Origin of the sequence: Streptomyces sp. NPDC057939 (assembly GCF_042887545.1) — a bacterium.
Taxonomy (GTDB): Bacteria; Actinomycetota; Actinomycetes; order Streptomycetales; family Streptomycetaceae; genus Streptomyces.
This window is the reverse complement of record NZ_JBHVPG010000017.1, coordinates 99,294-145,280: the sequence shown is the minus strand read 5'-3', so window position 1 is coordinate 145,280 and position 45,987 is coordinate 99,294. Positions and strand designations below refer to the sequence as shown.

Genomic DNA, 45,987 nt, shown 5'->3' with positions numbered 1-45,987 from the left:
GCCATCGGAGCCGAAGCGACCTTCGTCGCCCGCACCATCGACTCCGACCGCAAACACCTCACCGACGTCCTGCGCCGGGCCGCCGACCACCAGGGCACCGCACTCGTCGAGATCTACCAGAACTGCAACATCTTCAACGACGGCGCCTTCGACGCCCTCAAGGACAACGAACAGGCCCGCGAAGCCGTCATCCGCCTCGAACACGGCCAACCCATCCGCTTCGGCACCGACAACGACAAGGGCGTCGTACGCGACCCCGACACCGGCGAACTCCACGTCATCGAGATCACCCCCGACAACGAACACCGCGTCCTGATCCACGACGCCCACACCACCTCCCCCACCACCGCCTTCGCCCTCTCCCGCCTCGCCGACCCCGACACCCTCCACCACACCCCCATCGGCGTCCTGCGCAGCACCCACCGACCCGTCTACGACACCCTCATGGCCGACCAACTCGACACCGCCGTCGACCAGCACGGCAAGGGGGACCTGCGTACCCTCCTGGTCGGCCACGACACCTGGACCGCCACCGGCCGGTAACGCCGGGACCCCGGGGTCGGCATCGGGTTCGGGACGGGGACGGTCACCGGGATCGGCACCGGTGCGGGCACCCGCACCGGCACCGGAACAGGGCCGCAACCACATCCGAACCGAACCCGAAGCACACCCCCGCACAGTGCACCCATGACACCGACGACGACCTCTTCCACGCCCTCCCCGGACGCCCCCGGAAACACCCGAAACCCCCACCCCCGGCCGGCGAAGGCCGGCGCCCGCCAGTGGCTGGGCCTCGCCGTACTCCTCCTCCCCGTCGCCCTGATGACCGCCGACCTGGGCGTCCTGTGGCTGGCCACCCCGTACCTCACCGCCGACCTCCACCCCTCCAGCAGCCAACTGCTCTGGACCACCGACATGTACGGGTTCATGACCGCCGGGTTCCTGGTCATCATGGGCACGCTGGGCGACCGCATCGGACGCCGCAGGCTGCTCCTCGCCGGCTCCGTCGGGGTCATCGCCGCCTCGCTGCTCGCCGCGTACGCCCCCGACCCGCAGACCCTCATCGCGGCGCGGGCCCTGCTCGGCGTGGCGGGGGCCGCGGTGCTCCCGTCCACCCTGGCCCTGATCACCCACATGTTCACCGACGCACGGCAGCGGGCCACCGCCATCGCCATGTGGGTCACCGCCCTCTCCGTCGGGATCGCGATCGGCCCCGTCGTCGGCGGCGTCCTGCTGGACTCCTTCTGGTGGGGCTCGGTGTTCCTCCTCGGAGTCCCGGTCATGGTCCCCGTCGTCCTCCTGGCACCCCTGCTGCTCCCCGAGTACCGCGACCCGTCCGCCGGCCGCATCGACCTGCCCAGCGCCGCACTGTTCCTCCTCGCGATCCTCCCCGTCGTGTACGGCATCAAGAAGCTCGCCGAGTTCGGACCGCAGGCCACCCACCTGGCGGCCATCGCGGTCGGCGCGGTCTTCGCGGTCCTCTTCGTCCGCCGCCAGAACCGGCTGGCCGCCCCGCTCCTCGACCTGCGCCTGTTCACCCACCGCGCTTTCACCGGAGCCCTGTTGACCCTGCTGCTCGGCATGATGGCCCTGAACGGCATCGAGTACCTGGTACCCCAGCACCTCCTGGCCATCGGCGGTCTGTCCCCGCTCACGGCGGGCCTGTGGCTGCTGCCCGGCGCGGCCGGGCTCGTCCTCGGCTCCCAACTCACCCCGGTGCTGGCCCGCCGCACCCGCCCCGCGCACGTGATCCTCGGGGGCCTGGCCGCCACGCTGCCCGGGTTCTGGTTGGCCACGCAGCCCGGCGTGCCGGCGGTCTCCCTGGGCCTCGCGCTCGTCATGTTCGGCATCGCCCCGATCAGCGTGCTCGGCACCGCGCTCGCCGTGGGATCGGCCCCGGCGGAGAAGGCCGGTTCGGCCGCGGCGACCGGCCAGACCGCCTACGACCTCGGGCTGGCCCTCGGCATCGCCGGTACCGGCAGCGTCGCGGTGGCCGTCTACCGCGACGAGGTCGCCGCCACCGCCCCGCCCGGGCTGCCCGCCGACGCCCTCGCCTCCGCCCGCGACACCATCGGCGGCGCGACGGACGCGGCCGCCCAACTCCCCACCGCCCTCGGCTCCGACCTCCTGACCGTCGCCCGGGACTCCTTCAGTACCGGCTTCCACACGGCGTCCCTGGTCAGCGCCGCCCTGGCCGTCCTGACGGCGGTCGCGGTGGCCGCTCTCCTCCGCCACATCCCGCCGATCGGCAGCAGCACGGAACCCTGACCGGCCCCACGAAGAGCCGGGCACCACCACCCGGCGACACCCCGGCATGACGGCCTCCCCCCGAGCGCCGCCAGGCCGGGGCGCCGGCGCGCCGGCTCACAGGTCGGTGTACGGGGGGATCACGCGGACGATCGCGACGAGACGGAGCCGGGGCAAGGGGAGGGCGTGGAACCAGCCGTCCGAGAGGAGCGGAATCCGCCGCAGCCCTCCGGGGACGCCACGACGGGCGCCCTCGCCGATGTCGTTGACATCGACTCCGACTTCGGCGAGAGCGATGAGCTCGGTGGCCAGCCGCTCGACCTCGGCGACGACGTGAGAAGGCAGACCCTTGACGACGTGCCCGGCATCGGGGTCGTACTCCCACCGCCAGTCGCTCAAGACCCGCCGCCATGGTCCGGACCGGCCTCTGAAGCAGCCTTGTCCAGGATCCGTCCGATCTCCGCGGCGATCGCCCGCCCCTCCTCCACGTCGCTCACGTGTGCCGCGCGGGCCTCCAGGTGCCGCAGCCGCGCCGCCAGGTCCGGGTGCCGCTCGATCGCCACGTGCAGTGCCCACTGGCGCAGGAAACGGCGCATCGGTGCCGAACTGACTTCCTGCCGTGCCCGGGCGACGGCCGCCGCACGCTCGGCATCGAAAGTGGCCACCGCATCCGGCGCGATCCGCGTCAACGCCGCCCGGAGCTCCTCCACGGTGGCCGCCGGCTGCGGCACACCACCGGCCCCGGCAGGTTCGGCTGCGAAGCTCATGCGGCGTCCTTTTGCCCATTGCCCTGCCGGCGCCGGTGCGCGGCGGCCAGGGTGGAGACGTGCTGGCGTGACCAGCCGACCTGGGCGGCGACCGCCGCGGGCCCGCCCCGTTCGTACCCGGCGGCGATACGGCCGGCCGCCTCACCGAGGGCGCCTCGCGCCTGCTCCAGAGCCATGGTGCATTCCTCGACCTTCTGCGCCAGCCGGTCCAGGTGCCGGGCTTCGCCCGGGTCCAGCGCCACGTGGGTCGGGCGGGGTGAGGTCTTCATGACCCGAGCGTGTCCCATGTGCCCCACCATCGCAAGCGCGCTTGACAATGTCGATCGCGGTGGATCCGGTGGCTGCGAGGGAGGCGCACGGCGGGCTGTGGTGTCGACCCGCCGGCAGCCGACCGGCGGGTCGGTGAACCGTCTCAGGCGGGCCCGTCGGCCGGTCGGGGTTCGCGCCACATCGTCCAGAGGGTGGGGCCGCCGCCGGGCAGGTGGACCTCCTCGCGGATCGTGAAGCCGAAGTGTTCGTAGAAGGGGAGGTTCGACGGCTTCGAGGACTCCAGGTGGGCCGGCAGGCCCGACGCGTCCGCCCGGGCGAGGCCCGAGCGCAGGAGGGCGGCTCCGTGGCCCCGGCCCTGGGCGGCCGGGTCGGCGCCGATGAGCGACAAGGACCAGTGCGCCTCCCCGGGGGCGTGCCCGGCGGCCGTTTCGACGGCCGCGCCGAACAGCTCGGCCCGGTCGCCGAGGATGTCCCGGAGTTCCCGGATGGTGTCCGCGTCGGGTACGGCCTTGGCCTGGGCCTCCGGCGCCACCCAGAAAGCGGCCGCCGAGTCGGTGCGCTCGCACACGCCGTGGTGGACGTACTGCCGGGTGAAGAGCGTGGCGAAGTACCGGCCCAGCGCGGTCTCCCTGACCGCGTCCTCGGGGAAGAACCAGCGCATCATCGGGTCGTCCTCGAAGGCCCTGGCCAGGGTGCGGCTGATCAGGGACGTGTCGTCGAGCGTTGCAGTTTTCGGCACGTTCGGTATCGGCATGAGCGTCATTCTGCACCCGATGATCTTGAGGAATGGGACGGGGTACCGGTTCGGAACGCCCCGCCGCGGCCTCCCGCCGCCGGTCGGACGAGGGCGAGGACGGCGACTGCGGGAGCGGCGTAGATCATGGGAAAGGCGACGTGCGCGTAGGCGCGGGCGCGCACGACGGTGATGACGGCGCCGGTGAAGTAGAGGACGAGGCCGATCGCGGCCGCGACGCCGACGGCGGGGACGAACAGGCCCACGACGAGGCCGGCGGCCCCGGCGACCTTGGCGGCGCCGAGCCGGTTCCACCAGCCGCGCGGGACGCCGTACGCGGCGAGGGGTTCGACGGTGAACCCGGCGCCGAAGAAGATCGAGGCGCCGGAGAAACCGGCCATGAAGGCGGCGACCAGGGTGACTACGGTGGCGGTGGTGGACATCGGGGCTCCTCGCGGCGGGCTCGTCGTGCTGGACACCCCCATGACCCGCCGCGAGGAACGGATGTGACAGCCGCCCGGAACTATTTCTCCCGCGAGAGTTCCGCGAGCAGCACCGCGGCGAACTCCCCGGGGTGCTCGGTGCAACCGACGTGTCCGCCCGGGAACTCCGCGAAGCCCGCCCCGGTCAGCTCCGCCAGCCTGCGGGCCGGCCCGTACAGGGCCGGCATCGCGCGCGAATCCCGTCCGGCCGCCAACACCAGCCGGTCCGCGGCGGCCCGGAGCGCCGCCACGTCCGGCACGCTCGACGTGAACGGACACAGGACGTGCTCCAGGAACACGGGCAGGTTGGCGTACATGCGCGGCGCCATCTCCTGTACCTCGGGCGGCAGTTCGGTGGCCTCCTCCCGGTCCGGGCCCTCGCCGAGTCCCGCCCCGAGGTGGGCCATCGCAGCCGCCGCTCCCCGGGCCCGGAACACCTCGCGCACCTCGTGGAACATGGCCCGGTACGGCGCGGGATCCTCCAGCGCCTCCACCAGCGGCGGCTCGTGCGCCACGACCCGGCGCACCCGCTCCGGATGACGGGCCAGCAGGTCCAGCGCGGCGACGGCTCCCGCACTGCAACCGAGGACGTACGCCGGCTCGTGCGGGGAGTGCAGTTCGAGCAGCCGGTACGCGTCGTCCGCCCAGTCCGCCACCCGATGGTCGGCGGCGGGCCCGTCGAGCGGGCTGCGGGACTGGCCGCGCGGATCGAAGGACACCACCGTGTACCCGCCGGCGGCGAGGTCCCCGGCCATCCCCGCGTACAGTCCGGCGTCCGCCCCGCCGCCCGGGATCAACAGCAGTACCGGGCCGCTGCCCCGGCGCTCGTGGTACAGGGTGGCGCCGGGCACGGCGAGGGCGCCGGTCGTGGGGGTCGTGTTCATCGGTCGGTGCTCCCGTCGGGCCGCGGCGGCCAGTTCTCCAGCAGGACGTGCAGTGCGTCGAGCGAGCGTGCCCAGGAGTCCCGCACCTCACGGGAGTGCCCGAAGCCGCCGCTGAGTTCGAGGTGGACGTAGCCGTGGAAGGTGCTGCGCAGCAGCCGCCCCGCATCGGTCAGGTCCGGTTCGGTCAGCCCGTAGCCGCGGAGCATCCCGTACGTCAGCTCCACACTGCGGGCGAAGCCCTTCGAGCCCGCCACCTCGTCGGGGTCGAACCGCATCTGCGTCGCCGCGTAGCGGCCGGGGTGTTCCAGGGCGTACGCACGGTAGGCGTCGGCGAAGCCGACCAGCGCGTCCTTGCCCGACCGGCCCGCGACGGCGGCCGCGATGAGGTCCGTCATCTCCTCGGAGGCCAACAGGGCGACCCGGACCCGCAGGTCCCGCAGGCTCCGGACGTGCGCGTACAGGCTGGCGTCCTTGACGCCGAACCGCCGGGCGAGCGCGGACAGGGTGACCTTGTCGAGCCCCTCCTCGTCCGCCATCGCGGCTGCCGCCAGCGTCAGCACGCCGGGGCTCAGTCCCGCTCTCACCATTCGGCGCCTCCCTCAGTCGAAACTTGTGCTCCTAGGGAAAAACCTAGAGGTATTAGGAAGCGTGGGCAACGTCATTTCCGGCCGGACGCCGCCGCCCCGTCGTACGCCCCCGCCCCGTCGTACGCCGTCACCGCGGCGTCGGCTGCGGCGAACACCTCCCGGGCGCGCTCCGGCCGGAGCGCCTGCGGAACCCCCGAGAACTCCGTGCCGTGCAGCAGCCGCACCTGCGCCCCCTCCACCCCGCAGAACTCCGACACCCCCACCCGGAGCTGGATTTCGAGGGCGGCGCCGAGCCCGGAGCTCTCGTACTCGGCGGCCGTGCCCCCGGCCAGCCCGAGCCACAGCATCCGCTTCCCCCGGAGCGTCGGGGTGCTCCGCCCGTACGCGAAGCCGTAGTTCCACACCCGGTCGATCCAGCCCTTCACCACGGCCGGCGGAGCGAACCACCACACCGGGAAGACCACCACCACCTCGTCGGCCTCCTCGACGCGCCGCATGTGGGCGTGCACCTCGGGCGAGTACCGCTTCCCCCGGTCCTGCCAGTCCGGTTCGTCGATCGGCGTCAGCCGCGGGTCGAAGTCCTCCGCGTACAGGTCCAGGAGGTCCACCGTGTTCCCCTCCGCCCGCCGGCGGAGCCGGATGCGCTCCGCCACCTGCGCCGTGAGGGAATCGCTGCGGGGATGGGCGAGGACGAGCAGGGTCCGGGTCACGACGAACCTCCATGGAGGGGAGCGGGGCGGGGGGAGCGGGGGCGAGGGATGCGGGACGCGGGCGGGGTGACGGGACGCGCCGTCAGATGCCCAGCCCCGAGCCTCCGCTGACGTCGATGTTCTGCCCGGTCACCCAGCGGGCGTCGTCCGTGGCGAGGAAGGCGACCACATCGGCGACGTCGTCCGGCTGCCCGACCCGGTCGAAGACGGAGAAGCCCGCCGCGTGCGCCTTCGCGGCCGGATCGGCCATCCACGGGTGGATGTCGGTCTCGATCGTCCCCGGCGACACCGCGTTGACCGTGATCCCCCGCGGGCCCAGCGTTTGGGCCAGGGTCAGCGTGAGCACCTCCACCGCGCCCTTGCTGGCGGCGTACGAGGTCATCCCGGGGAAGGCGACCTTCGTGACGCCCGACGAGACGTTGATGATGCGACCGCCGTCCCGCAGCCGGTCCAAGCCCTTCTGGATGATGAAGAACGGCGCCTTCGCGTTGACCGCGAAGACCTTGTCGTAGTCGGCCTCCGACACCTCGTGGATCAGCCCCGGACCCGCGATGCCCGCGTTGTTCACCAGGATGTCCACCCCGTCGGCGTGCTCGTCGAAGGCCGCCCACAGGGCCTCCGCGTCGCCGGGCAGCCCCAGCTCGGCCCGGATCGCGAACGCCTGCCCGCGCGCCGCCTCGATCGTGCTCACGGTCTCCTTCGCGGCGGCCTCGTTCCCCGCGTAGTGGACGGCTACCCGTGCGCCCCGCGCCGCCAGTGCCAGCGCGATGCTCCGGCCGATGCCCCGGCTCGAACCGGTGACCAGTGCCGTCCTGCCGTCGAGCTTGCCCATGACGCTCTCCTTCTCGTGCGTGTTCTCCTCGCCGGCGCCCTTGCGGCTCCGACAGGAGGAACACTGCGGGCGAGCGGCTCGGATCCGGTTCGGAACCCGTTACGGCCCTGTTCGGGGCCGGGTTACGGTGATCACATGCGATTCGGGGTGCTGGGACAGCTGGGTGTCTGGACGGCCGACGGAACACCCGTGAGGGTGCCCGAGCTGAAGGTGCGGACCCTGCTCGCCTCCCTCCTCGTCGACGCGGGCCGGCCCGTCGCCGTCCACCGCCTGATCGACGACCTGTGGGGCGAGGAACTCCCCGGCAACCCGACCCGGGCGCTCCAGGCCAAGGTCTCGCAACTGCGCCGGGCCCTCGACGAAGCAGAACCGGGCGCGCGTTCCCTGATCGAGTCCCAGGCACCCGGGTACGTCCTGCACACCGGGGACACCACCCTCGACACCGCCGCCTTCACCGCCCTCGCCGGCCGTGCCCGCGCCACCGCCGAACCCTCCGTCCGCGCCGCGCTGTTCGCCGACGCCCTCGCCGTCTGGCGCGGCCCCGCGTTCGCCGGCTTCGAGGCGGAGACCTTCACCCGGGCCGCCGCGGACCGCCTGGAGGAGGAGCGGCTCCTCGTGCGCGAGGAGCGGGCCGAGGCCCGCCTCGCCCTCGGCGAACACGCGGAGCTCGTCGGGGAACTCGCCGAGCTCGTCGCCCGTCACCCCCTGCGCGAACGGCTGCGCGCCGCACACCTGCGGGCCCTGTACGGCGCGGGCCGGCAGAGCGAGGCGCTCGCCGGGTACGAGGACCTGCGCGCCCGGCTCGCGGACGAACTCGGCCTCGACCCCGGCCCCGCGCTGACCGAGCTCCGCCAAGCCATCCTGACCCAGGATCCCGACCTCATGACCCGCCCGCCGAGGCCCGCGGCCGCGGCGGGAACCCCGGTCGGGCCGTTCGCGGTGCCCGCCGCGGGTTCCGGCGCCGCGCTCCCCGGCACCACCGCCCCCGCCCGCACCGCCCCCGGCCCCACCGCCACGGGCACCGACCCCGCCCGCACCAACCTGCCCGCCGCGCTCACCCCGCTCCTCGGCCGTGACCGGGCCGTGGCGGCCGTGCGCGAACTCGTCGCCACCCGCCGCCTGGTCACCCTCACCGGCCCCGGCGGGGTGGGCAAGACCCGCCTCGCCGTCGAGTCCGCCACCGGCCTGGAGACGGGCTTCCGCGACGGGGTCTGGCTGGTCGAACTCGCGGCCGCCGCCCGCCCGCCCCGTGCCGGGGACCCGCCCACCACCGAGGTCGCCGAGGCCGTGGCCACCGCCCTCGGCATCCGCGACGACGCCGTGTGGGGCATACCCGCCCCCGACCAGCGGCGACTCACGCCCGACCGGCGCCTCGCCGCCACCCTGCGCGACCGCGAACTGCTCCTCGTGCTCGACAACTGCGAACACCTCGCCGACGAGGTCGCAGCCCTCACCGAATTGCTCCTGCGCACCGCCCCCGGCCTGCGCGTCCTGACGACCAGCCAGGAACCCCTCGCGCTCGCCGGCGAAACCCTGTGGACCGTACCCACCCTCGAACTCCCCTCGGCCGTCGAGCTGTTCACGGCCCGCGCCACCGCCGGCGCGCCCGGCCTCGTCCTCGACACCGACGACCGGGAAACCGTCGAAGCCATCTGCCGCCGCCTCGACGGCATTCCGCTCGCCCTGGAACTCGCCGCGACCAGGGTCCGCGCCCTGGGCACCCGGGGCGTCCTCGACCGCCTCGACGACCGGTTCCGTCTGCTCAGCTCCGGCCGGCGCGGCGCACCCGCCCGCCAACAGACCCTGCGCGCCGTCATCGACTGGAGCTGGGACCTGCTCGGCGCCCCCGAACGGGCCGTACTGCGCCGCCTGTGCGTGCACGCCGAAGGCTGCACCCTGCGGGCCGCCGAGGAGGTGTGCGCGGGCGACGGGACCGGAGCCGCCGACAGCATCGAAGCCGCGGACGTCCTCGACCTGCTGGCCCGCCTCGTCGACCGCTCCCTGCTCACCCTCACCCACACCCCGGCAGGCCCCCGCTACCGGCTGCTCGAATCGGTCGCCGCGTACTGCGCCGAACGCCTCGACGAGGCCGCCGAGACGCACGCCGCCCGCACCCGCCACCTCACCCACCACCTCGCCCTGGCCGAAAGCGCCGCCCCCCGGCTGCGCACCGCCGACCAGCAGGCCTGGCTGGAGCGCCTCGACGCCGAGGCCGCCAACCTCCGGGCCGCCCTCGCCCACGCCGTCACCACGACCCCGCCCGTGACGACGACCCCTTCCGCGTCCCCGTCCCCGTCCACGCGTGAGCCGGCCGACCCCACCGCGTCCGCCGACGCCGCTCTGCGCCTGGTCGTCGCCCTGTCCTGGTACTGGGTCCTGCGGGGCCGCCTCGGCGAAGGAGGCCGCTCCCTGGAAGCCGCCCTCGCCGCCGCCCCGGCCGGAGCCGCCCCCGCGCTCCGCGCCCACGTCGAGGTGCTGCGCGCCGGATTCGCCGTCATGGCGGGGGAGGGGGCGGACCGTGCGGACCGCGTCCACGAAGCCCTGCGCGCCCACGAGGACAGCGCCACCGCACACGACCTCGCCCGGAGCCGCTGGTTCCTCGCCCACGCCCTGTGCGTCACCGGCGACTTCACCCTGGGCCGGGAGCTCACCGCCCTGGCACTGGAGGGGTTCACCGCCGCCCGCGACGACTGGGGCACGGCCGCCGCGCTCGCCGACCGCTCCGCCCAACGGCTGATGCGCGGAGACCTCGACGGAGCCCGCCTCGACGGCACCCGCAGCGCCGCCCTGTTCACCGCGACCGGGGACTCCGCCGCCCTGCTGGGCACGGTCTACCCCCTCGCCACCCTCGCCGAGATCCACGGCGACTACCCCGAGGCCGCCCGCCTGCGGCAGGAGGCCCTGGAAACCGCCGAACGCCTCGGCCTGACCACCCAGGCCGCCGACCTGCTCTCCGGCCTCGGCCGCGGCGCCCTGCTGAGCGGCGACCTGGACGCCGCGCACGACCTGCACGAACGCTCGCGCCGACTGGCCGCCGAACAGGGCTTCCAGGCCGGGGAGATCAACGCCGTACTCGGCCTGGGCCTCGGCGCCCGCCGCGCCGGCGACATCCCGGCCGCCGAGGCCCACATGCGGCGCGTCCTGGACTGGCACCGCTCCGTCGGCCTCGACGGGGCCAACGCGCTGGTCCTGGCCGAGCTCGGCCACTGCGCCGAACTGCGCGGCGACGCCGCCGGCGCCCTCGCCCTCCAGGAGGAGGGCCTCGCCACGGCCGCCACCACCGGTGACCCGCGCGCCCTGGCCCTCGCGCTCGAAGGACTCGCCGCGGCCCTGGCCCGGTCGGGCCGGAGCGCCGCGGCGGCCGCGCTCCTCGGTTCGGCCGATGCCGCCCGCCGCCGGGCCGGAGCCCCGCTCCCCCCGGCGGAACGCGTCGACGTGGACCGCGTCACGGCCTCGGCCCGCACCGCCCTCGGTCCGACCGCCTTCGACCGCGCGTTCCTCCACGGCGCCGGCCACCCTCCGGAAACGGCCTACGACCGCCTCGCCGGGTACGGGGGCGCGGTCGATTCCTGACCATCGGCCGAATGGGTGAGCGGTGCGATCCCGCCACGCCGGCGAGCGGTCCCGGCCCGCCGCCAACCTGCCCGTTTTACCGGCCGACGGCTGGGGAGTAATGAGCGCGGGAGCCGGACGCGACGACAGCGCGAGGCCCCGACGAACGGAAGGCACGGCATGGCTCAGGGGACTGTGAAGTGGTTCAACGCGGAGAAGGGGTTCGGGTTCATCGCCCCGGACGACGGCACCGCCGACGTCTTCGTGCACTTCTCCGCGATCGATTCGACGGGCTACCGCTCGCTGGACGAGAACCAGCGGGTCGACTTCACCACCTCGCAGGGCCCCAAGGGTCCGCAGGCCGAACAGGTCCGCCCGATCTGACCGGAGCACGTCGGGTCCGCCGGGCGGCGGACCCGACGGCCGACCGGGGGCGGGGAGCGGCGGGCCCGGGGTGTTCGGGGCTCCCGGGGCGGACCTGACGGATCGGACCGGAGGCCGGAATATCCCCGGCGGGCGGGGAGGTTGGAGGCGTCGACCACCACCGATCGCCCGTACCGGAGCAGACATGACCACCGACGCCGCCCGCTCGTTCCTCTTCGTCCTGGGCAGTTCCCGGCCCGACGGCAACACCGAGATCCTCGCCCGTACGGCCGCCGCGCAACTGCCGGCCGACGTCCCGCAGCAGTGGGTGGACCTGGCCAGGCTCCCGCTCCCCGACTTCCAGGACGGCCGCCACGAGGGCGACACCTGGGCGGTCGGTGAGAACGAGGAGACCCTGCGGCGGGCCACCCTGGAGGCCACGGACATAGTCCTCGCCTCACCCCTGTACTGGTACACCCTCTCCGCCAACACCAAGCGGTACCTCGACTACTGGTCCGGTTGGCTGGCGGTCCCGGAGCTGGACTTCAAGCGGCGCATGGCGGGCCGCACCCTGTGGGGCGTCACGGCCATGGCCGACCACGACGAGGCCGTCACCGACGGCCTGACCACCACCCTCACCAACACGGCCGCCTACCTGCGGATGCGCTTCGGCGGCGTCCTCCTCGGCAACGGCTCGCGGCCCGGCCAGGTGCGGAACGACGAGCGGGCGATGATCCGCGCCAAGACCTTCTTCGAGGGCGAGGCCCCCCTCGCGCACTTCCCCAACGAACAGCCGTAACAGCAGTACCGAGCGAAGCCGTCGAAGCCGTCGAAGCAGTCGGAAGAGGCCGGGCCGCAGCCGCGGCAGCCGTCCGGGCGCGTCGCCGTCCGCGGGTCAGGACGTCCCGCGGCGGCGCACGTGCAGATGACCGTCGAGCGGGAAGGCGGGCGGCGCCGCGGGCAGGATCCGGTCGAAGGCGTAACCGCCCTTCCGCGCGACGCCGCACGAAGCCCGGTTGTCCTCCTGGTGCAGGAGTTCCAGGAACTCCAGGAACCCCGGACCGTCGGCGCCGAAGGCGTCGAACGCCCACCCGGTGACCGCGTCCAGCGCCCGCGACGCCACGCCCCGTCCCCGCGCGTGCGCGGCCGTCCAATAGCCCACCTCGGCCGACGCCTTGCCCGGCGCGACCTCCTTCAGCGAGACGCCGCCGACGAGCCGCCCGGGCCCGGCCGCCGCCCCCGGCGGCACCTCCCGCACGGCGAACCCGAACCGCGTGCCGGCCTCCCACGCCAGGCGCTGCTCCCGCACCCACGCCGTCCCGTCGGCCGCGTTCACGACGGGGGAGCCGGTCCAGCTGCCGAACGCCGGGTCGCTGACCACCTCGACGAGCGCGTCGACGTCCCGCACGCCCCAGGGGCGCAGTTCGAGCGCGGGAGCGGACGGCGTCGCACCCGCCCGGAGAGTCACGACGGAATCCATCGGCCCAGGATAGGGCGGAGGCACCGCCCCCTTCGGTCCGGCCGACCCGCCCCTCCCCATCGCTGAGCCGGCGCGGTTGGATGGATCCATGTCGACACCGACCGGCCCCCAGTGGGTGAAACTCGCACTCGACCTGAACACCTTCGACGCCCGCCGCTTCGGCGCCTACGTGGCGCGGGCCCGCACCCAGGGCATCCGGCTGACCACGTTCGACGAACTGGGGGACACCCCCGCGCACCGCAGGACGCTGTACGAACTGAACAGGACCTGCTCCGCCGACATCCCGGAACGGGGCGAGTTCCACACGTTCGACGAGTACCTCGGACGCCGCTTCGACACCCCCTCCTACGACCCGCGCGGCATCGTCGTCGCCCTGGACGGCGACACCTGGGTGGGGATGGCCGCCACGTCCCACCACGACGGCCACCTCTTCAACGAGATGACCGGCGTCCTGGCCGGCCACCGGGGCCGCGGCCTGTCCATCGCCATGAAGACGATCGGCACGCGGTTCGCCGGACTGTACGGGGCGCGTCAGATCCGCACCGTCCACCACCCGGCCAACACGAACGCCATCGCGATGAACCGGAAGATGGGCTTCGTCGACGCCGACTGGCCCTACCCCTGACCTCCCCCACCGCCGCGGGCCCCGTCAGCCGTGCCACACCCCGGTTCCCGCGGTGGACGTGACGTACGCGGAGAAGTCGCGGGGCGCGCGGCCCAGGGCCTGCCGCACCCCGTCGGCCGGCTCCGCGAACAGGTCGTCACCGATCCAGCCGTACAACGTGTTCAGCAGGTCGACGTGGTCCCCCGACAGCCCGTGCCGCTCCGCGGCGTACGTCGCGAAGTCCTCCGGGGACACGGGACGGTAGACGAGGCTCCGGCCGGTGGCCCGGGCGATCCCCTCGGCCACCTCGCGCAGCGGCACCGGTCGCGGCCCGGTCAGCGCGTAGGACCGGCCGGCGTGGCCGTCCTGCGTGAGCGCGGCCACGGCGACGTCGGCGATGTCGTCGGCGTCGACGAACGGCTCGCTGCCCTCCCCGGCCGACATCACCACGTCCCCGGCGAGGACCTGCGCGCGGAAGAACGGGTCCTCACTGAAGTTCTGCGCGAACCAGGCGGGCTTCAGGACCGTCCACTCGGCGCCGGACTCACGTACCGCCCGCTCACAGGGCAGTTTCTCCTCCCCGTCCGGCACGACCCAGTCCCGGGCGGACAACAGCACCAGCCGCCGCACCCCGCGGGACACGGCCAGCTCGGCGAAGGACCGCATCGACGCCGCCGCGTCGGCGAGCTGCGAGTCGACCAGGTACGCCGCGCCGACGCCCTCCAACGCCCGCTCCCAGGTGTTCGCGTCGTTCCAGTCGAAGGGCGCGGGCCCCTTCCTGGAGCCCACCCGTACCTCGTGGCCGCGCTCCGCGAGGCGCGCGACCACACGGCGTCCGGTCTTTCCCGTACCGCCCAGAACCAGGACCTGCTGTTTCGTCGTCATGCGACCAGTCAAACCGGCCCCGGTGAGCGGCAAAATGGTTCTCCCGCTCACATCGATGTTCCGGCGTCTCACCGACAGGTTCTAGGCTCGCCGTATGGACGCACTGGCAAGCCTGCTTCACGAAGTGCGGTCGGACGGCGCGCTGTTCAGCCGGAACGTGCTGGCGTCGCCCTGGTCGGTCCGGTTCGCCGACCGGTCCCCCCTCACCCTGCTCACGATGCTCCGGGGATCCGGCTGGATCCTCCCCGGCGGTGAGGGCGCGGGCGCCCGGCCCGTGGCGCTCGCCGAGGGCGACGTGGCCGTCGTCGTCGGCCCCGAGCCGTTCACCATCGCCGACGAGTCCGCTCCCGCGACCCGCCCCCTCTACGTACGGCACGGCCCCGACCACTGCACCACGGCCGACGGCGAGGAGGTCTCCGACGACGTCATCCTCGGCCTGCGCACCTGCGGGAACACCGCGGACGGTCCGAACGTCCTGCTGACCGGCAGCCACCAGGTCGGCGGACGCGTCTCCGAGCGGCTGCTGAGCGCCCTGCCCCGGGTGCTCGTCGTACGCAACGGCGGCGAGCCCGGACCGATCCTGGAACTCACCGCCCTGGAGGTCGGCCGGGACGACCCCGGGCAACAGGTGGTCCTCGACCGGCTCCTGGACCTGCTCCTGCCGGTCACCCTCCGGGAATGGTTCGCCCGCCCGGAATCCGATCCCCCCGGCTGGTACCGCGCTCTCGGCGACCCCGTCGCGGGGAAGGCGCTGCGCCTCATGCACGACCGGCCCGCGCGCCCCTGGACGGTGGCGGCACTCGCGGCGGAAGCCGGTGTCTCACGTGCGACGTTCGCCCGCCGCTTCGGTGAACTCGTCGGGCGACCGCCCATGGCCTACCTGGCCGGTTGGCGCCTCGCCCTGGCCGCCGACCTCTTGGCCCGCACCGACGCCACCGTGGAATCCATCGCCCGGCAGGTCGGCTACCGCAGCGCCTTCGGCCTGAGCGTCGCCTTCCACCGCGTTCACGGGATCCGTCCCGGCGAGCACCGCGCCGCCGCCCGGCAGGGGCGTCAGTACACCAGCCGGTACGTCGAGTCCTTCGGGACCGGGTGCGGCGCCTCGTCGGTGTAGAGGATCCGGAGCGTCGTGAAGCGGTCCAGGTCGGGGTGGTCGGGCCAGCGCTCCGGGTTGGCCAGGGTCACCGTCACCGGGTACGGGCGGAAACGACCCGCCGCGCAGTAGGGGCGGCAGTCGTTGACCATGTCCGTGCCCGTGGCCGTCGCGGTGTGCGACCCCCAGGTCTTCCAGTGCAGGTCGACGAGGCGGTTGTTCCCGTCGCCGCAGGCCAGCAGGTACTCCTCGGGCCGCACCTGGGCCTGGTCGAAGCAGTCGACGACCACGACGGGATCCGGGGCCGGGGCGATCTGCGCGGAGGCCGGTACGGCACCCGCGACGAGGGCCGCCGCCGCACACGCGATGGTTGCCGTCCGCAACCCGAACCGTGCGCCGTGACGTGCCCGGAACCCGACTGTGCGGGCGGGCCTGCGACCGTCCACCGAAGCGTCCACGACACCCTCCTCGCCCTGCGACCGATCACACCCAGCCTCTCCCAGATGTGCCGTGCCCGCATCAGCTGACGCGGCCGTTACGTTCCGTCGACCACGTGTCGCTCGGGGAGTCCGCCCGTGGACCGCCCGCCGGCGGTCCCGTCGACGCGACCGCCTCCCTGGTCGCGGCGCGGGCGGGCTACTCCGGTTCGGTGGGCACCGGGGCGGGCCAGGCGTGCTCCGGGGTCACGATCGAGGTGACCGTGTTCCCGATGATGGAGGACAGGTTCTTCCCGTCGTGGTCTACGTCGGAGTTGACGAGGACGACGAGGGAGGCGTTCTCCGCGGGGAGCTGCGCGGCGATGGATTCGTAGCCGGGTATCTCGCCGTTGTGGCCCAGCCATCCGTTGGTGTCGAGGATGCCGAGACCGTACGAGATGCCGGGGAAGCCCGTCGGGAGCGTCCGCAGCCGTTCCGCCTGCGTCTTCGCGGTCAGCAGTCGGCCGTCCGCCAGGGCGGGGACCCAGGCGCGCAGGTCGTCGAGGTCGGAGACGACGGAGCCGGCGGCCCACCCCCACGAGGGGTCCCAACCGGTGGCGTCGGCGACGGCGCCGTCGGGCGTGAAGTCGCTGTACCCGTGGGCGTGCGGGTCGGGCATGGTGCCGTCGGTCGCCAACGACGTGTCGGTCAACCTCAGCGGCGCGAACACCCGGTCCCGGAGGAAGTCACCGAGGCGCTGCCCGCTCACCTTCTCGACCAGGAGCCCGAGGAGGATGGTGTTGGTGTTGCTGTAGTCCCACTTGGCGCCGGGTGCGAAGCCCGGCGGGTGCGCGAAGGCGACGTCGAGCACCTGGCGCGGGGTGTACGCGCGGTGCGGGTCGGCGCGCAGGCCCGCGAGGAACTTCTCGTCCCGGGTGTAGTCGAAGAGACCGCTCCGCATGTCGGCCAGTTGTCGCACGGTGATGGTGTCCCCGCCGGGGACGCCGGTCACGTACCGGGAGATCGGGTCGTCGAGCCCGACCTCGCCCCGGTCCACCAACTGGAGGACGGCGGTGACGGTGAAGGTCTTCGTGACGCTGCCGATCCGGGTGAAGAGGTCCGCCTACATGGGGGCGCCGGTCTTCTTGTCGCCGACGCCGAAGGACTTCTCGTACGTGCCGCGGCCGGGTACCCACACGCCGACGTTGAGGCCCGGGATCCCGGCCTCCTTCATGACCTTCGTGATGGCCGCGTCGAGCCGCGCCACCGTGGCCGGGTCGAAGTCCTGGCGGGCCGGGGCGGCGGTGCCCGCGCACAGGGTCACCAGGAGGACGGCGACGGCCGCGGGCACGCCGGCGCGGCGGTACGGGTACGCGCGACCCGGGGACGTGCGGGATGCGCGGGCCATGCGGGCCATGGGGGACGTACGGGGCGTGCGGGACCTGCGCATGGCCGGTCACCTTCGATTCACCTCGACCGGACGTCGTCGATCCCCCCGAGGCGTCCCCACCATCCTAGGATCGCCCGCCCGACCGGGCGACCCGGCCCGGGACCGCGCCGTCGGGACGGCAGTCGGGCTCTCCGTCAGGCCCGGCGGTAGGTCCGGCGGGCGGACAGGTGCGCGCGGACGGTGTCGCCCCGCCACAGCTTCGTCTCGCCCTCGTCCCACTGGTCGGGCGCGGGCCACCGGCCGCGACTGATGTCGGACCTGACGGTGTCCGGCTGCAGGTTGGCCGCCGCGGCGATCTCGACCACCGTGTACAGGCGGTCGGGATCGAGCTGGGCGGTCTCCCGGATGTGGTGTTCGCTGAAGAAGGCGGCCACGGCTGCCGGGTCGAACTCCTTGTTGCGACCGCGCTTGCCGGTGCTCTCCGGCCAACGCGCGTGCCGGCCCCACCGGGGGTTCTCGGAGATGTAGCGGGCGCTCATCCCGTAGTGCGCGGCTATCTCGGTGTAGGTGACGCCGATGCGGCCCCTCGGAGGGACGGGAGCGCTGTTCTCTGCCATGCGGCCGGCTTCCTTTGTTCGACTTCTGCTGGACGGCGGAGGTGGGCGGGCCGCAACGTCGTGGTCCGGTCCGCCTGCGGGTCCCGTCACCCGCTTCCTGCCGCGCGGCGGCATTCAATCGTATGCAACCATGCCCGGACAAACAGGAGTTGGACTCGCAACATCCCCTTCATGGGGAGGTGGGGGTAACCGTGACGGGCCTGCTGTTGGAGCTCCTCCTCGGATCGCTGCTGACGCGGGGACACGTCCGCAGGCAGGCCGAGGAACGGAGCCGGCGGTTCGCGGAGGGAACGGAGGTCGGCTTCGCCGCCTGCGTGCTCGGGGAGCGCCCCTACTGCCGGAACACGACCCTGGTGTTCCTGTGGGCCGCACCCACCACGCTGCACCTCACACCGACGGAGTTCCCGGAGCTCCATCGCGGTCCCGTCCCGACGGACCGGATGGAACTGATCGCGATCCGTCCCCGGGAGCGCACCGACCCCCGGCTGGTGCAGCACGGCTGGAAGGTGGCCGAGGTCCGGGACGGCGGGGCCGACGTCCTCATCGGATGCGACCCCGCCGCCATGGAACTGTTGGCCGCCGTCATCGGGGGACCGCGCTCCCCCTGACGAAGGCCCCCGCCCGGGCCCCACCTACGGGGTCAGCCGCCCGATGCCGGGTCCTGCGCGTTGCGACGCAGGGCGTCGCGCAGCCGGGCGGCCTGCGTGACCAGGCGCGACCTGCCGCCCCGTGCCGCGACCTCGGCCAACCCGGCCGGCTCCGGCGCGACCACACCGGCCTGCTCCACGCACTCGGCGGCCGTCGCCAGCAGGTCCCCGGCACCGCGCGGATCGGCCGCGCCCGTGAGCAGCGCGGGCAGTGCGGCCGCCAGTACGGCCCAGGTCGTCGCGTAGGCGCCCGTCGCGGCGGCGGTGCCCACCGAGTCGGCGAGCCGGTTCGGCTTGACCGTGCCCAGGGCGAGCAGTTCGGCCAGGTCACCGCCGAGGCGCACGGCGTCCAGATCGCCCGCGGCCGCGAGGGTGAGGAGGGCGTCCACGGCCCTCAACCGGTCCTCGGGATGCCGGGCGCCGAGCCCCGTGGCCACCGCCAGGTGCAGGGCCGGTCCCGCCGGCCCACCGGCCCCGGCGAGCAGGGGCAGCGCGACCGCGCCCTCACGCGCCTCGTGCACGGACCCGGCCGTGACGAGGGGCAGCCACCAGGCGGCCAGGGTCTCCCGGTCCTCGGGCAGGACCGCGATCAGGACGGCGTCCTCGCCGCCGTCCCAGCAGCGGTCGCCCGACTCACGGGCGCCCGCCAGTTCGTGGAACCGATGCGGGAACTCGCGCAGAACGGACTTCCGCTTCCCGGTGTCCATGACCAGCCGCTCGGGCGTCCCCCCGCCGTACGGGTACCGCACGGCGGGCGCGGTACGCCGGGCCACGGCCACCGGCTCCCCGCCGGCGCCCAGCCAGGAGGCCAGCCGGTTCCCCGCGGGCGTGCCCAGGGCGGCGGCCTCGGGAATCACGGCCGCGTCCCGACGCACCCGCAGCAGGGCCTGCGCGAAGTCCGCCGGCGCGGGCTCCGCACCCAGCCGGCCGTACTCGGCCAGCCGCGCGACCAGCACGCGCGCGTCCAACGAGCCCGTGTCCAGGGTGGGCGTGGCCAGCAGGAACGGCAGCGACCCCGAGGCGACGCCCCGCGCGGCCTCGACCACGCGCGCGTGCACGACGGCACGCAACGCGGTGTGGTGGCAGTCGCTGCGCCACGACGCGAGCGTCTCGCCCGGCGTCCCCGTCGGCCGCGCGTCCAGCACGGCGGCGGCGACGTGTTCCAGGCCGGGCAGCTCGTGGGAGTAGTAGCGTGCCTGGTCCGGATCGAGCCACCAGCGGCCCGCCAGGGCCGGCCGCAGCGCCCCGGCAAGGGCCGCCCGGTCCCGGTGCGCGTGCCGCACCAGCCCGTCCAGGGCGCGCTCGAACTCCTCCACCCCGGCGGTGCGGGAGTTGACGACGGCCGCGACGAGCTCCACGGTCTCGGCGACCGTCCCCGGGGCCGGGGCGATCGGGGCCGGCGCCACGGGCGGCGGCAGGATCTCCTCGTACGGGCCGGGTTCCCCTTCGGGAGCGGCGCCGTTCCCGAAGACCTCCACCGCCCGGGCCCGGTGGGCCGGACTCAGCAACCGGGCCCGGTCGGCGAGCTCGGCCCGCAGGTCGGGATCGTCGGTCAGGTGCGCCGCGACCAGCTTCAACGCCCGCTCCTGGATGTCGGTGTCCGCGTGCCCGAAGGCCTCGGCGAGCTCCGGCAGCACCTCGGGCGCGGCCGCGGCGTCGCGAGTGAGCTCCTTGCCGACCAGCACGAGCTGCGCACGGACCAGTTTCTTCTCGGGGCGGAACAGGACGGCCGCCGACAGCTCGGCGAGCATGCGCGGGGTCAGCCCACCCGCCGCGGCGACCCGGCCGAGGATCTGCAGGGCGTACCCGGCGACGGCGGACGGGGCGTCGGAGGCCAGCGCGATCCAGTCGGCGACCCGCGCCCGCTCCTCCTCGACGGTCGGGACGAGCGCCTCCAGGATCGCCTGGTAGGGCCTCAGTTGGGCGGGCTTGCCGCCGCGCAGCAGCCGGGCCGCGCACCCGTCCAGGAGGACGCTCCGGTCCACGCACCCCTCGTCGGCCAGGGTGGCCAGCGCGGTCGGCCAACGGTTGGGGTCGTCCGCGATCCAACCCGGGGTGAGGGCCCGGATCGGTTCGGCCGTCTCGAACAGCCGCGGGACGAGCACGGAGACGTGCGGGTCCCGGCGCAGGGCGTCCACGAGCGGGGAACGGGACGCCCCCACGGCCGCCGCCCAACCCTCGACGCAGCCGTCGGTGGTGGGCATCGGGCAACCGGAGAGCCGGACGAGTTCGCTGATCAGCGGGTAGTCCTGCTCGGCGGTCGCGGCCCGGGCGGCCAGCCGGTGCGCGAGGTCACCGAGCCACTTCGGATTCCGGCCGGACAGTACGTCGAGCAACGCGGCGGTCAGCGGCTCCGGCCGCCACCGGCGCAGATCGGCGGCGCCGATCCAGGCGGCCGCGGCCGCCGCCCCCGGCAGGCAGCCGGCGCCCGCGACGACCAGGGCCGGACTCATCAGGTCCCGGTCCTGCCGGCGCTCCCAACGCGAGGCCCGCAGCTCGCGCCGCAACTCCTTCAGCGCGACGAGCAACACCTTGCGCTCCGCGGGTTCCAGCGGCTTGAGGAGTCCCGGCAGGGCGGCGGCACGGCCGGCCCGTACGGCTTCGAGGACGTCGTCGGTGGCGTTCATCGTGCGGCTCCGGAGATGACGTCGGAGGGGGCGGTCGAGCCGTCGGAGGTGACGGAGGTGGTGGAGGTGGCGGCCCGCAGGGCCATCCGGGTGGCCAGGGCGTGCTTGCAGGGGCCCCGACGGCCCCGGTGGTCCGCCCACCACTGGCAGGTGCAACTGAGCGCACCGCCCGACTCGCGCACCTGGTAGCGGCGTTCACCCGAAGCCACCACGGCGGTACCGGCACGCTCCAGGGTCACCGCGCCCGCCTCCAGCAGGGCCCGGGCGGCCACCAACCGCGGGTTGTGCCGCTCGGCACGCCGGGCGTCGTAGGGCAGTTCGCGGTGGAAGTACGCGGCTTCGGCGATGTCGTACCCGACCCGACCGGCCGTCCCGAGACGGGTCAGGGCGGCCCGTACGCGGTCCACGGGCAACCCAGACTGCTCGGCGAGGTCGGCCGGATCGATCCGCGGCTCCCAGGCGAGCAGGACCGAGATCAGCTCCGCGTCCTCGGCCGCCGCGTCGGTGGCGAGCGCCTCCAGCACACCACCCTCACCGGAGAACCCGCGGTCGGCCTCCGGCGACAGGGTCAGCGTCAGACGCATCCCCGGCAGCCCCACCTCCCAGGCGGAAGCGGTGGGATCGGCGCCGGCCGGCGGGGGACCGTACACGCGCAGGCCCGTGGCGTGCCGCAGTACGCGCTGGAGGGCGGCGAGACGCTCGGGGCCGGGCAGGCAGACCGCGCCGGGCACCGGCCGGGTGGTGGGGCGCAGCGTACGGCCCGCGGGAACCACCCACAGGGCGCCGCCCGCGGCCCCGCCGCCGACCGAGGTGCGCGGCAGCGACCGGAGGAAGCGCACCGTCTCGGCGGCGTTCAGTTCGGCGCGGAGGTCGAAGCCGGTGGTGACGGCCTGGGACTCGGCGAAGCCGCGCAGCCAACGCTCCGGAAGCGGAACCTTCTTCTCGACGACCGGCCCGTCGAGGGTGGTCACCGCCATCTCGTCGGGGCCGACCCGCAGGTGCAGCGGGTCGTCACCGCTCAGCCGCGACAGCGCCTCGCGCAGCGGGTTGTTGACGTCGACGTTGGTCGTTCCGTGCCCGGTGTCGGCGCCGCGCAGACCGTCCGGCAGCACGTCCAACCGGGCGTACACGCCACAGCACCCGGAGAACGACTCGAACCGCAGCCGGTCGCCGTTGCCGGTGACGACCGGGTCGAGGGAGGCGCGCAGGGTGCGCATCCAGTAGCGGGCCGCCGCCACGTCGGCGACGGCGAGCAAGGCCCGAGCGGCCGCCTGGGGCGCACTCAGGAACCCGGCGAAGAACCGGGGGTGGGCATCGGCCCCGGTGGGGGTGAGACCCCCCGCCGTCTCCAGGTTGAGCGCCCGACCCGCCTCGGCGGCGGTCAGCGAGGAGGGACGTGCGTAGGCGAAGGTATGTGCGGTCCGCGTCATGTTCGAGACGCTAGGCCGCCCCACTGACAACGCCCTCCGACGGCGACGCGGACGCCGCCGGGAGCGGGGCACCCCCACCCGGCAGCCGGGCCGCCCCCACCCGGATCAGCGGCCGGCGCGCAGGGACTCGATGGTGCGCGACAGGCTGGAGGCGGCGTGACCGGAGTCGACCTGGTCGTCGAACAGGCGCTGGAGCGGCGCGAGGAGATCGGTGGACAGGCCCTGCGCCTCGGTCGTGGCCAGGATGTTGCGCAGACCCACCGCGTTGATCTCCAGGTTGGAGGTCGTCGTGTCGTACTCGCCCCGGTCGATCTCCTCCGCGAAGGCCGGCAGGGCCTCGGCGGCGGCCGTCAACCACCGCACCAGTTGCGAGGTCACCGCGGCCGCCTCGATCCCCTCCGTACCGGCGAGGGCCACGGCCTGGAAGAAGCCCGAGAACATCCCGTACATGCCGCTGAGCAGAGCGGTGTCGTAGACGGAGGACAGGTCCGGCGCCGCGCCGACGAAGACGCCCTCGCCGATCAGGTCGAGCGCCGGCCGGTGCTGCCGGTAGGCCGCTTCGTCGCCGCTGTAGAGGACGAAGGACTCGGCGGTGCCGATGGTCTGGGGCACCGCGTACACGGCGCCGTCCACGTACGCCGCCCGCTGGTCGGCGACCCATGCGCCCAGGTCACGGGCGGCCCCGGGGGTGCCGGTGGTCAGGTTGACCAGGGTGCGCCCGGTGAGGGCCCCGGCGGCCGGACGCAGCAGCTCACCGACGGTGTCGTAGTCGAGGACGGTCACGACGACGAGTTCGGACGCCGCGACGGCCTCGGCCACGGTGGCCGCGAGGGTGGCGCCCCGCGAGACCGGGCCGTCGGCCTTGGCCGCCGACCGGTTCCAGACGGTGGTGGGATGCCCCTGGGCGAGGAATGCGTCGGCCAGCGCGCGGCCGAGGTTGCCCAGGCCGATGACGGTGACGGGGGTTCGGGGGGTGGCGGTCTGCGCGGTCATGACGGTGTCTCCTTCGAAGACGACGGGTGCGTTTCCTGCTGAACGGGGCTCAGCCTGCGGCGCCGCGCTGCCGGTTCGCCGTACGTCGGCTGCCGGTCGGCCGGCGGTCGCCGGCGGTCGCCTGCGGGGCCGGCGTCGGGAGGCGATTAGGGTGATCTTCATGCGCGTGGGGGTATTGGGGCCGCTGACGGTCCGGGCTGCGGACGGGGAGCCGGTGAACGTGACCGGGGCGAAGGCACGCACCCTGCTGGTCCGGCTGCTCGTGGCACCCGGACGGCCGGTCTCCGAGGACCGTCTGGTCGACGCCCTGTGGGGGCTGCGGGACGCCGCGCCGCCGGTCCACCCGTACGGGAGCCTCCAGGGGCAGGTCTCCCGGCTGCGGGCGGCCCTGGACCGGGCCGAACCGGGCGGCGCCGGCAGGGCCCGGCTCGTCCACGGCGAGGGCGGCTACCGGCTGCGCCTGGAGCCCGGGGAACTCGACGCGGAACGCTTCACCGGGCTCCTCGCACGCGCCCGGTCCGGAGCGCCGAGTGCCGAGGGGAGAGTCGAACTCCTGCGTGAAGCAGCGGAGTTGTGGACCGGGGAGGCGTACGCGGGCCATACCGGCGACCCGGTGGTGCGGGCTGCGGCCGGACGGCTGGAGGAGGAGCGCCTGGCCGCGCTGGAGGAACTGCTGGACCTGCGGGTGCGCCTCGGCGAACAGCACGCGGTCCTCGGCGAGCTGGACGAACTGGTCGCCGCGCATCCACTGCGCGAGCGCCTGCGGGCCGTGCAACTGCGGGCCCTGTACCGGGCGGGCAGGCAGGCCGACGCCCTGGCCGCGTACGAGGACCTGCGCGGCCGGCTGGCCGGCGACCTGGGCCTGGACCCCGACCCCGCCCTGACGGCCCTGCGCCAGGCGATCCTCCGCCAGGCGCCCGACGTGGAAAGCACCTTCGGCCCGCAGACGCCCCGAAACCCGGAGCCACCCCGGGCCCCCACACCCCCCGAAACCGAACCCGGGACGCCACCCGCGCCTCCGACTCCGGTTACCGCCCCGACTCCGGCTCCGGCCCCCGCCCCGGCCTTGGCCGGAAGCCCGGCCCCGGCCACCGCCCCGGCGTCGACCACCGCCCCGGTGGGTAGCCCGGCGCCGGCCCCCGTTCCGGGCGGAGGCCCGGGCCCGGACCCGGCCGCGGATCCGCTCGCGGCGCCGGTCGTGGTCGTGCCGTCGGCACCCGTACCGCAGGCCGTTGGCACGGTGGGCGCGCCGGTGGGGGCGGGGCGGCGGCTGCCCGCCGCCCTCACCCGGATCGTGGGGCGGGACGCCGATCTCGCCTCCGTGGAAGCCCTGTTGGAGCACTCGCGGGCGGTGACGGTGACCGGTCCCGGTGGCGTCGGGAAGACCCGGCTGGCCTTCGAGTGCGCGGACCGGACGGCCGACCGTTACGCGGACGGGGTCTGGCTCGCCGAACTCGCCCCGCTGCCCGCCGGCTCGTCCGCCGAGTCCGTGGCGGGGACCCTCCTCGGGATCCTGGGGATCCGTCAGCCCGACGTACAGCCGAACGTGCAGCCCGACGTACAGCCGAACGTGCAGCCCGACGTACAGCCGGATGTGCAGCCCGACGTGCACCCGCACGTACCGCACGCCGCACCGCCCGACGGCACACCGCACACCGCACAGGACGGCGCGGTGCCCCGCCCCCGCACCCACCCGGGCCCCGAGCCCGCCGCCGGCGCCGTGGACCTGCTGGTGGGCGCGCTCCGCGAGCGGCGCGTCCTGATCCTGCTCGACAACTGCGAGCACCTCGCCGGCTCTGTCGCCGACCTGCTGGCCGCGGTGCTGCCGGGGGTCCCGGGACTGTCGGTCCTGGCGACCGGGCAGGAGCCCCTCGGGTTGGCGGGGGAGGCGGTGCACCAGCTGGCCCCGTTGGCACCGGCCGATGCCGTGGCCCTGTTCACCGCCCGCTCCGGACTACCGACCGCCCCGGCACCCGCGTCCGGCGGGAACCGGACAGGCACCCCGGACACCGCGGACAGCGCCGCCGTCGCCGCCCTGTGCGCCCGCCTGGACGGCCTCCCCCTCGCCCTGGAGCTCGCCGCCGCCCGGGTCCGTTCCCTGGGCGTGCACGGTCTGCTCGCCGGGCTCGACGACCGGTTCGCGCTGCTCTCGCGGGGGCTGCGCGGGGTCCCAGCCCGCCAGCGGACCCTGCGCGCGGTGATCGACTGGAGTTGGGGGCTGCTCGACCCGGCCGAAGAGGCGGTGCTGCGGCGCCTGTCCGTGCACGCGGGCGACGCCTCGACGGCCGCCGCCCGCGCCGTCTGCGCCGGTACGGACGTGCCGGCCGCCCACGTTCCGGAGGTGCTGGCCCGCCTTGCGGACCGTTCCCTCCTGGTCCTCGTCGACCGCCCCGACGAAACGCGGTACCGGCTGCTGGAATCCGTCAAGTACTACGCCCTGGAGCGGCTCCGGGAGGCGGGCGAGGAGCCGGACGCCCTGGCCCGGCACGGCGCCCACCACCGGGAACTCGCGCTGCGCGCCGATCCGTTGCTGCGCGGCCCGCGGCAACGGCAGTGGCTGACGCGGCTGGACGCGGCCGAGGCCGACTTCCGTCCGGCGGTCGAGGAGGCGCTCGCGCGCGGGGCGGTCGTCGAGGCCCTGGACGCCGCCCGCGCCCTGACCTGGTACTGGCTGCTACGGGGCCGGCCCGCCGTGGCGGGACGGCTCCTCGACGCGTGCCTCACCGCCGCGCGGGCCCTGCCGCCCCCACCCGGAGGGGAGTCGGAACGGGACGCGGCCGTCGCCTCGGCGGCCGCCTGGCGGACCGGCCTCGCGCTGAGCGAGGGCGCCTCGCCCGCCACCGGCCCGGAGGCCGTACGGGAAGCCGTCGGCGCCCTGGACCTGCCGGGGGTGGCGGTACGGGATCCGCAGGCACGGGCCACCGCCCTGTGGTTCCTGGCCTCCGCGCAGATGGGCGCGGGCGAGGTGACCGCCGGGGAGGAACTCACCGAACGCGCCCTCGCCGCCTCCGAGGAGCTCGGCCACACCTGGGTGACGGCGGCCGCCCTGAGCGTCCGCGCCCGGCACGCCCTCGCGCACGGCGACCTCGAAGGGGTGCGCCGCGACGCCGAGCGCAGCGCCCGGCTGTTCTCCGCGCTGGGCGACCGCTGGGGTCAGTTGCAGACGGTGTTCCCGCGGGCGGCCCTCCACGAGATCGCCGGCGACCATCCGAGGGCCGCCCGGCTGCACGAGGAGGGGCTCGCCCTCGCGGAGGAACTCGGGCTGTGGACGGAGGCCGCCAAACGCCTCTGCGCGCTCGGCAGGCTGGCCCTGCTGACCGGCGACCTCACCGCCGCCCGGGAGCGGCACGACCGTGCCTGGAAGCTGGCCCGGGAGCAGAGCCACGGCGCGGGCGAGGCCGACGCCCGGATCGGACTCGGCATGATCGCGCGGCGCACCGGGGACCTCCGCGGGGCGGAGTCCCACATGGACGCCGTCCTGGCCTGGTTCCGCGCCACCGGGTACGGGCCCGGCGCGGCCCTGGCGCTCGCCGAACTCGGTTTCACGGCCGAGCTGCGGGGCGAACCGTCCCGGGCCCGCGCGCTGCACGCCGAGGGCCTGGCGGTGGCGAGCGAGCTGGGCGACGTACGGGCGCAGGCCCTGGCCCGGGAGGGGCTGGCGGGCGCGGCGGCGGCCGAAGGGGCCGCGGAACGTGCCGCGGAGCTGCTCGGCGCCGCACACGCGGCCCGCCTCTCCGCGGGTGCCCCGCTGCCCGAAGCGGAACGCTACGACGTCGACCGGGTGTGGGCGGCCTGCCTGGCCACGGCCGGCGCGGCGGCGTCCGAGGCGGCCTTCGCCCGCGGCATGTCCCGGGCCCCGGAGGACGTCACCCCCTGAGACGGCCCACGGTGAACGGCCCACGGCCTACGGCGAACGGCGAACGGCCCACGCCGAACGGCCCGCCGGCCCGTCCGCCTTGGCCACCTTCCCACCCCTGTCCTTGTCCACCGACCGGTGGACAACAGGTTCAGTCCGCAGGACGTCATGCCCGCACCACCCCGCCGCGCATGCTCCTGACATGACCTCACTTCCCGTTCGCGCGGCCCGATGGAGCGCCCGTCACGCGTGGGCCGCCATCGCCGGATGGTTCGCCTTCGTCATCCTCTGCCTCGGTGTCGGCATCGCCGTCGGCACCAACCAGGCGACCTCCGTCGACTTCCGCGTCGGTGAGGCGGGCCGCGCCGAGGCGATGGCCGCCGAAGGCGGCCTGGAGCGCCGGCCCACCGAGCAGATACTCATCCGCTCCCGCGACGGCGGCCGCGCCCTCGACACCGACCGGGCCGGCGCCGCCGCGCGGGACCTCACCGCGCGGATGCGCGCCCTGCCCGAGGTCGACACGGTGGCCGAGCCGGTCCGCTCGCGCGACGGCGGCGTCCTGATGGTGTCGGTGGTCATGCACGGCCCCGAACTGGAGGGCAGGAAGAACGTCGTCCCGCTCCTCGAACAGACCGCGGCGGTGGGCGCCGCCCACCCCGACCTGATCGTGGAGGAGACCGGCTCACCGGCCATCAGCAAGGGCGTCAACGACCAGCGGGACGAGGACCTCGCGCTCTCCGAACGCATCACCCTCCCGGTCACCCTCATCACCCTGCTGCTCGTCTTCGGGTCCGTGGTCATGGCAGCCGTGCCGCTGCTGCTGGCCCTGTCGTCGATCGCGGCGGCGCTCGGCCTGTCCATGGCGGCCTCCCACTTCCTCCCCGACGCGGGCGTCGGCACCAACATGATCCTGCTCGTCGGTCTCGCGGTCGGCGTCGACTACACGCTCTTCTACCTCAAGCGCGAACGCGAGGAACGGGCCCGTGCCCGGGGCACCCTGAGCTCCGAGGCGTTGGTGGAACTGGCCGCCGCGACCGCGGGACGCGCCATCGTGGTCTCCGGGCTCGCCGTGATCGTCTCCACCGCCACCCTGTACCTCGCCACCGACGTCATCTTCTCCTCCCTCGCGACCGGCACCATCCTGGTCGTGGCGGTCGCCGTGGTCAGTTCCCTGACCGTGCTGCCCGCCCTGCTGGTGAAGATCGGACGGCGGGCTGAGCGCCGCGCGGCCCACACCGCCGAACGCCGCGCCCGCCGCGTCGGACGCCGGACCGAACGCCGCGCCCGCCGCGGCAAGCCGACCCGCGCCGCCCGCCGCGGCGCCGGAGACCGCGCGCACGGCGCGGCCGGTGCGCACGGCCAGGACCGCGCGCACGGCGAGGACGGCACCGGGTGGCTCACCGGCGCCCTGCTGAAGCCCGCCCGCACCCGCCCGGTACTCACCCTGTGCCTGTCCGTCCTGCTCCTGTTGGGCCTCGCCGCGCCCGCCCTCGGCCTGAAGCTCGTCGACCCGGGCCGCGACACCTTCTCCCGTGACATCCCCGCCGTCCAGGTCTACGACCGGCTCAACGCCGCCTTCCCCGAGCTGTCGTCCCAGCACCGCGTCACCGTCCGCGCCGCCGGCCCCGACCGCACGGCCGACGTCCACCGGGCCTTGACGGACCTCGGCCGACGGACCCAGGGCGACCCCCTGTTCGCCGCCCACGCCGAGCCGCGCATCCTCACCTCCGCCGACGGGCTGATCAGCGTCCTGGAGGTGGCGGTCCCGTACACCGCCACCTCCAAGGAGGCCGGGGACTCCCTGACCCGGCTCCGCCAGGTCCACCTGCCCGCCGCGCTCGGCCGGGTGACCGGCATCGACAGTGCCGTCTCCGGCGACGTGGCGCGCGGCCGGGACTACGTGGACCACGAGAACGCGAAGCTCCCCCTGGTCCTCGGCTTCCTGCTCCTCGTGACCTTCCTGATGACCCTGTGGGCGTTCCGCTCGGTCGTCGTCGCCCTCATCGGCGTCGTCCTCAACCTGCTCTCCGCCGGCGCGGCACTCGGCGCCCTCGTCGCGGTCTTCCAGGGAACCTGGGCGGAGGGGGTCCTCGGCTTCGACTCCCTCGGCGCGATCGCCTCCCGGGTCCCGCTGTTCCTCTTCGTCATCCTCTTCGGACTGTCCATGGACTACCAGGTGTTCGTCGTCAGCCGGATCAAGGAGGCGATGGACGGGGGCATGACCGCCCGCCGAGCCGTCCTCGACGGCATCGGACGCTCCGCGAAGGTGGTCACCAGCGCCGCGATCGTGATGGTGACGGTGTTCGGCGCCTTCGTCGCCCTGCACCTCACCGAGATGAAGCAGATGGGCTTCTGCCTGGCCCTCGCCGTCCTGCTGGACGCCGTCGTCGTCCGCCTCATGGTCCTGCCCGCGCTGCTGCTCCTCCTGGGCGAGCGGGCCTGGAGCCCGCTGCGCCGCTCACGCCGAACGACTCCGGGCACCGCTCCCACCGAGGCCACCACAGAAGCCACCACCGCCGCCCGCACCACCACCGGCCCGACCGGCCGCGCGGTGCGGAACGTAGGCTGACGATCATGCTTCAACGGCCCCGGCGCGGCGACCCGTTCTGGATATGGATGCTCCACTGGTGGGACGTCCTGTCCTGGGCGGTCATCGGAATCCTGATCCTGACCACCGTCTTCGCGGACCTCTCGAACACGGCGAAGTACGGGTCGCTCGTGCTGCTGGCCGCCCTCGGCGCCAGCTACGGGACCGTCCGGAAACTGCCCGGCAACCCCGTCCGCGGCGGCTACGCCCACCTCGGTGTGCTCCTCGTCGCGCTCGCCGGCCTCTCCTACCTCCGTGACGGCTACGGGGTGCTCTACACCCTCGCGCTCCCCCAGTTCGTGATCTTCGCCGACGGCCTGCGCGCAGCGATCGTCCTCAGCGGCCTCGGCGCCGCGGCCATCACCGTCGGCGGCACCCTGCGCGCGGGTTGGAACACCGAGCACCTCACCACCAACACCATCTCCTCGCTCGCGGTGTACGGGGTGAGCGTCCTGGTCGCCCTCCTGACCCCCCGCGCCCTGGAACTGCGCGATGAACGGGCCCAACTGCGCGCCGAGTTGGCCAGCACCCAGCTGAGCCTCGCCGAGGCCCACCGGCTCCAGGGCGCGGCCGAGGAACGCGAGCGGCTCGCCCGGGAGATCCACGACACCCTCGCGCAGGGCTTCGCCTCCATCATCGTGCTGGCCGAGGCGGCCCGCTCGGGCCTGGCGGACGATCCGGCCCGCAGCGCCCGGCAACTCCTCTCCATCGAGCAGACGGCGCGCGAGAACTTCGCCGAGGCCCGGATCCTCGTCGGCTCCGCCCCGCAGAGCGGACTCGCTCCCGGATCGGTCGCCGCGACGCTGCGCAGGACCCTGGACCGCTTCACCGAGGACACCGGGCTCCCCGTCACCGCCGACCTGGAGGACGTCGAGTGCGACCAACCCACACGGATCGCCCTCCTCCGCTGCACCCAGGAGTCGCTCGCCAACGTCCGCAAGCACGCGGACGCCTCCGCCGTCGACGTGGTCCTCGCGCAGCGCCCGTACGGGGTGGAACTGGAGATCACCGACGACGGGCGCGGTTTCGTCGTCGCCGACTCCCGCGGCTTCGGTCTCAACGGAATGCGCAAACGCCTCGCCGAACTGGGCGGCGACCTCACGCTCACCAGCTCGCTCGGCGACGGCACCCGCGTCCTCGCCCTGATCCCCACGAACGCCGAGGACTGACATGACAGCACGGCACGACCAGCCCGCACGGGACGACCGGCACCACCAGCCCGCACGGGACGACCGGCCCGTCCAGCACGATCAGCACGACCGGCCCGCCCGACAGGGACAGCCGGTCGTACCGGCCGGGCACGAGCCCCCGTTGCGGGTGATCGTGGTCGACGACCACACGGTGATGCGGGCCGGCGTCGTGGCCCTGCTGGCGCAGGAGCCCACGGTCGAGATCGTCGGCGAGGCCGGTGACGGCCGCGCCGGAGTCGAACTCGTCGAGCGGCTGCGGCCCGACGTGGCTCTCATGGACCTGCGGATGCCCGTGCTCGACGGGGCGAGCGCCACGGCCGAGATCGTCGCCGGCCCGGCCGCCACCCGGGTGCTGATCCTCACCACCTACGAAACCGACGAGGAGATCGAGCGCGCCGTGGAGGTCGGGGCGATCGGCTACCTCCTCAAGGACACCACCCGCGAGCAACTCGTCGACGCCATCCGCTCCGCCGACCGCGGCGAGACCGTACTCGCCCCCCGGGTCGCGGCCCGCCTGGTGGCCCGGATGCGCAGGCCCGCCGTCGTACCGCTCACGGCCCGCGAGGTCGACGTGCTGAACGCGGTGGCCGACGGGCTCTCCAACGTGGAGATCGGACGCCGCCTGGTCATCGCGGAGGCCACGGTGAAGACCCATCTGCTGCGGGTCTTCGCGAAGCTCGACGTCAGCGACCGCACCCACGCGGTGGTCGTGGCCCTGGAACGCGGCCTCCTCACCCGCCGCTGACCCGCACCGGCGCGGCCCTCGCCCTCCTCCCTCGTCCTTCCTCCCTCGTCCTTCGTCGCGCGACCGGTGACGGGCGACCGATGACGGGCGACGACACCGGCAGAAGTTTTTTCCCGGGAGCTGTCACACTCCCGGCGGCCCGTCCGTCAGTGCAGTGAAGCCGACGCAGCGAGCAACGGCCCCAGCCACCGGAGACCGCCATGACGAACACGCACACCGACACCGACACCAACGCCGGGACCGACGTCGACAGCAAGGCCATCACCGACCCGATCTCGCGGATGGCGAACCCGGCCGAGTTCGTTCCGGAGCTGAACGACATCAGCGCCGCCCTGTTCCGCGCCACGGGCAACCGTTCCGTCCCGCGCGCCACGATGAGCCTGGTCCACCTGCGGGCCGGGCAGATCGTCGGCAACACCTACCTGACCGTCCTGAACACCGGTTTCCTCCGCAAGGCCGGCGAGTCCGAGGAGCGCATCACGGCCGTCTCCTCCTGGCAGGACGCCCCGTACTTCACCCCGGCCGAGCGGGCCGCGCTCGCCCTGGTCGAGGCGGTCCTCCAACCCGCCCCGCGCGGCCGGGAGCGCGTCGGCGACGAGCTGTACGCGGAGGCCGCGAAGCACTACGACGAGAAGGCCCTCGCCACCCTCACCATCGCGATCGGGCAGATCAACTTCTTCATCGCCCTGGCCCTCATCGGCAAGCCGGCCCCGGTCGCCTCCCTGGCGGACGAGCAGTGGGACTGACCCGAGCCGACCGCCGCCGACCCGACCCGACCCGACCCATTCCGTCCCTGACCCGCCCGCCCCGGCGGGCCCGGGCCGGCAGGGCGGGCGCCCGGGTCCCGCACCGCCCGCGCACGCCGCCCCCCGCCCCGCCCCGCCACCCCTGCCGCCGCCGCCCGAAGCCGGTCGATCGTCGTGACGGAGGCGACGCCGGACCTCTCCCACACGTCTCGGAACCGTCCGTGGCCCCGCCGCAACCCTCCGTAGCCACCGAGCTGCCGCCCCGGAAGGTCCGGGGCAGAGCGGAATCGGGCCGTCCGGTCGTCACCCCGGGTACCCCGATCGGTCGACCCGCGGTCCGTCGATCCGGGTCAGGGTGGTGGGCAGTCGATGGAAGGAGACCCGTCATGTTCGCTGCCCGAGCCGTTGCGGCGGTCCTGCTCACGGCGGGAGTGATCCTGCCCGTGGTCGTGGCCCCGACGGCGCAGGCGGCCACCGATCCCACCCCCTGGGACCGGGTCGCCGCGTGCGAATCCGGCGGGAACTGGGCGACCGGCACCGGGAACGGCTTCAGCGGCGGACTGCAGTTCACCGCGTCCACCTGGACCGCCTTCGGCGGAACGCACTTCGCCGCCCGCGCGAACGAAGCCGACCGGGCCCAACAGATCGACGTCGCCGAGCGCGTCATGCAGGTCCAGGGCCCCGAGGCCTGGCCCCGATGCGGCAGGGAAGCCGGCCTTTGACCCGGTCCGGTCCGGTCCGGTCCGGCCACCTTGCCGCGGCCGGCGCCGACGCCGGGGCCGGGCCCGTGACCACCCGTCAGGCCGTGATGAGGCCCGCCTCGTAGGCGAAGACGACGGCCTGGGCGCGGCTGGTGAGGGCGAGTTTGGTCATGCACCGGTGGACGTGCGTCTTGATGGTCGCGGGGCTGAGCACGAGCCGGCCCGCGATGTCGCTGTTGGACAGGCCGGTGCCGACCAGCGTCAGTATCTCGACCTCGCGCGGCGTCAGGGCACCGAGATCGGGGCGCGGACGACTGCGCTCCGGGCCGGGTCCGCAGGCCTTCATGAGTCCGGCGAGGGCCGCGGGGCTCAGCAGCGTGTCACCGGCGTGGACGGTGTGGATGGCCGACAGGAGCCGTTGCGGCGGGGTGTTCTTGAGCAGGTAGCCGCTGGCCCCGGCCCGGAGCGCGTCGTACACGTACACGTCCAGGTCGAAGGTCGTGAGCATGATGACCCTCGGGTGCGGAGCCGGTGACCGTTCGACGATCGCGCGCGTCGCCGCGATGCCACCCATGCCGGGCATGCGGACGTCCATCAGGACCACGTCGGGGCGCAGTTCGGCGGCCAGCGCCACGGCCTCCTCGCCGCTGTCGGCCTCGGCGACGACCTCGATGTCCGGTGCGGCCCGCAGCAGTGCGGCCAGTCCGGAGCGGACGAGGATCTGGTCGTCGACCACAAGGACCTCGGGCATGTGCTCTGTTCCCCCAGACGACGGCTCTCCTCGTCGCCGACCTGTCACCGACCCGACGCCGACCCGTCGTCACACGTCCGGTACGGGCATGACGAGATCGACCTCGAATCCCCCTTGCGAGCGGGCACCGGCCGTGACGGTCCCGCCGTAGATGGTTGCCCGCTCACGCATGCCGATCAAACCGTGGCCCGCCCCGTCCCGCCGTCCGGTCACCGGCCGGGACGGCCCGTCATCGGTGACGCGGACCCGGACCGTGCCTCGGCCGCGCGACAGGGCGACGGTGGCCGTGGCCGTCGGGGCGTGTTTGAGCACGTTGGTCAGGGCCTCCTGCACGACCCGGTACACGCACATGTCCAGGCCGGCGGGCAGCGGGTCGGCGAGGGTGTCCCCGGTGATCCGGACCGGCACGCCCGCCGCCCGGACCCGGTCGGCGAGCTCCGCGAGCCGGGCCATCCCCGGAGCCGCGCCGTCCGCGTCGGACAGGGCGTCGGTGCGGTCGTGCGCCGTGTGTTGGACGCCGTGCCGCAGGACGGCGAGCATCCGGCGCATCTCGTCACCGGCGTCCCGGGCGCTGTCCGTGATGACGCCGACGGCCTTGTGGGCGGTCGGCGGGTCCGTGGTGAAGACGTAGTCGGCCAGTCCCGCCTGGATCGATATGACGGACACGTGGTGGGCGACGACGTCGTGGAGTTCGCGGGCGATGCGCATGCACTCGTCCGAGACGGCCCTGCGCGTCCGCTCCTCCTGCTCGCGCCGCAACTGCTCGGTCAACGCGGCCAGCCGCCGGCCGCGTTCCGCGAGACGGCGCGACACGTCCCCGGTGACCCAGGTGACGGCCGCCGTCGCCGTGACGAAGGCGGCGCTGAGCGCGCCGATGCCGGGCTCGGCCAGCCGCGTCCCCCACAGGAGGACCAGCCAGGTGACGACGGTGCAAGGGACGGACACCTCGCGCGGACGGTGCGCGGCGACGGTGTAGTTCGCGAGGGCCAGACCGCACACCACCACCGGGTGGTAGTACGCCAGGGTCAGATACGTGAGGACGACCGCGGCGTTCGCGGCGAAGACGAACAGCGGTGCGCGACGCCGTACGGCCAACGGGAGGTACACGGCCGCCACGAGGACGTAGGCCAGGGCGTCGGAGTCCCGCCAGTGGTTCGTCGGGTCGGGCCAGTTGTGGAGCATCGACGCCGAAATCGCCAGCGAACCGACCGCGTAGACCGCGTCGGCCACCTGGGGGAGCACGGCGCGTACGGCTCCCCACCGCCCTCCCCGAAATGCCATGCCCCGAGCGTAAACGGCCCGGTCCGGACGCTCGTACACCCAGGGTGGTACATCCGCTACCCCACGAGTAGCAGCGGACGATCACCTCCTGGTGGGCCGCGCCCGCACCCCCCGCGCACCTATCTTTCAGCCACGTCAACGACGCACGTGACAGTACAAACGGGGGTTCAACATGCGTGCTGCTCGCATGGGTTTGAAGTACTACGTCTTCGGGGCCGCGACCGTCGTCGCGCTCCTGTCATCCGTGGCCTGCGAGGCGGAAGGCGGCGCGGGGGGCGCGTCCCGTACTCCGGGGGCGTCGGGATCCGCGTCCGCGTCGGGATCCGCGTCCGCGTCGGGATCCGCGTCCGCGTCCGCGTCCGGTACCCCGAGCGCGTCCGGAGCCGGAACGGCCGCCCCTTCGGCGGGGTCCGGAGGCTCCGTCGCTCCCGGTGCGTCCGCCAGGCCGAGTACGTCCGCCAAGCCCGGGGCGTCGGCAAAGCCGACCGTGTCGGCCAAGCCCGGGGCGTCGGGGAGCACGGCCGCGCCCTGCACGGCCGCGAACGTGTCGATCACCGGGTCGTTCGAGCGGCAGGACTCCGAGCGGAACCTGTTCATGACGGCCGTCAACACCGGTACCAGCACCTGCACGCTGTACTTCTACCCGATCGTCCGCTTCGTCACGGACTCCGAGGTCCAGCCGCCCCCGATGGAGTCCCCGGCGCGGACGGCCGCCACGATCGGCCCGGGGGAGAAGGCGTACTCGGCCGTGCGCCTCTACCGGGAAGGCGGCTCGCGGACCGAGAACAGGACGGCGGTGAAGGTGTTCTTCCACGACCGCACCCCGAACGACGAGGTGGGCGGGCCGGTTTCAGTCAAGCTGCCCCAGGGCGGCTTCGTGAACATCGACTCCAACCCCATGGTCACGTTCTGGAACCTCGACGCCGCCGCGGTCAAGAGCTACATGTTCAAGGTCCACTGACGGGCGCCCACCGACCGGCGCCCACCGAACAGCGTCCACCACCGGGCGTCCACCACCGGCGCCCGGCCACCCGCCCCGGCCGGCGCGGACCGGCGCGGCGGTGGACCGGCGCCGGGACCGGAGGCCTTCCGGCCCGCGGACCGGGAGCGGGTCTCAGGTGTGGAGGCGGCTGTTGGGACCGTCGTGGTCGCCCGCGGCCTCGTCGTTGAACCAGTAGTCGCCGGCGGCCAGGTAGCGGAACGAATGGCTGCTCTTGCTGGGCAGGTCGACGGAGACGGCCCGCTTCCCGTCCTTGCGGGGCTGCAGGGTGTGGACGCCGGGCTGCCAGTCGTTGAAGTCGCCCACCACGCTGACCGGGCCGGGCGGGATGTCCGCGGGGAGAACGAAGGTGATCTTGGTGCGGTCCTTGCGCAGGGTGCGTTCCAGCACGACGGGCTCCAGACAGGGGGGGAGGCGGGGATACGCGCCCCATCCTGCGGGGCGGACGCACGAGGTGCCCGCCGACGCCACCGCCCGCGCCCCAGCATCACCCGCCCACCACACCCCGTGCACCCGCCCGGGGTTCCGGCCCGATCCCGTACGCCCACCGACACCGGCGGGTACGCGCCCTGACACCGGCCGGTGCGCGCACCGGCCCTGTCCGGTGCGCCCACCGACACCGGCGGCCGGTCGGATCGAGCAGCGGCTACGGAGCCGACGGCGCCGCGCCCTGCCAAGTCCTCCGGTATCCCTCGCGCAGGGGGCCGCCGACCAGGTCGAGGACCGCTGACGCCGCGTCGGTCAGGGCCGTCGGGTCGCCCGCCCGACACATGCGCAGGTGTCCCTCCAAAAGGGCGGCCCCCCGCGAGGGGTCGGCCTCCAGGAGCCGCCGCGGCAGCCACTTGCCGCCTCCCGTCCACGCCCGATGGTGGTCGCAGAGCAGTTCGGCCGCCGTCGTGAGGACGTACCCGGCCACGGCCAGACCCTCGACGGGGTCGGTCGCGTCGGCGAGGTCGTCGAGGGAGTCCGTCAACCCGTACCGCTTCGCCTCGACGGTCGGCGGGTCCGGTACGGGCGGCCCCGCGCGCAGGTCGGCCTCGGCCAGGGCACGGGCCCGGCGGGCCTCGTCGTCCACGTCGACCAGGACGAGACCGGTGGCGTACATGTGCTGCATGGCGGCCCGCCGGTTGGCGACGTCCGCGGCGAAGAGTTCGCCGAGACCGGCCCGGGTATGGACGAAGAGTTCCACGAGCCGTCCCTCGAACCGGACGGTCTCCCGGTGGGTCACGCCACCGTCCTCGACGAGCACCGCGATGTCCAGGTCACTGCTCGCGGTGGCCCGCCCGGCAGCCGTGGACCCGGCGAGGACCACCGAGAGCGCGTCGGGAAACCGGTCACGGACGAGACGACGGGCCTGTCGGACATGAGGGGCGTCAGGGACATGAGGAGCATCCATGCCGTTCAGCGTGCCAGGGCGCCTTACCCGACGGCCAACGACTTCCGGAGCGGCCCGCGGCATCCCGTCCGGCCGGTGCGGAGCCGTGCGGAGCCGTGCCGAGCACCTGATGAGGCCGAACCGGCGGGTGCGGAAGTGTGAACGACGTGCTCCCGCAGGGCAGACTGCCGGAAACCCGGTGGTCGTTGCCGGTGCGGTGCCCGTACGAGAGGAACAGCTGAGATGACCTTGGCAGGCGAAATGATCCTGCTCGCCTTCGACGAGGACGGCGGCAAGCTTCCGGTCCGGCAGTACCTGGCCCCGGCCGTACGCGGTGCGATGCTGGCCGAACTCCTCGACGGTGGCGCCCTGACGGACGAGGCGGGCACGGCGAAAGCGGCGGGCGACGCTCCGCAGGACGCCGTGCTGAGGCAGGTGTGGCAGAGGATCGCCGCGGAACCCGGTCGAAAGTGGCTGTACTGGGTCCGGAGGGACGGTCGAGAATCGATCCACAACGTGCTGAGGGGCCTGGAGAAGGACGGCCTGCTGGAACAGCGCATGACCAGGGTCTTCGGCGTCTTCCCCCTGAACCGGGCCGACCTCACCGCCGACGGCCTCACCGCGGCCGGGGAAGTACGGGCGGCGGTGGCCGCCGCCGCCGACCGACCGGCACCCGACGCGGGTGGAACCGGTGGCGCCGGGGCCGACGGCCGGGCCGCGCTGCTGGCCGGACTCGCGCACGCGGGCGGCCAACTGTCCACCACCCTGTCGTCCGACCGCCGCCGCGCCCTCCGGGACCGCCTGACGGCCCTGTCCGAGCACGCCTCCCCGGTCTCCGCGGCGGTCTGCCGCGCAGCCCAGGACCTCCGCGGCGCCGCAGCCGCGTAACCCCATCACGGCGATGGCATCCGCGTCGGTTTCGCCGACCTGCCCCGGCGGCCGGCGCGCCCCCCCCCGCGGAGTCCGAGCGCTCCGTGCCCCGGGCCCTTCGTCGGTCAGGAGAACAGTTCGCCGAGCAGTTCGGGGCCGATCGGGATGCGGGCGGGGCGGTAGGCGGGAGGTTGCGCGTCCATCAGCGCGCGCACCAGGAAGTCCCAGGCGCGCGTGCGGACGTGGGCCAGGCAGTCGATGAACGTGTGCTCCGCCCCCGGCACGACGACCAGCTCGACGTCCTGATCGGCGGCCAGGAGCCGGTTCGCCAGCCGCAGGCTGTGGGACGGGTGGACCTGGTCGTCCAATTCCCCGTGCACGAGCAACAGCTTCCCCGCCGGCCGGTCCGCCTTCCGTTCCGCGAGGCCGACGTTGGAGGTACGGGCCCAGGCCTCGGGATCGTCCGCGCCGTCGTACGTCTCCACGAAGCCCGGGTTGAAGACGCGGGCGTCGTGCGAGCCGGAGAGCGCGACCCCCGCCCTGAACACCTCGGGGTGGTCCAGCACCGCCCGCGCCGCCGCGAAACCGCCCCCGGAGTGGCCGAACGCGCCGACCCGGTCCAGGTCCATCCACGGCCGGCTCCCGGCCAACTGCCGCAGCGCCGCGACGTGGTCCGCCAGGCAGCCCGCGTCGGCCAGGCGACCGTACGAGGCGTCGTGGAACGACTTGTCGCGCCCCGGGGTGCCCCGCCCGTCCAGCGCCACCACGACGAAGCCCAGCGCCGCGAGGGGCTCCGCGTCGAGCCCCATCCCGCCGGGGTCGAAGCACGGAGCGACCCGGTTGACCTGCGGACCGGGGTACACGTTGTCCACCACCGGGTAGCGTCGGGACGGGTCGAACCCCCGCGGCCGGTACAGCACCCCGTAGATGTCGGTCACCCCGTCGGCCGCCTTGACGCGGAACCGTTCCGGAGCCGTCCAGCCGGTCGCCGTGAGCTTCCCTATGTCGGCGCGCTCCAGTTCGACGAGCACCCGACCGGCCCAGTCGCGCACGCGCGACACCGGCGGGGTGTCGACCGTCGACGCGGAGTCGATGAAGTACTCCTGGTGGTCGGGCACGGTGACGACGTGGTCGAGTCCGTCGTCGGTGACCTCGACGAACCCGGATCCGTCCAGGCCGACCCGGCACACCGTCCGCCGGTACGGGTCCTCCTCGACCAGCCCGGCGGCGGTGAAGTACACCACCCGTTCCGCCTCGTCGACGCGCAGGATCTCCCGCACCCCCCACGCCCCGGACGTGACCTGCCCGAGCAGCGCGCCGGTGCGCAGGTCGTACCGGTACAGGTGGCCCCAGCCGTCCCGCTGCGAGTACCACAGCACCTCGTCGGCGAGCACCCGCACGATCGGCGGCTCGTACAGCCACTGGTTGGGATCCACCCGGGTGTCACCGGTCTCACCGAGCACCGCGGTGACCTCGCCGGTGACCGGGTCCAACCGGTACAGGGTGAGGGTGCGCAGGTCACGGGGACGGTCGAGGTAGTACACCGCCGAACCGTCCGGGGCCCACCACGCCCACTCGGTCGCGATCGGCGACACGTTCGGCATCAGCAGCGGTTCGGCCCGCGCGCGGACCACCGTGCCCGAGGCGACGTCCAGCACGACGAGCTCGGCCAGCGGCAGGTTCTCGTCCCCGGGGTGGGCGTACCGCTGCGTGTGCAGGACCGGCGCGCCGCCGTCGGCGGGCGCGGCCTCGACGAGGTGGGTCCGTCGGACGTCGCGCTCGTCGGTGCGGTGCGCCAGCACCTTGGTCGAGTCGGGCGACCAGGCCACCGCGGGCGGCAGGTGCGGCAGGCCGATCTTGCGCAGCAGGGTGCCGTTGCTCGTGGCGTCCGGACCGCATCCGTACCGGTGGTCGGGCGCGCCGTCGGTGGTCAACTCCCACTCGCGGCCGTCGGACAGGGAGCGTGCCCACAGGTCGTACCCCCGCCGGGACACCGCGATCCTCCCGTCGGGTGACAGCACCTCCAGGGGGTTGCCCGGCGGGGTGAACTCGGCCCGTTCGCAGACGTAGTCGTCCAGGCGGCAGCGCCAGTACTCGCCGAACGCGGCGAACTCCACCGCGTTCGGGGTGAGTTCGATGTCCGCGAACGGCATGGAGCCCGGGTCGACGAGCTGACCGGACGCGGCGGTCAGCGCGGCGGCGAGCAGGGCGTGGTCGAACGCCGGCTCCCGGGTGCCCGCAGCGGGATCGACCAGCACGAACCGCTTGCCGACGCCGTCGCTCACCGCGTACCGGAAGCGGGTACCGCCGTCGATCCACCGCGGCCTGACCTTGTCACCGACGACGAGCTCGCCGGGGCGGGCGGGCCGGCGAAGGAGCTGCTCGGCGGCCTGGTAGTCCTGAGTGGTGCTCATCTTCTTCGTCATCCTCGGGAGTCGGTACGGGATACGGGGCGCGGGATACGGGGCGCGGGCGCGCGGCCCTCGGGTACGGGGGCCGGGTGCGGGCTCGTCAGTGGCTGCGGGCGGTGATGTCGCCGTAGGCGGTGGTGGCGTGGATGGTGAGGGTGGCGGTGGGGCCGTCGGCGTTGTTGAGGCTGTTGTGGATGCGGCCGTGGAGGGTGCCGGCATCGAGGATGGCGGAGGTGCCGCGGGCGGCGCCGATGGTGATGTCACCCTGTTCGGTGCGCAGGGTGACGGTGCCGCGGGTGGCCTCGGTGATGCTGAGGTCGCCCTTCTGCGTCTTGATGTCGCCGGGTCCGCCGAGGCGGCCGATGGTGACGTCGCCGGCCTGGAGGGTGAGCCGGGCGGCGTTGGTCTCGTCGAGCTTGACGGCGGCCCGCGCGGCTTCGAGGGTGACGTCGCCGAGGCGTCCGACACCGCGGAACTCGGCGTCGGCGATGGTGGCCTCGACGCGGGAACCGGCGGGGAGTTGGACGGTGACCTCGACGGATCCGGGGTTGCCGAGGACGCGGTTCCTGGCGGGGGCGGCGGCGATCCGCAGGACGCCGTCGCGGTAGTCGACGCTGATCTGTTCGGCGGCCTTGGTGTCGCGCGCCTTGGCCGGGTCGGCGGGCAGGACCTCGACGGTGGTGTCGGGGCGGTCGGCGGCGATGAGCCGGACGCGTCCGGCGGGGATGTCGAGGATGGCTGCGACCGGGGCGGGGGTGTCGAACTTCTGCACGGTGATCTCCTTGGGCTCGTTGTTTCCGATGATGGAAACATTAAGTTGCGTTCATGGAATGGGCAACATGTTCGTTGCATCGAGCCAGTATTTTTGCAGCTCAGAGTGTCAATTTCGTTGCAATGCCCTACCGATTAACGCAACGAGCCGGTTCGTTGTGTTGCAATGAACTGAGAGTGAACGCTTTACTGGTGGCCCCATCGACCTCATCGACCCCGAAGGAGCCCGTGATGTCGGGAGGCAGGCTCACCCTCGGGGAACGCCACCGGATCGCCCTGGGTATCGCCGAGGGCCTCGCCTACGCCGAGATCGCCCGGGGTCTAGGCCGGCCGACCTCGACCGTTTCCCGCGAGGTGCTCCGCAACGGAGGTTCCACCGCCTACCGCGCCGACGTGGCCCACCGGGCCACCGAACGCCGCGCCCGCCGACGCGGGCGGCTCCCGCACCGTGGGGTGCGGGAGCAGTCGCCCCAGGGGCGCGACGCCGAAGCGGTGCGCGAGTACGAGGAGCTGTTCGCCGCCGCGCTCATGCGATCCGGCCTGCCCGTGATGCCGGCCCGTGCGCTGGCCGGCCTCCACACCACCGACGGGGGCCTCACCGCGGCCGAACTGGTGCGACGCCTCGGGGCCGGCCCCGCCCCGGTCTCCCGGGCGGTCGCTTTCCTCGAAGGTCAGGGCCTCGTCCGCCGAGAACGCGGCGCACGCGGCCGCCGGCGCTACGTCGTCGACGACGACGTCCTCCACCGGTCGATGACGGCCGCCGCCCGCGCCGCCGCCGACCTCGCCGCCACGGCACGACAGGGCGCCGGAGTCCTCGGCCCCCGCACCCCGGCCGCCGCCCGCCTCGAAAACATCGCCCGCTGCGCCGACTTCGTCGCCGGGACCCTCACCTGCGCCGCGGCTCTCCACTCCGGGCAACCCCCGGCCGACACCGTCCGAACCGACGGCGGGGCCCCGTGAGGGCGCCGCCCCCCGGCCCCGTGACGGACGCCAAGGGCCGCCCCTCGTCACGGCCCCCGTTACGGAAGCCGAAAGGGAATCCGTCGGGCGCGTCGCGCGGGCCCGACTGCCGCCCGTACGCGTACGACGGGCCGGCGGTGCTTCCCGTCGGCCTGCGCGGGTAGCCGACGGACGACAGCACACGGCACACGGCAGTGGGAAGAGGAGCAGCAGTGATCACTCAGGACCAGCTCACGGGCATGGCCGGATGCGCGGCGCACACGGACCAGGGGCAGCGACTGGGACAGGTGGAGTACGTCCTGGTGGACGACACCACCGGGAGGCCCGAATGGGCGAGGATCATCGACCGGGCTTCGGGGCTGGGCGGTGTGTTCGTCCCGTTGCGGAAGGCGGAGTGGAAGGACGGGTGCCTGGTGGTGCCCTATCCGGTGACGCTGATCGAGCAGGCTCCCTGTGCGGCGCTGGACTGCGGGAGCGTGCTCTCCGTGTCGGAGGAGGAGCAGCTGTACGGGCACTACGGAGTGCGTGCCGCACGCGACGAGGTCAACGCCGAGGGCGCTGCCGGGTGGGCGGTGATGGACCGGGCGCAGGTCATGCGCGAGGGCACGACCGGCCAGGAGCACGCGGTTTCCCGCCTGCGGCCGGTGCAGCCGGGGCGATGAGTCGTGCCCCCGCCGCCCGGAGTCGCGGGGCGGACGGGAGTTCGGCGACGGGCCCCGGGGGGCGCGACGGCGTACGAAGGGCCCCGCGGCGGCGTACGGCGGGTCACACGGAGGGGCTCCCGAGGGGAGCCCATGTCCCGACCCCGACCCCGACCCCGCGCCCGCCCCGGTTCGCGACGACGGCGCCGGCCCGCGGGAGGGTCACCCCTCGGCGGCGGCCGGTTGCTCCAGGACGCGCTTGAGGTTGCGCAGGGTCGTGCGGATGTTCCGCCGCTGGAAGTCGGCGAAGGTGTGCCCCTTCGTGGCGATCCGGTCGAAGGCGTGGGCCACGAAGTCGGGCCACGAGCGGCGGTCGTCCGTCCACGTCTCGGTGACCCGGGTGCCCTCCGGGACGGGCTCGAACCGGTACTCCCAGGTGGCGATGGGGCCGCGTACGCGCGGCTGCCGGACACCGATCGCGTGCACCCGGAACCGGAACAGCCGGCCCTCCTCGACCGCCGTCACGGTGCACCGGGTGGTCCACCGGAAGGCGCCGCGCTTGTTGCGACCGTCGAACACCATGCCCACGCGCGCCTGCGCGGCGCCCCCGTGGACGGTTGCACCGAGGTTCTCCGGGCTCCAGTCCCCCATGCGGGCGGGGTCGGAGACCTTCCGGTAGACATCGGCGGGCTCGGCAAGGACGACGATGCTGTCGGACACCGTGAACGTACGAGGCATGGGACTCCCCTCTCGGCTGCCGACGCTACCCTCGGACGCCCCACCTGGCTACCCCGCGGTAACTTCGGCGGGGCGGGTCGGGCCGGTGCGCGCGGATCAAAGGTCCGCGGCGGCCCTCTCGGACGCGCTGCGCAGCACGCAGAACTCGTTTCCCTCGGGATCCGCGAGGACCGCCCAGCCCGAACCGTCGGGATCGCGGCGATCGGCGACCAGGGTGGCACCGAGGCCCAGCAACCGTTCCACCTCCAGGTCGCGGGAGGTCTCGGGGCGCAGGCACAGATGGATCCGGTTCTTGACCGTCTTGGCCTCGGGCACCCGGTTGAAGTACAGCACCGGGCCCTGTGCCGGAGTCAGCTGGGTCTCCATGGCACCCGGTTCGTCATCCGGATCCGGCGGACAGCCCGTCACACCGCTCCAGAACCGCGCCAGCCCATAGGGATCCGCACAGTCGATCGCCACGTTCTGCACCACCGAAACCATGCGCGCGAGTCTTGCCGATCCCGACGCCGGACGCCAACGCCGTACGTCAGATCCCGGCGGCGCCCTCCACGATCAGGAGCACGCCGATCACGGCCATGACCACTGCCGTCACGGCGGCGTTGTGGGTCTCCAACCAGGTCCTCGTCCGCCCCAACGGGGCGAGGGCCCGCTCACCGAGGACGACGTGCAGGAGCAGGGGGAGCGCGACGGTCGCGACGGCGATCGCGGTGAACACCGCGACGGCGGTGGCGGCGCGGGCGGTGCCCAACTCGGCCGCGCCGATGGTCAATCCGGCCGCGACGGCCAACAGCAGGGACTTGGGGTTGGCGGTCGAGAGCAGCAGGCCCAACCGCAGTCCCTTGGCCGGGGTGGCGGCGGTGAGGGCCCGCATCCACGCCGGGGTGTCCTTGTCGGCGCCGGAGCGCCACTGCCGGACGGCCAACAGGACGAGCGCCACGCCGAGGACGGCCTTGGTCCAGGACGCCCAGGTGGGCGTCTCCTCCTGGCGTTCGACGACCGAGGCGAGGGCCGTGCTCGCGACCGTCACCGCGAGGATCCCCGCCGTCCAGCCGGCGAGGAAGGCGCCGGCCGCCGCCCGCGGCCGCGGCGCGAAGAGCAGCAGGATCGCGGGCAGGACGGGGAAGGGGGACAGCGCGATGCCCAGCGCGAGCGGTGTCACCTCGGCGAGTACGACGCCCATGGGGCGGCCACCTTCCTCCAGGACCCGGCTGCGCAATCTACCGTTCGGGCCGAGCGCCCGCGGATCTCCCGCGCCGATGAAAAACACGAAAACCTCGCATGCATGATCGAGGACGGCGGGGGCATTCGAAGCCTCGGAGGTAATAACCATGATTCCCCTGCTTCTTGTTCTTCTGCTCGCCCTGATCCTCTTCGGCGCCGGTTTCGCGGTGAAGATCCTTTGGTGGGTCGCCATCGCCGTTCTCGTGCTGTGGCTGGTCGGGTTCGTCGCCCGCCCCAAGGGCGGCAGCGGTCGATGGTACCGCTGGTAGACACGCCGCTGTTCTGCGGCGATGCGCTGTGGGGCCCGCCCCGGTCGAGGGGACGGGCCCCACGCTCATGTGTGATCGCTCCCGGCCGCTCCCGGCCGCTCCCGGCCGTTCCCGCCGGCTCCCGGCCGGCCGGGCGATACCGGAAAGGTCCATCGGATTTCCGGGTGTGAAGTGAATTCGCCGGGGCAGGCGACTTTTCGTGAGGTTGCCCGTCCCACCCGAATTTCGGGGGACGGGCGCTGATTCTCAGCTTATTGGAGGGGAT

General features: G+C 73.9%; 46 protein-coding genes and 1 pseudogene. 19 read left to right on the top strand and 28 right to left on the bottom strand.

Annotation, left to right across the window (positions count from 1 at the left end; genetic code table 11):
* A pseudogene (locus ACFVS6_RS20550) lies at nt 1-543 on the top strand (2-oxoacid:ferredoxin oxidoreductase subunit beta); the annotation flags it as partial.
* 144 nt (nt 544-687) lie between these two features.
* Entirely contained in the window at nt 688-2,268 is a 1,581-nt protein-coding gene (locus ACFVS6_RS20545; protein WP_389705597.1) for an MFS transporter, read from the top strand.
* Nucleotides 2,269-2,364: 96 nt separating this feature from the next.
* Here ACFVS6_RS20545 and ACFVS6_RS20540 read toward each other — a convergent pair whose 3' ends face one another.
* The 9 genes from ACFVS6_RS20540 to ACFVS6_RS20500 all read right to left on the bottom strand — a co-directional run bounded on the left by ACFVS6_RS20540 (nt 2,365) and on the right by ACFVS6_RS20500 (nt 7,512).
* Nucleotides 2,365-2,646, bottom strand: coding sequence for a hypothetical protein (locus ACFVS6_RS20540; RefSeq protein WP_389705596.1), 282 nt, complete (start codon nt 2,644-2,646; stop codon nt 2,365-2,367).
* Nucleotides 2,643-3,014 carry a DUF6247 family protein gene (locus tag ACFVS6_RS20535; protein ID WP_389705595.1) on the bottom strand — a complete coding sequence of 124 codons (372 nt, stop codon included), beginning with the start codon at nt 3,012-3,014 and terminating at the stop codon, nt 2,643-2,645. Before ACFVS6_RS20535 ends, ACFVS6_RS20540 begins: the two co-directional genes overlap by 4 nt.
* Complete coding sequence (locus ACFVS6_RS20530; RefSeq protein WP_389705594.1) at nt 3,011-3,283, bottom strand: hypothetical protein; 273 nt, start codon at nt 3,281-3,283, stop codon at nt 3,011-3,013. The genes ACFVS6_RS20535 and ACFVS6_RS20530 overlap by 4 nt, the downstream gene beginning before the upstream one ends.
* 143 nt (nt 3,284-3,426) lie before the next feature.
* Nucleotides 3,427-4,038, bottom strand: a complete 612-nt coding sequence (locus ACFVS6_RS20525; RefSeq protein WP_389705592.1) for a GNAT family N-acetyltransferase — start codon at nt 4,036-4,038, stop codon at nt 3,427-3,429.
* Between the two features lie 5 nt (nt 4,039-4,043).
* Nucleotides 4,044-4,460 carry a DoxX family protein gene (locus ACFVS6_RS20520; RefSeq protein WP_389705590.1) on the bottom strand — a complete coding sequence of 139 codons (417 nt, stop codon included), beginning with the start codon at nt 4,458-4,460 and terminating at the stop codon, nt 4,044-4,046.
* A gap of 80 nt (nt 4,461-4,540) precedes the next feature.
* The gene (locus ACFVS6_RS20515; RefSeq protein ID WP_389705588.1) at nt 4,541-5,383 is read right to left on the bottom strand and encodes an alpha/beta fold hydrolase; all 843 of its coding nucleotides are present in this window, start codon (nt 5,381-5,383) and stop codon (nt 4,541-4,543) included.
* Nucleotides 5,380-5,970 (bottom strand): WHG domain-containing protein, encoded by a 591-nt coding sequence (locus ACFVS6_RS20510; RefSeq protein ID WP_389705586.1) that lies wholly within the window; start codon nt 5,968-5,970, stop codon nt 5,380-5,382. The genes ACFVS6_RS20515 and ACFVS6_RS20510 overlap by 4 nt, the downstream gene beginning before the upstream one ends.
* Before the next feature lie 71 nt (nt 5,971-6,041).
* Nucleotides 6,042-6,680, bottom strand: a complete 639-nt coding sequence (locus ACFVS6_RS20505) for an NAD(P)H oxidoreductase (protein WP_389705585.1) — start codon at nt 6,678-6,680, stop codon at nt 6,042-6,044.
* Between the two features lie 82 nt (nt 6,681-6,762).
* Entirely contained in the window at nt 6,763-7,512 is a 750-nt protein-coding gene (locus ACFVS6_RS20500) for an SDR family oxidoreductase (RefSeq protein WP_389705583.1), read from the bottom strand.
* Nucleotides 7,513-7,647: 135 nt separating this feature from the next.
* Here ACFVS6_RS20500 and ACFVS6_RS20495 point away from each other — a divergent pair, with 135 nt between their 5' ends.
* The 3 genes from ACFVS6_RS20495 to ACFVS6_RS20485 all read left to right on the top strand — a co-directional run bounded on the left by ACFVS6_RS20495 (nt 7,648) and on the right by ACFVS6_RS20485 (nt 12,226).
* A complete protein-coding gene (locus ACFVS6_RS20495) occupies nt 7,648-11,085 on the top strand; it encodes a BTAD domain-containing putative transcriptional regulator (RefSeq protein ID WP_389705581.1) in 3,438 nt (1,145 codons plus the stop codon).
* 159 nt (nt 11,086-11,244) lie between these two features.
* Entirely contained in the window at nt 11,245-11,448 is a 204-nt protein-coding gene (locus tag ACFVS6_RS20490; RefSeq protein ID WP_389705579.1) for a cold-shock protein, read from the top strand.
* Nucleotides 11,449-11,632: 184 nt separating this feature from the next.
* Nucleotides 11,633-12,226: a flavodoxin family protein gene (locus ACFVS6_RS20485; protein WP_389705577.1), complete on the top strand. Its 594-nt coding sequence runs from the start codon at nt 11,633-11,635 to the stop codon at nt 12,224-12,226.
* 96 nt (nt 12,227-12,322) lie between these two features.
* Here the strand turns inward: ACFVS6_RS20485 and ACFVS6_RS20480 are convergent, their stop codons facing one another.
* Nucleotides 12,323-12,907, bottom strand: a complete 585-nt coding sequence (locus ACFVS6_RS20480) for a GNAT family N-acetyltransferase (protein WP_389705576.1) — start codon at nt 12,905-12,907, stop codon at nt 12,323-12,325.
* A gap of 88 nt (nt 12,908-12,995) precedes the next feature.
* Between ACFVS6_RS20480 and ACFVS6_RS20475 the strand changes: the two genes are divergently transcribed.
* A complete protein-coding gene (locus tag ACFVS6_RS20475; RefSeq protein WP_389705574.1) occupies nt 12,996-13,532 on the top strand; it encodes a GNAT family N-acetyltransferase in 537 nt (178 codons plus the stop codon).
* A gap of 24 nt (nt 13,533-13,556) precedes the next feature.
* On the opposite strand, the gene ACFVS6_RS20470 is transcribed toward ACFVS6_RS20475, so the two are convergent.
* The gene (locus ACFVS6_RS20470; protein WP_389705572.1) at nt 13,557-14,396 is read right to left on the bottom strand and encodes an NAD(P)H-binding protein; all 840 of its coding nucleotides are present in this window, start codon (nt 14,394-14,396) and stop codon (nt 13,557-13,559) included.
* A gap of 94 nt (nt 14,397-14,490) precedes the next feature.
* Here ACFVS6_RS20470 and ACFVS6_RS20465 point away from each other — a divergent pair, with 94 nt between their 5' ends.
* The gene (locus ACFVS6_RS20465) at nt 14,491-15,510 is read left to right on the top strand and encodes a cupin domain-containing protein (protein WP_389705570.1); all 1,020 of its coding nucleotides are present in this window, start codon (nt 14,491-14,493) and stop codon (nt 15,508-15,510) included.
* On the opposite strand, the gene ACFVS6_RS20460 is transcribed toward ACFVS6_RS20465, so the two are convergent.
* The 4 genes from ACFVS6_RS20460 to ACFVS6_RS20445 form a co-directional block, all read right to left on the bottom strand.
* Complete coding sequence (locus ACFVS6_RS20460) at nt 15,450-15,947, bottom strand: hypothetical protein (protein ID WP_389705569.1); 498 nt, start codon at nt 15,945-15,947, stop codon at nt 15,450-15,452. The genes ACFVS6_RS20465 and ACFVS6_RS20460 overlap by 61 nt on opposite strands.
* Before the next feature lie 178 nt (nt 15,948-16,125).
* Nucleotides 16,126-17,010 (bottom strand): serine hydrolase domain-containing protein, encoded by an 885-nt coding sequence (locus ACFVS6_RS20455; protein WP_389705606.1) that lies wholly within the window; start codon nt 17,008-17,010, stop codon nt 16,126-16,128.
* 18 nt (nt 17,011-17,028) lie between these two features.
* Nucleotides 17,029-17,355, bottom strand: coding sequence for a hypothetical protein (locus tag ACFVS6_RS20450; protein ID WP_389705568.1), 327 nt, complete (start codon nt 17,353-17,355; stop codon nt 17,029-17,031).
* 134 nt (nt 17,356-17,489) lie between these two features.
* Nucleotides 17,490-17,912 carry a hypothetical protein gene (locus tag ACFVS6_RS20445; protein WP_389705566.1) on the bottom strand — a complete coding sequence of 141 codons (423 nt, stop codon included), beginning with the start codon at nt 17,910-17,912 and terminating at the stop codon, nt 17,490-17,492.
* Between the two features lie 179 nt (nt 17,913-18,091).
* Between ACFVS6_RS20445 and ACFVS6_RS20440 the strand changes: the two genes are divergently transcribed.
* Nucleotides 18,092-18,520, top strand: a complete 429-nt coding sequence (locus ACFVS6_RS20440; protein WP_389705564.1) for a hypothetical protein — start codon at nt 18,092-18,094, stop codon at nt 18,518-18,520.
* A 32-nt stretch (nt 18,521-18,552) separates the two neighbouring features.
* Here ACFVS6_RS20440 and ACFVS6_RS20435 read toward each other — a convergent pair whose 3' ends face one another.
* The 3 genes from ACFVS6_RS20435 to ACFVS6_RS20425 form a co-directional block, all read right to left on the bottom strand.
* On the bottom strand, nt 18,553-21,186 hold the full coding sequence (locus ACFVS6_RS20435; RefSeq protein WP_389705562.1) for a DUF6493 family protein: 2,634 nt from the start codon (nt 21,184-21,186) through the stop codon (nt 18,553-18,555).
* Nucleotides 21,183-22,616 (bottom strand): SWIM zinc finger family protein, encoded by a 1,434-nt coding sequence (locus ACFVS6_RS20430; protein WP_389705560.1) that lies wholly within the window; start codon nt 22,614-22,616, stop codon nt 21,183-21,185. Before ACFVS6_RS20430 ends, ACFVS6_RS20435 begins: the two co-directional genes overlap by 4 nt.
* 105 nt (nt 22,617-22,721) lie before the next feature.
* A complete protein-coding gene (locus ACFVS6_RS20425) occupies nt 22,722-23,609 on the bottom strand; it encodes an NAD(P)-dependent oxidoreductase (RefSeq protein ID WP_389705559.1) in 888 nt (295 codons plus the stop codon).
* 160 nt (nt 23,610-23,769) lie between these two features.
* Between ACFVS6_RS20425 and ACFVS6_RS20420 the strand changes: the two genes are divergently transcribed.
* The 6 genes from ACFVS6_RS20420 to ACFVS6_RS20395 all read left to right on the top strand — a co-directional run bounded on the left by ACFVS6_RS20420 (nt 23,770) and on the right by ACFVS6_RS20395 (nt 33,455).
* Nucleotides 23,770-27,486 carry a BTAD domain-containing putative transcriptional regulator gene (locus ACFVS6_RS20420; RefSeq protein ID WP_389705557.1) on the top strand — a complete coding sequence of 1,239 codons (3,717 nt, stop codon included), beginning with the start codon at nt 23,770-23,772 and terminating at the stop codon, nt 27,484-27,486.
* A gap of 181 nt (nt 27,487-27,667) precedes the next feature.
* Entirely contained in the window at nt 27,668-30,034 is a 2,367-nt protein-coding gene (locus tag ACFVS6_RS20415; protein ID WP_389705556.1) for an MMPL family transporter, read from the top strand.
* A gap of 5 nt (nt 30,035-30,039) precedes the next feature.
* On the top strand, nt 30,040-31,221 hold the full coding sequence (locus ACFVS6_RS20410; protein WP_389705554.1) for a histidine kinase: 1,182 nt from the start codon (nt 30,040-30,042) through the stop codon (nt 31,219-31,221).
* A gap of 1 nt (nt 31,222) precedes the next feature.
* Nucleotides 31,223-31,987, top strand: coding sequence for a response regulator (locus ACFVS6_RS20405; protein WP_389705552.1), 765 nt, complete (start codon nt 31,223-31,225; stop codon nt 31,985-31,987).
* Between the two features lie 281 nt (nt 31,988-32,268).
* A complete protein-coding gene (locus ACFVS6_RS20400) occupies nt 32,269-32,733 on the top strand; it encodes a carboxymuconolactone decarboxylase family protein (protein WP_389705604.1) in 465 nt (154 codons plus the stop codon).
* Between the two features lie 386 nt (nt 32,734-33,119).
* A complete protein-coding gene (locus tag ACFVS6_RS20395; protein ID WP_389705550.1) occupies nt 33,120-33,455 on the top strand; it encodes a transglycosylase family protein in 336 nt (111 codons plus the stop codon).
* Nucleotides 33,456-33,531: 76 nt separating this feature from the next.
* Here the strand turns inward: ACFVS6_RS20395 and ACFVS6_RS20390 are convergent, their stop codons facing one another.
* The 3 genes from ACFVS6_RS20390 to ACFVS6_RS20380 all read right to left on the bottom strand — a co-directional run bounded on the left by ACFVS6_RS20390 (nt 33,532) and on the right by ACFVS6_RS20380 (nt 36,021).
* Nucleotides 33,532-34,185, bottom strand: coding sequence for a response regulator (locus ACFVS6_RS20390; protein WP_389705548.1), 654 nt, complete (start codon nt 34,183-34,185; stop codon nt 33,532-33,534).
* A gap of 69 nt (nt 34,186-34,254) precedes the next feature.
* Complete coding sequence (locus ACFVS6_RS20385; protein ID WP_389705547.1) at nt 34,255-35,466, bottom strand: sensor histidine kinase; 1,212 nt, start codon at nt 35,464-35,466, stop codon at nt 34,255-34,257.
* Nucleotides 35,467-35,667: 201 nt separating this feature from the next.
* On the bottom strand, nt 35,668-36,021 hold the full coding sequence (locus ACFVS6_RS20380; protein WP_389705545.1) for a hypothetical protein: 354 nt from the start codon (nt 36,019-36,021) through the stop codon (nt 35,668-35,670).
* Here ACFVS6_RS20380 and ACFVS6_RS20375 point away from each other — a divergent pair.
* Nucleotides 36,011-36,427: a DUF4232 domain-containing protein gene (locus ACFVS6_RS20375; protein WP_389705544.1), complete on the top strand. Its 417-nt coding sequence runs from the start codon at nt 36,011-36,013 to the stop codon at nt 36,425-36,427. The genes ACFVS6_RS20380 and ACFVS6_RS20375 overlap by 11 nt on opposite strands.
* Nucleotides 36,428-36,580: 153 nt before the next feature.
* Here the strand turns inward: ACFVS6_RS20375 and ACFVS6_RS20370 are convergent, their stop codons facing one another.
* A complete protein-coding gene (locus tag ACFVS6_RS20370; RefSeq protein ID WP_389705542.1) occupies nt 36,581-36,856 on the bottom strand; it encodes an isoamylase early set domain-containing protein in 276 nt (91 codons plus the stop codon).
* Nucleotides 36,857-37,112: 256 nt separating this feature from the next.
* Nucleotides 37,113-37,862 carry a nucleotidyltransferase domain-containing protein gene (locus ACFVS6_RS20365; RefSeq protein ID WP_389705540.1) on the bottom strand — a complete coding sequence of 250 codons (750 nt, stop codon included), beginning with the start codon at nt 37,860-37,862 and terminating at the stop codon, nt 37,113-37,115.
* A gap of 222 nt (nt 37,863-38,084) precedes the next feature.
* Here ACFVS6_RS20365 and ACFVS6_RS20360 point away from each other — a divergent pair, with 222 nt between their 5' ends.
* Nucleotides 38,085-38,729 (top strand): GPP34 family phosphoprotein, encoded by a 645-nt coding sequence (locus tag ACFVS6_RS20360; protein WP_389705538.1) that lies wholly within the window; start codon nt 38,085-38,087, stop codon nt 38,727-38,729.
* A 107-nt stretch (nt 38,730-38,836) separates the two neighbouring features.
* Here the strand turns inward: ACFVS6_RS20360 and ACFVS6_RS20355 are convergent, their stop codons facing one another.
* Entirely contained in the window at nt 38,837-41,125 is a 2,289-nt protein-coding gene (locus ACFVS6_RS20355; protein ID WP_389705536.1) for a DPP IV N-terminal domain-containing protein, read from the bottom strand.
* A 97-nt stretch (nt 41,126-41,222) separates the two neighbouring features.
* Nucleotides 41,223-41,894, bottom strand: coding sequence for a DUF4097 family beta strand repeat-containing protein (locus ACFVS6_RS20350; RefSeq protein ID WP_389705535.1), 672 nt, complete (start codon nt 41,892-41,894; stop codon nt 41,223-41,225).
* A gap of 230 nt (nt 41,895-42,124) precedes the next feature.
* On the opposite strand from ACFVS6_RS20350, the gene ACFVS6_RS20345 reads away from it, so the two are divergent.
* Together ACFVS6_RS20345 and ACFVS6_RS20340 are read left to right on the top strand one after the other, a co-directional pair.
* Nucleotides 42,125-42,853 (top strand): helix-turn-helix domain-containing protein, encoded by a 729-nt coding sequence (locus tag ACFVS6_RS20345; protein WP_389705534.1) that lies wholly within the window; start codon nt 42,125-42,127, stop codon nt 42,851-42,853.
* Nucleotides 42,854-43,065: 212 nt separating this feature from the next.
* Entirely contained in the window at nt 43,066-43,515 is a 450-nt protein-coding gene (locus tag ACFVS6_RS20340) for a hypothetical protein (RefSeq protein WP_389705533.1), read from the top strand.
* A gap of 201 nt (nt 43,516-43,716) precedes the next feature.
* On the opposite strand, the gene ACFVS6_RS20335 is transcribed toward ACFVS6_RS20340, so the two are convergent.
* The 3 genes from ACFVS6_RS20335 to ACFVS6_RS20325 form a co-directional block, all read right to left on the bottom strand.
* On the bottom strand, nt 43,717-44,232 hold the full coding sequence (locus tag ACFVS6_RS20335; protein ID WP_389705531.1) for an SRPBCC family protein: 516 nt from the start codon (nt 44,230-44,232) through the stop codon (nt 43,717-43,719).
* A 96-nt stretch (nt 44,233-44,328) separates the two neighbouring features.
* On the bottom strand, nt 44,329-44,712 hold the full coding sequence (locus ACFVS6_RS20330) for a VOC family protein (protein WP_389705529.1): 384 nt from the start codon (nt 44,710-44,712) through the stop codon (nt 44,329-44,331).
* Nucleotides 44,713-44,758: 46 nt separating this feature from the next.
* Nucleotides 44,759-45,412 (bottom strand): GAP family protein, encoded by a 654-nt coding sequence (locus ACFVS6_RS20325; RefSeq protein ID WP_389705527.1) that lies wholly within the window; start codon nt 45,410-45,412, stop codon nt 44,759-44,761.
* Between the two features lie 148 nt (nt 45,413-45,560).
* Between ACFVS6_RS20325 and ACFVS6_RS20320 the strand changes: the two genes are divergently transcribed.
* Nucleotides 45,561-45,722, top strand: coding sequence for a hydrophobic protein (locus tag ACFVS6_RS20320; RefSeq protein ID WP_389705459.1), 162 nt, complete (start codon nt 45,561-45,563; stop codon nt 45,720-45,722).
* Nucleotides 45,723-45,987 lie beyond the last annotated feature (265 nt).

What these genes read in the sequence shown, in the direction of transcription:
- ACFVS6_RS20545 (WP_389705597.1), top strand. Translation starts at nt 688, where the DNA reads ATGACACCGACGACGACCTCTTCCACGCCCTCCCCGGACGCCCCCGGA.
- ACFVS6_RS20535 (WP_389705595.1), bottom strand. Translation starts at nt 3,014, where the DNA reads ATGAGCTTCGCAGCCGAACCTGCCGGGGCCGGTGGTGTGCCGCAGCCG.
- ACFVS6_RS20530 (WP_389705594.1), bottom strand. Translation starts at nt 3,283, where the DNA reads ATGAAGACCTCACCCCGCCCGACCCACGTGGCGCTGGACCCGGGCGAA.
- ACFVS6_RS20525 (WP_389705592.1), bottom strand. Translation starts at nt 4,038, where the DNA reads ATGCCGATACCGAACGTGCCGAAAACTGCAACGCTCGACGACACGTCC.
- ACFVS6_RS20520 (WP_389705590.1), bottom strand. Translation starts at nt 4,460, where the DNA reads ATGTCCACCACCGCCACCGTAGTCACCCTGGTCGCCGCCTTCATGGCC.
- ACFVS6_RS20515 (WP_389705588.1), bottom strand. Translation starts at nt 5,383, where the DNA reads ATGAACACGACCCCCACGACCGGCGCCCTCGCCGTGCCCGGCGCCACC.
- ACFVS6_RS20510 (WP_389705586.1), bottom strand. Translation starts at nt 5,970, where the DNA reads ATGGTGAGAGCGGGACTGAGCCCCGGCGTGCTGACGCTGGCGGCAGCC.
- ACFVS6_RS20500 (WP_389705583.1), bottom strand. Translation starts at nt 7,512, where the DNA reads ATGGGCAAGCTCGACGGCAGGACGGCACTGGTCACCGGTTCGAGCCGG.
- ACFVS6_RS20495 (WP_389705581.1), top strand. Translation starts at nt 7,648, where the DNA reads ATGCGATTCGGGGTGCTGGGACAGCTGGGTGTCTGGACGGCCGACGGA.
- ACFVS6_RS20490 (WP_389705579.1), top strand. Translation starts at nt 11,245, where the DNA reads ATGGCTCAGGGGACTGTGAAGTGGTTCAACGCGGAGAAGGGGTTCGGG.
- ACFVS6_RS20485 (WP_389705577.1), top strand. Translation starts at nt 11,633, where the DNA reads ATGACCACCGACGCCGCCCGCTCGTTCCTCTTCGTCCTGGGCAGTTCC.
- ACFVS6_RS20480 (WP_389705576.1), bottom strand. Translation starts at nt 12,907, where the DNA reads ATGGATTCCGTCGTGACTCTCCGGGCGGGTGCGACGCCGTCCGCTCCC.
- ACFVS6_RS20475 (WP_389705574.1), top strand. Translation starts at nt 12,996, where the DNA reads ATGTCGACACCGACCGGCCCCCAGTGGGTGAAACTCGCACTCGACCTG.
- ACFVS6_RS20470 (WP_389705572.1), bottom strand. Translation starts at nt 14,396, where the DNA reads ATGACGACGAAACAGCAGGTCCTGGTTCTGGGCGGTACGGGAAAGACC.
- ACFVS6_RS20465 (WP_389705570.1), top strand. Translation starts at nt 14,491, where the DNA reads ATGGACGCACTGGCAAGCCTGCTTCACGAAGTGCGGTCGGACGGCGCG.
- ACFVS6_RS20450 (WP_389705568.1), bottom strand. Translation starts at nt 17,355, where the DNA reads ATGCGCAGGTCCCGCACGCCCCGTACGTCCCCCATGGCCCGCATGGCC.
- ACFVS6_RS20445 (WP_389705566.1), bottom strand. Translation starts at nt 17,912, where the DNA reads ATGGCAGAGAACAGCGCTCCCGTCCCTCCGAGGGGCCGCATCGGCGTC.
- ACFVS6_RS20435 (WP_389705562.1), bottom strand. Translation starts at nt 21,186, where the DNA reads ATGAACGCCACCGACGACGTCCTCGAAGCCGTACGGGCCGGCCGTGCC.
- ACFVS6_RS20430 (WP_389705560.1), bottom strand. Translation starts at nt 22,616, where the DNA reads ATGACGCGGACCGCACATACCTTCGCCTACGCACGTCCCTCCTCGCTG.
- ACFVS6_RS20425 (WP_389705559.1), bottom strand. Translation starts at nt 23,609, where the DNA reads ATGACCGCGCAGACCGCCACCCCCCGAACCCCCGTCACCGTCATCGGC.
- ACFVS6_RS20420 (WP_389705557.1), top strand. Translation starts at nt 23,770, where the DNA reads ATGCGCGTGGGGGTATTGGGGCCGCTGACGGTCCGGGCTGCGGACGGG.
- ACFVS6_RS20415 (WP_389705556.1), top strand. Translation starts at nt 27,668, where the DNA reads ATGACCTCACTTCCCGTTCGCGCGGCCCGATGGAGCGCCCGTCACGCG.
- ACFVS6_RS20410 (WP_389705554.1), top strand. Translation starts at nt 30,040, where the DNA reads ATGCTTCAACGGCCCCGGCGCGGCGACCCGTTCTGGATATGGATGCTC.
- ACFVS6_RS20405 (WP_389705552.1), top strand. Translation starts at nt 31,223, where the DNA reads ATGACAGCACGGCACGACCAGCCCGCACGGGACGACCGGCACCACCAG.
- ACFVS6_RS20400 (WP_389705604.1), top strand. Translation starts at nt 32,269, where the DNA reads ATGGCGAACCCGGCCGAGTTCGTTCCGGAGCTGAACGACATCAGCGCC.
- ACFVS6_RS20395 (WP_389705550.1), top strand. Translation starts at nt 33,120, where the DNA reads ATGTTCGCTGCCCGAGCCGTTGCGGCGGTCCTGCTCACGGCGGGAGTG.
- ACFVS6_RS20390 (WP_389705548.1), bottom strand. Translation starts at nt 34,185, where the DNA reads ATGCCCGAGGTCCTTGTGGTCGACGACCAGATCCTCGTCCGCTCCGGA.
- ACFVS6_RS20385 (WP_389705547.1), bottom strand. Translation starts at nt 35,466, where the DNA reads ATGGCATTTCGGGGAGGGCGGTGGGGAGCCGTACGCGCCGTGCTCCCC.
- ACFVS6_RS20365 (WP_389705540.1), bottom strand. Translation starts at nt 37,862, where the DNA reads ATGGATGCTCCTCATGTCCCTGACGCCCCTCATGTCCGACAGGCCCGT.
- ACFVS6_RS20360 (WP_389705538.1), top strand. Translation starts at nt 38,085, where the DNA reads ATGACCTTGGCAGGCGAAATGATCCTGCTCGCCTTCGACGAGGACGGC.
- ACFVS6_RS20355 (WP_389705536.1), bottom strand. Translation starts at nt 41,125, where the DNA reads ATGAGCACCACTCAGGACTACCAGGCCGCCGAGCAGCTCCTTCGCCGG.
- ACFVS6_RS20345 (WP_389705534.1), top strand. Translation starts at nt 42,125, where the DNA reads ATGTCGGGAGGCAGGCTCACCCTCGGGGAACGCCACCGGATCGCCCTG.
- ACFVS6_RS20335 (WP_389705531.1), bottom strand. Translation starts at nt 44,232, where the DNA reads ATGCCTCGTACGTTCACGGTGTCCGACAGCATCGTCGTCCTTGCCGAG.
- ACFVS6_RS20330 (WP_389705529.1), bottom strand. Translation starts at nt 44,712, where the DNA reads ATGGTTTCGGTGGTGCAGAACGTGGCGATCGACTGTGCGGATCCCTAT.
- ACFVS6_RS20325 (WP_389705527.1), bottom strand. Translation starts at nt 45,412, where the DNA reads ATGGGCGTCGTACTCGCCGAGGTGACACCGCTCGCGCTGGGCATCGCG.
- ACFVS6_RS20320 (WP_389705459.1), top strand. Translation starts at nt 45,561, where the DNA reads ATGATTCCCCTGCTTCTTGTTCTTCTGCTCGCCCTGATCCTCTTCGGC.